The sequence below is a fragment of the Vibrio sp. 2033 genome, from assembly GCF_033339735.1.
The window spans coordinates 519045-576715 of record NZ_JAWOVC010000001.1; the positions used below are offsets into that span (position 1 = coordinate 519045).

Here is a 57671-nt window from a genome sequence, read left to right on the forward strand (position 1 = left end):
GGCACTGGGTTTTCTTGGCCTAGGCGCACAGGCCCCAAGCACCGAGTGGGGAGCAATATTAGGTGACTCTGTCGAGCTTATTTATATTGCACCTTGGACAGTGACCCTACCCGGCCTGACCATCATGTTTACTGTTATTACCCTAAACTTAGTAGGTGAAGGTGTACGTCAAGCGCTTAATGCGGGGATCGAATAATGCCGTTGTTAGATATTCGACATTTGACCATTGAGATCGAAACACCTCAAGGGTTGGTCAAAGCCGTTGACCGAATGAGCCTAACTTTGAACGAAGGCGAAATTCGTGGTCTTGTAGGTGAGTCTGGTTCAGGGAAAAGCTTAGTTGCAAAAGCGATTGTCGGGGTAAGTAAAGATAACTGGCGCATCACCGCAGACCGTATGCGCCTTGGCAATATTGACTTGCTTCAGCTTACACCAAAAGAGCGTCGGCGCGTCATTGCTCGTGATATTGCGATGATTTTCCAAGAACCTTCAACTTGTCTTGACCCTTCAGAGGAAGTCGGGCGTCAATTGATTGAATCCATTCCATCTCGCGCATTTGAAGGGAAATGGTGGGAGCGATTTAAATGGCGTAAAAAACAGGCCATCGCGCTTTTGCATAAAGTGGGTATTAAAGATCACAAGCGTTTAATGGGTAGCTACCCTTATGAACTGACTGATGGTGAGTGTCAAAAAGTCATGATTGCCATGGCGATAGCGACCAAACCAAAGTTGCTGATCGCAGATGAGCCAACCAACGACTTAGACCCGATTACTCAATCGCAAATTTTGCGTCTGTTGAGCCGCATGAACCAACTTAATAACACAACCATTTTGCTTATCGGCCACGACTTAGCGACCATAACACAGTGGGCAGGACGTATTACGGTAATGTATTGTGGTCAGTCGGTGGAGTCTGCCGATACCAGTAAAATCATTGCGGCACCCAAGCACCCGTACACCGATGCCTTGCTTAAAGCGATGCCTGACTTTAATGATTGGGTACCACACAAGCAAAAACTCCAATCCCTACCGGGCTCGATTCCGCCATTGCAGCATCTGCCTATCGGTTGTCGCCTCGGACCACGTTGCCCATATGCGCAGAAACAATGTGTAGAAATTCCACACACCAGACGAATTAAGAATCATAAATTTAACTGCCACTTTCCATTGAACACGGAGAAAAAGTCATGAGTGCGTTACTTGAAGTCGATAATTTATCGAAGCAATTTGTTACGCGCTCCCGTCTGTTCAAACGTCAGGTTAATGAGGCAGTTAAACCGGTAAGCTTTACTTTAGAGCCAGGACAAACTATTGGTTTTATTGGTCAAAACGGGTCAGGAAAATCCACACTAGCTCGTATGCTTGCTGGCGTTGTTGAACCAAGCTCCGGAGAGATCCGTGTGAATGGCGAACGATTGGAGCACAAAGATTACGCGACACGCTGCAAGCTCATCCGCATGATTTTCCAAGATCCAAACACATCGTTAAACCCACGAATCCAGATTGGTCGTATTTTAGAAGGTCCGCTAAAGCGAAATACCAACATGCCGCCAGATGCGCGCATGCAGCGTGTAAAGAACACCCTACTCCGCGTAGGATTGCTGCCTGAGCACGCCTATTTTTATCCACAAATGCTAGCTGCCGGTCAAAAACAGCGCGTGTGTTTGGCTCGTGCACTTATTCTTCAACCTTCCATCATTGTCGCTGATGAGGCGTTAAACGGTTTGGATATGGCAATGCGCTCGCAGATCATTAACTTATTCCTCGAGTTGCAAGAAGAGATGGGATTGTCATTTGTGTACGTGTCTCAGCATATTGGCATTGTTAAGCATATTACTGATAAAGTGATGGTGATGCATGAAGGTGAAGTGGTCGAGTTTGGCGAGACCAACCACGTACTGACTCATCCCGAGCATCCTATTACTCAACGACTAGTCGAAAGCCACTTTTATAAAGCGCCAAGCCATCAAACAAAATAGCTTATCAAAGATGTAATCGTGCAAATGTAAAGAAGCCTGCTTTAACGCAGGCTTCTTTATTGCATGGGTACTAATCAAAGAACTAACGGCGGCTCGCTTGTTTGCGCAGTTCAAAATCAAACTCGTCAGGAAACAATACGACCCCTTCTTCATTTTGATTTGGGAATACAACAATCGATAGCTCGTCATCCTCTAGACCAGAGGTCCAACGGCTGTGCCACTTGTTTAAAGAGATCGCCTCAGGCTCGCAATCTTCCCAATCACCATTCGCCCATTGCAAAGCAAATTCTTCGTTTGGCCATACTGGTACACAATCATCATCTTCTGTATTTAACATGACACAGCCATGTTCGTCTTTTAGAATCCAAACCTTACGATTCGCCACAATCTCTTTTACGCAGTACTTTAAACGTTGCTCTTCGTTGTAGCGATTAATGGTATCCATCTGCTCTTGGGTCAGCTGCTCAGACATATTCGTCTCCTATTTCCCATAGAAAAATGCCCGCAGCTAAGCGGGCATTTAAAGTATATGCTAGAAAATTAAGCTAGTTCAGTTTGAAGCCAAGGCCAACCTTGCTTCTTACGGCTTAGCGTGTTTTCCATCATTAGCATGTCGTCTTTTTCGTGCTTAACAAGCTTCTCAGCCCACTCACCTTTGTATAGAAGACGAGTTTGAGCAGTCGTGATGTCTGTTAGCATTACAGCAGCGAACGCTAGGTTATCTTTCTCACAACGAGATTCTAGGTCTGCTTCTAGTGCTTCGATCATACCGTCAACTTGCTCAAGAGTTGCAAGTTCAACCTGACCAACCACTACGTCACGACCGTTGAATGGGTAACCTTTAAGGTCTTTCTCAACAAGCTCAGCCGCTGATAGACCTTCGATGTTTGTTTTAGCAATTAGAAGATCTTTAGTGAACGCGTCAACATCTTGTACGTCTGCGATTGCCGCTAGTTCAGCAACGGCATCTTTGTCTTTTTGTGTACAAGTTGGAGAAGCAAAACCTACTGTGTCAGATAGAATTGCTGACATCATTAGCTTAGCAATTTGTGGAGTAATCGCGTGACCTTCAATCTTGAACATGTTGAATAGAACAGTGTTGGTACAACCAACAGGCCAGATCCATGCTTCCATTGGGTTTACTGTCATCACGTCACCTAGACGGTGGTGGTCAACAATACCCGCAATTTCAGCTTCTGCGATATCGTCTGGTGCTTGTGCTAGATCTGAGTAATCTACTAGCCAAACGGTCTCACCCGCAACTGATGTGCGAAGCTCAGGAACTTCAGCGCCAGCAACTTCTAGGATGTGCTGAGTTTCACGGTTGATTTCGCCTTGGCGAATTGGCATAGCTTCAACGCCACGCGCTTTTAGAAGTTCAGTTGCAACGAGTGCACTACAAATACTGTCACTGTCTGGGTTCTTATGACCTACAACTAGAATCATGTTTCTTCCTATTCAAGTCAATTTTATACGCCGCCTAATACAGTTAATTAGGGCGTGTTTGCTCACAAAGGCCGATACTTTACCTGATTTCAGAGAGTTTGACACGAAGAAAAGTTCACAATGCTATTGCGAATAAATCTCATTTACATATAATGATAATTATTCCTATTTGCATTTGAGTAAACGATGAACGCGACCCAATTATTACACTCTGCACAACAGTTGTTTCAGCCTACTCAGTTTCGTTTAGCTTATAAGCGATTGCTGATCCCTATCGTCATGCTCATTTTGCTAGGCAATGAAAATACACGTGACGTAGCCGTACAGACGCTATCCGACTCATTCTGGGCAGTGTCATGCTATGTTGCCGCCACATTGGCTATTTATCATTATCTTTCAAACTTTATGTCGAAAACCAATCGAATTACCGAGCTATATCATCGCTCGCGTAATCATCAGGTTTTCTTTGCTTCTTTGTTGGGTGCTTTGCCTGGCTGTGGTGGCGCTATTGTTGTGACAACGCAATTTATTAGTGGCCGAGTAGGATTTGGTGCGATTGTCGCGGTACTTACTTCAACAATGGGTGACGCTGCCTTTTTACTTCTTGCCGCCAAGCCAAGTGTTGGATTAGGCGTGGTTGGATTAGGCATTATCGTGGGTACTCTTTCAGGGTTAGCCGTTAATGCTTTTCATGCTGATAACTTTCTGCGCCCAGAACCAAAAGAACCACCTCAGACACATGCTTGCTGCCAACACCAGACAGACCGACACACGCCTCTTGAACAACGTGCAATCAATCTACAAGGCGCATTTTGGAAATGGCTTATTGTGCCTGCTAGTGTCGTTGCTGTGTTAATGTCTTTCCAAATAGATATTAATCAGTTGCTATCTTTGAAAGCCAACACCATTGAATGGCTGGGCGCTATCTTCGCGGTGATCACAATGTCGTTGTGGGCTATGACAAAAGAGCTCGGCGATTATCAGTCAACGGTCTCTGAAGATGAAAAAATTGTGGACTCGCATCCAATTCAAAAAGCGGCTCAAGACACAAACTTCGTCAGTGCTTGGGTGATCGTGGCGTTTCTGGCGTTTGAACTGACGACCTATTTTTCTGGACTCGACCTTGTAGAAACCTTTTCTCATTGGGGGATATGGATGCCATTAGCTGGCTTAGCCATTGGTATGCTACCTGGTTGTGGTCCGCAAATTTTAGTCACTAGCCTGTACATTTCTGGTGCAGCGCCACTTTCTGCGCAACTGGCCAATGCGATTTCTAACGATGGTGACGCCCTATTCCCCGCCATTGCAATGGCACCGAAAGCTGCTTTGGTCGCGACTATTTACTCGTCCATTCCTGCGTTTATTGTTGGATACGGGTATTACTTTTTATTCGAGTTCTAACGCTCAGAGCATCAAACGAGAAAGGAGCCGCAATAGGCTCCTTTCTTGATCTTGGTATTGGGCGATTTACTTCACGTTATGCTGTAACGATCGCTTTCGCATTGAGCCCTTTATCCACGCTCACCATTAACAACTGGCAAGGTTCTTGGTTTAGCTTTTCGCCTGTCCAGTAATCATACCAGTCCACCGGTTGATCAGACGTCAGCGTAAATTCCATCGCTCCGTAACTCGCATAATTAAACAAACAATGGAGGTCATTCTTCGTCGTTAGTTTTAAAAACGCGTGATTTAAACTCAAAGCGGTAAACTTTGCAGATTGCTGGTTACGTTGTTGACGTAACATGAGCTTAGCCAGTGTCTTCTTAGCAAACGGCGTAATCTCAGGGAGCGGGTCACCAGACAGCAGCAAACCACCACTCGCTAATAACACCGTGCGATGAAATTCATACTCTTCTCTGGATGCAGATTGATTAGCTAATGAAGTGAACGTGGCGCAATCCGGGTCAATTTGCCACAGTTTTCGGTGCTGCCAACTACGGTAAAAGGTTTCTTTGGCTATCTGTTCGAATCGACGACTATGACGCTCTACATCGTCAGAAACACGCATTGCATCCACAAGTCCCAGAGATGGCCACATTGGCGCGTTGCAACCTAAAAGCCACGCATCACCAGCGCCTTTAGCAATCGCTTCCATTCCTAAGCGATACGCCTCAACGCCTGTAATACCAGATTGTTTGCGAACACCTTTTAAGGTTCCCCAATAGTTAGCGTCTAGCTTGAACAACTCAACGCCCCACTCTTGTCTCATGACAGAGACCACATGCGTCAGATGGTCTTGCACTTCTGGGTTTGAGGTATCGAGTATGTACCAAGGCGTGCATCGCCAACCACCGTATGTGACATCTTCTGCTTTAAGTAAGCCACCATCCTTGTGGCGAACAAACCACTCTGGATGCTGTTTGAAGATCTCCGACTCAGGCTGTGCAATGAAAGGCGCCATCCAAATTGCCGGCTTTTTTCCTTTTGCACGGATATTATGAATGAGCTCTTTTACGCCACCAGAAAACTTATCTGATGGGGTTAACCAATCGCCCATAAAGGCTTGATAGCCATCATCCAGAAGTACCCACTCTAGGTCTTCGAGCTTATCTTGCATGCAATCCACGTTCTGCATGATGTTTTGCTCTGTCACGTCTGCGTAGTACGCGTACCACGAACACCAACCAACAGGCGCATCTTGTGTCACACCTTGGCGAACAGGATGATGCTTTGCAATCATCTCGCCATAGGTTTGATAAAGCTCGGACAGCGATTGACCACAGAGTACCGCCACGGATTCAAGTTGATTACTTTCCCAATCCGCCACTTGAGTCAACTCACCATCAATTGCGGCTGATAAAACCCAATGCCCATCACGCAGTACAACATCAAAATAGCCTGCAAAGCGATGACATGATGTGAAGCCAAATAATGTGTAGCCAGCCGAGCCTTCCACCACTAAATAGTTGTAATAACGCTTAGGGGCATCTTTAGGATAGATTCGATAAGAAGGATTATTGTCTGGGCAGCGACCAATATCAACGGGGTGATTGATCGTTCCCGCCGTTTGCGCCAACATTTGAAAACCATCCCCAATTACGTTGGCCTCGTGCTCGTACAAAAACGGCATTTCGAATAACACTTCATGGTCGGTAAAGGTTTTATTGTGAAGACCAGCAAAAGAAAAATGTAATTGATTACCCTCGACTTCAACTTGGAAGTCATTGTTATTCACAGTGATCTCAGTGTGATTTGCTAATTGAATGCTCTGAGCCATAAAGAGTCTACTCACTTAATTATTATTGTTTAGCTTGGCGCATTATCTCCTGCTTGTCTCACCCAATTCGTTACCATCATCACGAATACCAGTCTCGTTTAACGTTATGAAGTTACTATTGAGACAACGCTCACTGAAATTTTGATAAAAAAATACCAGCCCTGAGGCTGGTATTTGGATTTATGCAAACTGCACTAATTAAGCAACTTCGATCGGACCACCAAATGAAGTGACTGGCGGCACTTTACCTGTGAACTTCTCGAAGTCTACGATACATGTGTTCGCAGAAGTCGCCTGTGCAAGCTCAGAAGAACCGATGTCTTGCGTTAGCGTGTTAGGATCACCGTAGGTACAGATTGCGCCTTCTTTCTCGTTTAGAGGACCGTACCACGCACCTTCTTCGATACGAATAACGCCACGTGGGTAGCTGTCAGTCAAAACAGCACCAGCTAATAGCTGACCACGACCGTTGAATACACGTACCAAATCACCATCTTTGATGCCTTTTGCTTTGGCATCCGCTGGGTTGATGTAAACCGGCTCACGACCTTGTACCGCGTAAGTCGCGCGGAACTCTTCAGACTCACACATTTGAGAGTGCAGACGCTTATCAGGGTGGCAAGACTGCAACCAGAATGGGTATTTATCTGAACCAGGACCACCGTGTGAACGCTCTGATTTTTCGAACCACATTGGGTGCTCTTGACAGTGTTCGTAACCGTAACGGCCGATCTTACGAGACGTGATCTCGATGAAGCCAGACGGCGTACCTAGTGGATTCAGCTCAGGGTCTTTACGGAAGTCCGCATGACGAACCCAAGGTTTACCTTCACCGAAGTCTAGTACGCTCTTCTCCCAGAACTCGTTGAATTCTGGCATTTCAAACTTACCTTCGTTCGCTTTTTTACAATCGTTGTAAAGGCTTTCGATCCATTCCATCTCACTCATACCACGAGTGTATTCTTCGCGGCGACCAAAACGCTGAGTGAGTTCACTCATGATTTGGAAATCAGGCTTAGATTGGAACAATGGATCAACGAGGCGATGCATCGCAATCAGACCTTTGTTCGAGTATGAACCGTATACGTCGATGTCGTTACGTTCCCATTGCGTACACGCCGGTAGAACGATATCTGAGAAACGACATGTCGCAGTCCAAGCAAACTCGATCGTTACAACCGTTTGAAGTTTGCGGAACGCTTTCTTCATGCGGTTACGATCTTGATGGTGGTGCCATGGGTTACAACCCGAGATCACCATCATCTTGAAGTCTGGCAGTTTCACTTTACCGCCGTTGTAGTTGATCTCTTTGCCTGGCTCAAGCAGACAGTCGATCCAACGTGCAACTGGGATAGTACGGCTGTAACCGTTAAAGTCGTTGTTGTCCCACTTCGGCTTCATACCTTGGTCAAGGTTGCGAGGGAAACCACCAGGGCCAGCGAAACCAGTTGAAGGTACACCGATACTTGAGTAGTGGTGACCGTAAGAGATACCACCGCCAGGTAGACCGATTTGACCAACCATTGCAGCAACCACAGCCGCTGCCCAGTATGGCTGCTCACCGTGCTCTTGACGCTGGATACACCAACCCATCAGGATCTGTGTACGACCACTTACTAGCATACGCGCGAATTCGCGAATCTTGTCCGCTTTCACGCCACAGATAGCCGCAGCCCACTCTGGTGTTTTCTCTACTTTATCTTTTGTCTTACCTTGAACGTATTGAATGAACTCTTCAAAGCCTAGACAGTAAGTATCAATGAACTTCTTATCGTACAAATCTTCGTTGTACAGCACGTGCGCCACAGCAAGCATGAATGCTACGTCTGTCAGCGGGTTGATGTACAAGTGATCGTTCTCTAAGTAGCGCTGAGTCTTGTTCTTCACTGGGTCTACAGATAGAACGTTGATCTCACCTTTCGCTACTTTTTCTTTTAGTTGTGCTAGGTACTTGAACGACTCATGCGTTTCACAGTTCCAACCTACTTGAAGGTTTTTCACTGGGTCGTTAGCCCAGAGAACGATGTTGTCAGAGTTCTCTAGGATTTCAGACCAAGACGTACCTTGTGCGTAAACTTCGGTTGAACCAAGTACGTAAGGCATAATGGTTTGACCTGCACCCGTCGAGTAGTCACCTACTTTCGTGATGAAGTTGCCGTGCATACCTACTGCACGTTGCATGTGCGCGGTACAGTTGTTGAATGAACCTGTTTGGTTCCAACCCGTTTGACCTGCGTGTAGCGCCCATGGACCGTAGTCTTTTTGAATACGTTCTAGTTCGCGGTAGAACAAGTCTAGCGCTTCATCCCAAGTTACTCGAATGAAACGGTTGTTACCACGCGTATCTGCGCTGTATTTATGTTTCTTCAACCAATCTAGACGAACCATTGGGTAACGCACACGTGAAGGGCTGTAAATAATGCCCTTGATACCGTTCAACATTTCTGTTGGGTTTTTGTCTAGCTCTAGCGGCTTGATCTCTTGAACTTTACCCGCGTAGATGTGGGCGCGGAACGCGCCCCAGTGAGAACCGGTTACTTTCCAAGTACCTGTCGTCTCAACGGCATTTGCAGAGGCGGACGCCAATAAGCTAGGACCAATTACTGACGCTGCACTTGTGGTTGCTACACCTTTAAGAAAACTTCTTCGTGTAATAGCCATTTAAAATTACTCCAATCCGACGCTTATTAGTGGTGACCTTCAGCATAATCTGAAGAGTGTTTCTGTAGATACTTCAAGATCAGTGCTTCACTGTCTGTATCTAGGTTAACGAACGCCAACATACCGTCGAACATACCTGGCCAGGTGTTCGCGTCGAAGTGCGCTTCCGCAGGTTGAGTGTGACATACAGAACAATTGGTCTTGTAGGCTTCACGAGATTTTTCCCAAACAGGATTGATGTCGTTCAGCATAGACTCTTTCTTAATCCATACTTTCGCCGCTACTTTTTCCCAAGGAAGGCCTGTTAGCTCATCCACTTTTTTCTCACCAGTCGTCACAATGTTGCTGTCTGTTGCTGCTTCTTTCATCAGAGACGCAGTCGCAATGTTCTTACCGAAGTCTTCTTGAATTACACGACCAAAACCTTTTGCTTTGCGCCAACCGTCAATTTCGATCTCAACAAACTCGCCTTTGTCTTCAAGAACTTTAACGGTCGATGCAGGATTAAGAAGACCAGCTTCTTTACTGCCTTGCGCATCAAAGTAAATTGGTAGGTGACGAACGCTCACGAGTTGCTGACCAACGCCGTAATCCGTGTTAGAAGTCATACCCTCTAGATCACCCACGATACCGCCAATGCTGTCCATGCCTGCTGGTAGGTTGTGCGCAATACCCTTGTGACAGTCAACACAGCTTTGATCTTTCTCAGCGGCTTGCTTCATTTGGATACGAGCCGTAGGAGACATTTGCTCGAAATCCATCGATTCATAGTTGTGACAGTTTTTACACTCCAGAGATTTGTTTGCCGAGAAACGATCCCATTCGTGTTTAGCAAGTTCGATACGACGCTCTTCGAACACACCCGGTTCGTCGTAGTTGCCAAATACTTGTGCAAATACTTCTTTAGAAGCTTGCATCTTACGAGCGATCTTATCTGTCCAGTTATGTGGAACGTGACAATCAGGACAGGTAGCACGAACACCAGAGTGGTTTTTCCAGTGCACCGTTTCTTGTAGCTCAACGTATACGTTGTCACGCATTGTGTGACAACTAATACAGAATTCTTCTGTGTTGGTTGCTTCTAGAGCGGTGTTAAAGCCACCCCAAAAGATAACACCAGCAATAAAGCCGCCCATAGTCAGCACACCTAGGCTGATATGTACAGCTGGGCGCGTCATGGTACGCCACAGTTTAATGATTAATGATTTCATTATTTGCTCTCTTAAAATCTTTTCAAAAGTGTGGTTATGAGCGCACTGGCTTACATGCCGTGTGCGCCTGGAGGCCCAAAGAAGAAGACTTGCAACATCCAAACGATGAACCCGTAGCCGCCAACAAAGGCCACACTCAGAATTGGGAAGAGAACAACTGCAATGAAGAGGAACGACTTCCACTCCAGGGAGCGTTTTTCACCACTCTCAATTTTATTAACATCACTCATACATTTGCCTATTTTGTATCTAGTGTTATTGAAAAGCCCGCGTAACCAAGCTTAAGTTTTTTACAATCTCTAATGGAAAATGTTAGACCATACTAATAGTAGGGTTCAATCAAATAAGCGACCTCAGACCTTGTAATTCAACACTTTTTTGAGCTCATCCAGAGATATGATGGATTGATGTTATTTATTAAAAAACATGAACAGATGTGACAAAATAAGTCTTTTAAGGAGTTGTTAAATAACCAACATTTAAGAAACATCGATCACATTTAAATCGTAATTACCATGCCATAAATCGACTTAAAAACTCCGAAAAAGATAACCGTTTGTAAACAAAATGCTGCGTATTAATGTCGAAAATAGCACTCAAGATTTACTTTAAGAACAGCAAAAAGTGCACGTAGTGGTTCATATAAAGGAGAGGCTTAGATACAATTATTCGCGTACTTTCAAGGAGCGATTATGGATAACGTGGTGGATATAAGCTGGGTCAAACTGGCACTGTTTGGTTTGATTTTATTGGTCCCCTTTTTTATCAATGCCCGCTACAAATTAGGGATAGCAAAAGACACGATAATCAGTGTTATCCGAATGACACTTCAGCTCATATTGATTGGCGTGTATTTAGAATATCTTTTTCAATTAAACAGCTTACTTGTCAATATACTTTGGCTTGCCATCATGCTACTGATTGGTGCCAGCTCAATTGCGGGAAAAGCTCACTTACCTAAAAAGCCACTTATGCTTCCGCTACTAACGGGCCTTACCTGTGGTCTAATACCACTTCTGATAGCAATTACAGCAGGCTTAGTGCAACCATCCCCTATTTACAATGCGCAGTACATGATCCCACTTGCTGGTATGTTATTGGGTAACAGCTTGAGTAGTAATATCATCGCTCTTCAGAATTTGTTTACGGCTTTTGAGCAGAGACAAGCAGAATATGAGGCTGCAATCTCACTTGGAGCCTCTCCTCGCTACGCATCCTTCCCCTTCATTCAAGAGGCTCTTAGAAAGTCCCTTGCCCCGACTTTAGCTTCTATGGCCACTACAGGACTGGTTACCTTACCGGGTATGATGACCGGTCAAATTCTAGGTGGCGCGAGCCCGATGGTTGCGATTAAATACCAGTTAGTAATTATGCTGGCTATTTTCGTCATGTTGAGTGCCTCCGTAACCATAACGTTAGAAATGACATTGCGCTGGGTACAAACCAAAGAAGGCCGAATCAAGATAAAAATCGAGCAACCCGAATCGACCAAAACTCACGGTTAGTTGGCGCTTGTGGGTAAAGCCCGTTAAACAACTTATGGTGCCAAGTCGAACGTACTCTTCGAGCACTCATCAAGACGCTTTCAGATGAAAAGTCAGGCAGAATTCTTTTTGATATAAGCCTCTAATTTTATGAAATTTTCTTTGCAAGTTTAGATACGCACGACCTTTGATACAGGTTATCCACAGAAAATGTGGATAAGCCCCCAAAACCCATACGCAACCAGAAACATAGCAACATAAGTGATCAATCGAATCGTCATGCATTGATCACGTGACTGACATGTTCTAATTTTATAGTAAAGGCAGTGACCACAAACTTGGAGAGACGTACATGGATGTCTTAATGATCAAAGAAAATTACGATGAACTCCTGTCCGATGCACCTCTGGATTGGCTCGTTCAAGAACCAAAGGAAGTAACTTCTCATTGGCTCCCAACTGATTTTGGCATCAACGAAGAGTTGATTTAGCATGACTCGACTTATTTGACATTTGCAGAGACAAATAAAAAGAAAGGCGAACCATCTGGTTCGCCTTTCTTGTGATCTTCTAAACTTATCGCAAATGGTTATCTTCATCGCGTAGATAAATCATCCAATACCACATGCCAACAAATACGCCACCACCAATAATGTTTCCTATCGTAACAGGAATTAGGTTGTTTACGATGAACCCCATCATGTTTAAGTCCGCGTAGTTTGCAATATCTGCCCCTGTCATTTGCCAAAACGCTTCTGGCGCAAAGTACTTAATACCAATCGCCATAGGTACTTGGAACATGTTCGCAATACAGTGCTCAAAACCTGCCGACACGAACATAGCCACAGGCAAAATCATGACCGCTATTTTATCTGTCAATGTTCGCCCACTAAACGTCATCCAAACTGCAATACAAACTAATACGTTACACATAATGCCAAGCGCAACAGCAGCAAAGAAACCATGATGTAATTTGTGTTGGGAGATCGCCATCGCGTTAAGACCAACTTGGCCATGATCAAACATATATTGCTTGGTAACTAGCATACAGGCCACGAGCAAAATGGCCCCAACCATATTGCCAAAGTAAACCACCAACCAGTTTTTGATAAGTGCTTGCCAAGAGATTTTTCCACTCGCACGCGCAACTAGTGTCAGCACAGAGCTAGTGAAAAGCTCGCCGCCAGTAACCACCACCAAAATCAAACCAAGGCTAAATGCCAGACCACCAATGAGTCGTGTAATGCCCCAAGGCAGCTCGCCTGCGCCTGTCGTTACCGTGGTATAGAAGATGAAAGCAATACCAATATGAAGCCCCGCAGAAATGGCGAGCAGAAAAGATTTGATTGGAGCTTTCGTTGCTTTGCCTACCCCCACTTCAGCCGCGCGTTCCGCAGCTTGTGGCGGTAATAGTGAGTCAAACTGATTAAAGTTCATTCTGGCGTAACATTTAGAAACATTTAAAGAGGCGCGGATAATCGCTCTATTTCCCTATTTTTTCAAGTGCTATTTGGCGTGTTTACTAAAATCGTTGTTATTGGGAGAACAAGCAATAAATGGCGCCTATCATTCGCTACCGTAAGTATCATTGATACTTAACAAGTATTCGGCCTTTCGAACAAAGATCCTGCGTTATATCAGCCTGATAGCGCCATACTTAACACTTCTTGTCGTTGAATGTTGCCCAACGCTACTTTTCAGACTAGCTTGGTAAAAAAAGCGCAAAGGAATCATTTATGAAATATTCAGCTGAACATATCGCCGAATTGAATCTACTTCTTCAGTTCGACCTAAGTAGTGCTGCAACTGGTATTAAAGTTCATACAGACGCGTCAGAAGAAATGCAGGCAGCCGTTGCTCGTCTATATAAGAAGCAACTTTGTACACAGCCTGACGGTGGTTATCTCACAGACGAAGGCATTGAAGTTGCAGAACATGCAGATAAGATTTTAAGAGTTTTGTCTGTGTAATTTGAACAAAAAACGCCACCGAACTCGGTGGCGTTTTTTAGTCCTATATTTTTCCTGTCGATGCCTGTGGCAATAATCGCTTTTTCATTTTGCTAAATGGTTGAACCTTGTCATACAACCAGTTAAAACCAGTGGCATAAAATAGGAAGAAAACGAGGAAGCCGGCTTCCAGCATCAGAGCTTGAAGAAGTGTAATTTCTAAGAACCAGGCAATCACAGGTAGAGAGATAAAGATCAATCCTCCCTCGAAACCAACAGTGTGTCCAAGCCGCATCGCTAAACTTCGCTCAGCTCGATTGCCACCAAACCACTTATCAAAATACAAGTTGTAGATGTAGTTCCATATCACGGTATACATGCTCAACCCGACCCCAACCAACGCGAGATCACTAGAACCCTTTCCAGTGATCAATGAAGCCGCTGGTACAATAATCGCGAGTGCGATTAACTCAAAAAGTACTGCATGAAAAATTCGTTCGTTACGAGTCATATTTCTCTGTCCAAATAGTTCTACTCAATGCTTAGAATTTTATCTACTATTTAGATAACCAAAAGTTAGATACCATCGGTTTAAGCGATATGTTTACCATCGAACAACTGCAAGCTTTCATTGCTACATCAGAAGCAGGATCATTTTCAGGAGCAGCTAGAAAACTGGGGCGAGCTCAATCTGTAGTGAGCCAGCACATCATGAATATGGAGATCGACTGTGGCGTTGAGCTTTTCGATCGATCAGGCAGGTACCCTAAATTAACTGAGAATGGCCTCGCGCTCATACCTTATGCACAAGCAACAATCAGCCAACTCGACCGCCTAAACAATAGGGCATCACAGCTCTTTTCCACGCCAACGAACAAATTAGTCTTAGCTATTGATGAAGGGATTCCTCTGACTCGCTTGCCGGATGTGCTAAAGAAGTTAGAGCAACGCTTTCCACACTTACAAGTTGAATGCTTAACGGCATCAAGCCCTGATATCATTGAATTGGTTAAGTCGGAACGCGCCACGACTGGGATTATTTTGAGTGATTTACAAATGCCAAGGCACATCGATTTCACCAATCTTGGCAATATTGCATTTGATGTCTATGTCTCTTCAACACATCCTTTAGCAAAGCAGCAAATCACTCACATTGATCAATTAAAACAACATCGTCAATTGGTCATACGATCCAAAAGTGCAGAGCCATGTGGTCTCAATCAAGCATTTAGCCCAGATATCTGGTACGCTGATAACTACTATATTTTGTTGGAATTGGCGAATAAAGGGTTTGGTTGGTGCTTTCTACCACAGCATTTAGTCGCGTATTCACCTAATACATTAAAAAAAGTTGGGGATGATTTCACAAAACTGGCTTGGCAAGTCAATGTTGACCTTATTCAGCACCAGAAATGGCATTCAGATCCCCTCCATCAACAAGCCAAAGCAGAACTGCTCAACCTATTCGGGCAGACATAAGTAAGTAGGAAGACCCAAATGGCAAATACATTGATCGTAGGTGCAGGCTGGCTCGGAACTCCGCTAGCAGAAACATTGATGAAAGATGGACACTATGTTGTCGTCACTCGTCGTAGCCAAACTCGATTAAAAGAGTTACCCACCTCATTAACTCACTCCGCATTGTTCGATTTCAATCAATTGAACGCCACAGCACGGCTAGATGAACTGCTCAAACAGCATCAAATTACGCACGTTATCGGCGCTTTTCCTCCAGGATTTCGTAAAGGACGCGGTCAAGAATATGCCCAGCAATGGCAAATACTTGCCAACGCAGCTAAGCAAAACAACGTTGAAAAACTTCTCATGATCAGCTCTACCACGGTTTACCCTAACCTTGCTTCCGATATGGAAGAAGCTGACGCGTCAATCTCTTTAGCAGCCGAAAGCCCTTATTTCTCTGACAATGCACGTATTATGCTTCAAGCAGAGCAGCATGTTATCGACTCGAATATTAACTTTGTTATTCTACGTTGTAGCGGATTAATCGGGCCAGATAGACACCCATCTCGCTTTGCAGCAAGGCTTCAACAAGTTAGTCGTAAAGCACCAGCTAATATGCTTCATCAAGATGATGCTGTCTCGGCTGCGAAATTTGCCTTAGGCAATTTAAGCAACCAAGTCATTAACGTTACGACACCTCATACTGTCAGCAAGGCTGAGTTCTACCAAGCTGCCATAAACAAAATCGGAAGTGAGATACCTCTTCCACCCGTCACAGAGCAAGCTGACAAGCGTATTCTTGCTGACAAACTACTCTCACTTGGTTATCGATTTCACTTCAATTCAACTTTGGATGCGCTATGAGGCTCTATAGACATATAGAAACGCTTTGGGATTACATGCAACTCAAACATGAACTGAAACCTGCGGACTGTTTGTTTGTGATGTGCAGTAATGATGTGCGTGTAGCGGAGCACGCTGCCAAGCTCTACCACCAAAAGTTGGCACCTTTGATTGTATTTTCAGGGGGTGAAGGTCGCTTCACAGATGGACTGTTTGAAAAAAGCGAGGCAGAAACCTTTGCCGAGATTGCAAAGTTGTCGGGCGTTCCAAGTGAAGCAATTTTGCTCGAGACTGAATCCTCAAACAGTGGAGAAAATGTTCGCTTTACTGAGCAACGATTAAAAGAGGAAGGAAAACAGTGTTCCTCGTTTATTCTGGTACAAAAACCGTTTATGGAGCGTAGAGCAATCGCGACATTTGAAAAACAGTGGCAGTCACCCTACACTCAGCTCCAAGTAAGCTCTGCGGCTCTTCCATTTTTTGAGTACATTAATGAAGACATGCCATTAATGATGGTGCTAGAAGCACTAATGGAAGATTTCTCTCGCGTAAAAAGCTATCCAGAGAAAGGATTTCAAACCGAGCAGAACATCCCTCATCAAGTTGAATCTTCTTACAAGGCTTTACTCGAGCGATTTGGTTTTGATTTAGTCTAGCTTTTTCTAACCGACAAACAAAAAGCCACCAAGTTCGGTGGCTTTTCTGTATCAATACGGCTTATTTACCGAGCGCTTCTTTGTAATGTTGGCGGCATACGGAGACATACTTATCGTTACCGCCGATCGCAACTTGATCGCCTTCTTTAATTGCCACGCCGTGTTCATCGGTACGAATAACCATATTCGCTTTGCGGCCGCAATGGCAGATTGTTTTGAGCTCAACCAACTTGTCTGCCCAAGATAATAGATACTTACTGCCTTCAAAAAGTTCGCCTAGAAAATCGGTGCGAAGGCCGTAACACAATACTGGAATATGCAACTTATCAACGACTTCAGTAAGTTGATAAACTTGTTCTTTCGACAAGAACTGACACTCATCAACAAGAATACAGTGACGTTTTTCAACCTCATTCAGATCTGCGATCTCTTGATACAAATTGGTATCCTGACGAAATAAATGTGCGTCAGATTGAAGACCAATACGAGAGCTCACTTTACCGACACCAAAACGATCATCTAGCGCAGCCGTAAAAATAACTGGCGTCATGCCGCGTTCTTGATAGTTGAAAGAGGATTGAAGAAGCGTTGTTGATTTACCCGCATTCATTGCTGAGTAATAGAAATACATCTGAGCCACAGAGCATTACCTAAAGTTAAAGTTTTAATTTATGGAAATGGAAAATAAAAGGGCTGAATTATCAGCCCTTTAAAAATGAAAATTCAATTACTTACGACGCCACGTTGTGCCTTCTGGACCATCTTCCAGAACAATGCCCATTTCGGTCAGCTTGTCACGAGCCATATCTGCATTCGCCCAATCTTTCGCAGCACGAGAGTCGTTACGCAGCTTGATCAGAGCTTCAATTTCAGCCACTTCATCATCGTTACCCGCATCACCTTTTAGGAAGGCTTCAGGATCTTGGTGAAGAATACCGATCACGTCAGCCAGTTCACGCATTAGCGCACCGAGTTCGCTCGCTTTCTCTAGGTTTTCTGTCTTCAGACGGTTAACTTCTCGCGCCATGTCGAACAGTACTGAATAAGCTTCTGGTGTGTTGAAGTCATCGTTCATCGCTGCAGTGAAGCGAGATACGTATTCTTCACCACCAGCAGGCGCCGCGTTTAGGTCTAAACCACGTAGAGATGTGTACAGGCGCTCAAGCGAAGCACGTGCTTGGTTTAGGTTATCTTCGCTGTAGTTTAACTGGCTACGGTAGTGACCAGACATTAGGAAGTAACGCACTGTTTCAGCATCGTAGTGACCAAGAACGTCACGGATAGTAAAGAAGTTACCTAGAGATTTAGACATCTTCTCACGGTCTACCATTACCATGCCGCTGTGCATCCATGTGTTCACGTATTGTGTATCGTGTGCACAGCATGATTGCGCGATTTCATTTTCATGGTGTGGGAACTGAAGATCAGAACCACCGCCGTGAATGTCGAAGTGGTTACCTAGGATTGAAGAGTTCATAGCAGAACATTCAATGTGCCAGCCTGGACGACCTGGCCCCCATGGTGACTCCCACGTTGGTTCACCCGGCTTAGACATCTTCCAAAGTACAAAGTCTAGAGGGCTGCGTTTTGCTGTTTCGATATCAACGCGCGCGCCAGCTTGAAGCTGATCAAGGTCTTGCTTAGAAAGCTTGCCGTATTCGTTGAATTTACCTACTTCAAACATTACGTCACCGTTATCTGCAACGTATGCAAAACCGCGCTCGATTAGCTTCTCAACCAATTCGATGATTTCAGCAATAAACTGTGTCGCACGAGGTTCAACGTCCGGACGTTTCATGTTCAGCGCATCAAAATCAGCGTGCATTTCACCAATCAAACGCTCAGTCAATGAATCGCAAGACTCACCATTTTCTGCGGCACGTTTGATGATCTTATCGTCGATATCTGTGATGTTACGTACAAACGTCAGATCATAGCCCAAGTAGCGAAGGTAACGTGATACAACGTCAAAAGAGACGAAAGTACGACCGTGACCAATGTGACAGAGATCGTAGATGGTAACTCCACAGACATACATACCGACTTTGCCAGCTGTAATTGGTTTGAATTCCTCTTTCTGTCTTGTGAGTGTGTTATATATCTTTAACATGATCTCTATCTATGATTGTGAATGAATAAAAGAAGATGAGTATATCAACTCCAACCTAGTTAGGTAATAGCAATTAACCGATAAAACGATAATCGGCTAAACTTCAAGCACAAAACGAAGAATTTCCTCTTCCTGAGTTTTTAAAGCACTAGAACTTAGGCTAGAATCTCGGGCTCAACACAACACAGTAAAGGAAAGTAGCATGATCACCCTTCACACTAATTTTGGTGACATCAAGATTCAACTAAACGAAGAGAAAGCGCCAGAGACAAGCGCAAACTTCCTTCAGTACTGCCGCGACGGTTTCTACGACAACACGCTTTTCCACCGTGTTATTGACGGCTTCATGATCCAAGGTGGTGGTATGGAGTCTGGTCTACGTGAAAAAGCGACTCGTGCACCTATCAAGAACGAAGCAAACAACGGCCTAAGCAACAAAGTGGGTACACTTGCTATGGCACGTACTATGGAGCCGCATTCAGCAAGCTCTCAGTTCTTCATCAACGTAAACAACAACACATTCCTAGACTTCCGTAGCGAAAGCCTAGACGGTTGGGGTTACTGTGTGTTCGGTGAAGTAATCGAAGGCATGGACATCGTAAATAAGATCAAAGGCGTTAGCACTGGTTCTTACGGCATGCACCAAGACGTACCTCTAGAAGACGTAGTAATCACTGGTACAACAATTGAAGAGTAATTCTTAGGAATTATTTTTAAAAGATAAGTTAATGGGGAGGCATAGCTTCCCCTTATTTCTATGACGACATTATTTATTTCCGATCTTCACCTTACCCCATCACGTCCTGATATCACGGAATGTTTTGTGACGTTCATGCGAACAGAAGCAACAAAAGCTGATGCACTTTATGTACTCGGCGATCTGTTTGAGTTCTGGATTGGTGACGATGACAACACCCCTTTTGCAGACCAAATCCGTGCAGAATTTAAAGCACTGACGGATGCGGGTGTGCCAACTTTTTTCATCCAAGGCAATCGAGATTTTTTACTCGGCAAACGCTTTTGCAAAGAAACCGGTATGACATTACTCGACGATGTCTGCACGATTGATCTTTATGGTCAAAAAGCCGTAATCCTACATGGCGATACGCTCTGCATTGACGATGTGAAATACCAAGAGTTTAGAAAAACCGTTCACAAGCCATGGCTACAATGGTTGTTTAACCGTATTCCTTGGTTCATTAAGAAGAAAATTGTCTCAAAAGTTCAATCCGATATTCGTGATGATAAAATGAGCAAGTCATTAGATATCATGGACGTTAACCAAAATGAGGTCGAGAAAGTGATGTCTCAGAACTGCGTCAACATAATGATTCATGGTCACACACATCGCCCGAACACACATTTTTTTGACGTCGATGGCATTAAAAAGACCCGAATTGTTTTAGGGGATTGGTATACGCAAGGCTCAGTTTTAAAAGTAAATTCTGATAGTTTTGACCTGCAAACGAGACCGTTCATACAGAATTTGCGTTAAGCATGTAGAGCGTGTAGAAGATTCACGCTCAAGTCGTAGATATTTTGTAAAAAATCGCTATTATCATAATACTAAGTTAAACAGAACGAAGTACCTAATTGAAGTATTCTTACGTAGCTCGCCAACCGATTCTGGATAGAGAAAAACGAACCATAGGTTACGAACTCCTCTTTCGAGACGGCCCTAAAAATACCTTCCCTGAAGTAGAACCAGAGCTGGCTACTAGTCGACTGCTATCCGATCATTTTTTGTCGACGCATTACAACACATTAGGAAACAAACTTGGCTTTGTTAACTTTCCGCATCAAAGCTTGGTGAACTTGGTCCCAACTTTGTTTCCTAAAGAATCTCTCGTCATTGAAGTCCTTGAAGACTGCGAACCGACAGAAGAACTGTTAGAAGCCATCAAGCACCTTCATGAGTGCGGGTACAAAATTGCTCTGGATGATTTTGTTCCGACGAAAGCTTGGAAGCGTTTTCTTCCATACGTTTCCATGATCAAGTTTGATATTAGACTTGTGCCGATCAAGAAAGCTGCCATTTTTATTCAGGCGTTGAGCCCATTTAAAATCGACTTTCTTGCGGAAAAGGTAGAGACCTATGAAGAGTTTGAGCAAGCTCTAGAAGCCGGTTTTAACTATTTTCAAGGGTATTTTTTTAGCAAACCTGAGATGATCCAGAAAAAACGGTTGAACCCCGCGTTTCTTACCGTCATCCAACTTTGTAAAGAGATTGCAGATAAGCCCATCGACTTCAATGAGGTTGAACGTCTGTTTTCGATTGATGTGACGCTGTCATACAAGCTGCTTACTTACGTAAATTCAGGCTATACATTAACGACTAAGATCAAATCGTTCAGACAGGCGCTTATTTATCTGGGTGAAGAGCGACTACGACGCTTTATTTCCTTAGTTGCAATTGCCTCCGTTCAAGAAGATAAACCTGACTCTCTTTACTCTTTAGCGATTCAGCGTGCACGAATGTGTGAACTGCTACTTAGTCAAATGAACACTAGGTATGACCCTGGGCAGGCTTTTTTGACAGGCATGTTTTCTTTGCTCGGATCTTTGCTCGATCAACCGCTCTCGGATGTCATTGAAGATATCCCCGTTGACGAAGATATAAAACTCGCATTAACCAGTCGAAAAGGCGTACTTGGTCACTTACTTTCGATGACGATCGCCTATGAACAAGCGGACTGGGAGTTAGCCGAGCGATATTGCACCGTTCTTAAATTAACCGAACCTCAATTAGCGGACGCTTTTAATCAATCTACCGAGTGGGCTCAAGAACTGCTGTCTCAAACGCCCTAAATCGCTATAATGCCTCACCTCCAGCCTCGCAATTGTGAGGTTGTTTGTTTTTACCGCTTAATTAATCGAGATTTCATTTTATGGCTTCTTCTTGCCCTTGCGGATCTAACCGCACCTACCAACAGTGTTGTGAAATTGCCCACAACAACCATGCTGACGTCATCACTCCAGAGCAGTTAATGCGCTCTCGTTACAGTGCGCATGTGTTAGGTCTAGTCGATTACGTGGTCAACACGTACCACCCAAGCTGTAATGCAGAAGAGCAACGTGAAGGCATTGCCCAATCTATCGACAGCGATTGGTGCAAACTTGAAGTTGTAAAAACAGAAGCTGGCAGTAATGACAATGAAGGCTTTGTAGAGTTTAGCGCTTATTTTGATGAAGACGGCAAACGCTACTGCATGACCGAGCGTTCTCGTTTCGTGAAAGAAAATGGGCTTTGGTACTACATTGACGGCACGTTTCCAGAAGAAGAGCTAGAAGAAGAACCAGAACAAGATCCTCGCCTAAACCAACCAGTGAGTAGCCTAAAAGTAGGTCGCAACGACCCGTGTATCTGTGGAAGCGGTAAGAAATTTAAGAAGTGTTGTGGGTAAAGCATCCATACCTAGCTTATTGTGCTCGATTTAATTGGATTCTTGACCTCGCCTAGGTTCGTTGGAGTAACGTGAATATATGTACCTATTTGAAGTAAATAACTCTACTGCAAGTACCATTAGAAAATATACCGTCATTCTGAACAGCGAGGAACGAGTGTGATTCAGAGTCTAATCGCTACTAGCACTGTTGCCGGGTTTTCCCCCGAATCAAGAACACTAAAGTAAAAAAGCCCCTAGGCTCGAGAGCATAGGGGCTTTCACTTATCTATAGCAAGCTTACTTATGACGCTCTTTCAGTTTGTTCACTACGTCATTCATCGATAAGCCTTGGTCTTGAAGCAATACCATTAAGTGGTAAATCAAATCCGCAGATTCACACACTAACTCCGCCTTATCGCCCGACGTCGCCGCAAGCGCGACTTCAACGCCTTCTTCGCCCACTTTTTGCGAAATACGCTTGGTGCCACGGGCATAAAGACTGGCAGTATAAGAGGAGTCTGGGTCGGCACTCTTGCGGGCAGCCAATAGCTGCTCAAGTTGATGAAGCCACACCATTTGTGACTCCTCTTGAGGGTCCACATCCCAGCAAGTTGTGTTACCCAAGTGACACGTAGGACCAATGGGATTCACTTTCACCAGTAGCGTATCGTTGTCGCAATCGAGCTGAATGTTCACCAATTGCAATACGTTGCCAGAGGTCTCACCTTTCGTCCAAAGACGTTGCTTGGTACGAGAGAAAAACGTCACTTGACCTGTTTCGCCCGTTTTTGCCAACGCATCTTGGTTCATGTAACCCATCATCAGCACTTGGCTTGATTGGAAATCTTGTACGATGGCAGGTACCAGACCATCCACCTTTTCCCAGTTGATTCGCTCAGCTAGCGAACTTACTTCGGCGGCTTTCACACTCATAGTCGTACCTCAATGCCTTGTTGTTTCAAATACTGCTTTAGTTCACCAATATTGATGACTTGCTTGTGGAATACCGATGCGGCAAGCGCGCCATCCACATTTGCTTTTTGGTAGGCTTCTGCGAAATGCTCCATGGCACCTGCACCGCCCGATGCAATCAATGGCACGTTACACACTTCACGCACCATATTCAGTTGTTCGATGTCGTAGCCGTTACGTACACCGTCTTGGTTCATCATGTTCAGCACGATTTCACCAGCGCCGCGTTTTTGTACTTCTTGCACCCAATCACGCGTTTCCCATTGGGTCGCTTTGGTGCGTTCTTCATCACCAGTAAACTGGTAAACCTGATACTTGCCCGTCTCTTTGTCGTAGTATGAATCGATACCAACGACGATACATTGCACACCAAACTTATCAGCAAGGTCAGTAATCAACTGAGGGTTAGCCAAGGCAGGAGAGTTAATAGACACTTTGTCTGCACCAAACTCAAGAATGCGCGCCGCGTCTTCTGCTGATTTAATACCACCAGCCACACAGAAAGGAATATCAATCACTTCAGCAACGCGAGCGACCCAACTTTTATCGACGACACGACCATCACTTGAAGCAGTAATATCGTAGAACACAAGCTCGTCTGCGCCCTCTTCCGCATAACGCTGTGCCAGAGGAACGATGTCGCCAATGATCTCGTGATTACGGAACTGAACGCCCTTTACCACTTGTCCATCACGGACATCAAGACATGGAATTATTCGCTTTGCCAGCATGCAAATGCCTCCTCTGCTGTGAACTTACCATCTAACAGCGCACGACCAACAATCACACCAGTCACACCACTGCCTTTTAGCGCTTCGATATCTGCTAATGAGCCAATGCCGCCTGAAGATTGAAACTGCACTTGTGGATACTGTTTACATAGGTCGACATAAAGCTCTACGTTTGAGCCCTCTAGCGTACCGTCACGAGAAATGTCCGTACAAAGCACATGCTGCAAACCTACCGTTAAATAATCGTTGATCAGAGCTTCGATGGTCACGCCTGAGTCTTCTTGCCAACCAGAAATCGCTACTTTACGTGTGCCGTCTTGATCGATGTTGATGTCTAGCGCGAGAACGATTTTCTCTGCACCGTATTTTTCCATCCAACCTTTCACAAGCTCTGGCTGTTTTACTGCTGTTGAGCCAACGACAACACGCTGAGCCCCCGCTTCTAGCAGATCAATCACGTCTTGCTCTGTGCGCACTCCGCCACCGATTTGGATGTTCGCTGGCGTGCTTGCTAGTAGCTTTGCAATTAAATCAAGTTGACGTGCTGTCGTGTCTTTCGCGCCAGTTAAATCCACCAAGTGCAGCCAGTTAGCACCAGCTTGGTGGTACAAGTTGAACTGCTCTGCTGGGTCGACTTTGTACTCAGTTACTTGGCCGTAATCACCTTGATAAAGGCGAACCACCTGTCCTTCAATTAAATCAAGAGCTGGAATAATCACACTAAATCCCTTTTATAATTCTAAGAAGTTTTGAATAAGCTTCGCGCCCGCTTTTGAAGAACGCTCAGGGTGGAATTGCACGCCGTAGTAGTTACCGCTTTGTACTGCTGCTGTGAACGGGTTGCCGTACTCGCATTGAGCAATCGTGTAATCCCCAACAGGCATTGCAAAGCTGTGCACGAAGTAGAAATGCTCACCTTCTTCAATATCTTTGAAAAGTGGATTACCTGCTTTTGCAGAGACCGTGTTCCACCCCATATGCGGCAACGGCAAATCGCCAGTTTGTAGTAGCTTCACTTCGCCATCACAAAGTCCAAGACACTCAACTAACTCGTCGGCTTTCTGGCCTTTCTCTTGAGACACTTTGCCCAACAGTTGCATGCCTAAACAGATACCTAACAGCGGCTTTTCTACCTGTTTTACCAAGCTGATCAGATCGCGCTCTTCTAGGTTCTTCATCGCTTCGCTGGCGGTTCCCACACCCGGTAGGAATAGCTTATCTGCGGATAATACGACTTGCGGATCTTTTGAAATCGTTACGTCATAGCCTAGGCGTTCAATGGCAAACTTCACCGAAGAAACGTTGGCACAGCCAGTATCGATAATGACAACTTTCTGTTCTGTCACTGTTTTTCTCCTTGCTAACGTTAGCCTTAAAGCACGCCTTTACTACTTGGTAGCTCAGTGCCTTCTACTTTGATTGCTTGGCGTAACGTACGACCAAACGCTTTAAATAGGCTTTCAATGATGTGGTGATCATTGTTGCCCGCAGAAGAAAGGTGCAACGTACATGCTAATGTGTCAGTCAGAGAGCGGAAGAAGTGAACTACCATCTCTGTTGAAAGATCACCCACTTGCTCACGGCTGAATTGCGCGTCGAACTTAAGATAAGGACGACCTGATAGGTCTAGTGCGCATTGCGCCAAACACTCATCCATTGGCAAACTAAAGCCAAAGCGACCAATACCACGCTTGTCACCCAGTGCTTCTTTCAACGCTTGACCCAACGCAAGAGCGGTATCTTCTACTGTGTGGTGATCATCAATGTGCAGGTCACCTTCCACTTTGCACACCATTTGGAATCCACCGTGCGTCGCAATTTGATCCAGCATGTGGTCAAAAAAGCCAAGACCTGTAGAAACATCGTTACCGCCTTGCTCGTCAAGGTTAACGAATACTTTAATGTCTGTTTCTTTTGTGGTTCGAACGACTTCAGCAACACGCGCCTTCACTGTGAGATCTTTTAGGATCTGTTTCCAGCCCATGGTTTCTGGGTTGTATTGAATACCACGAATTGCCATATTTTCTGCAAGTTGAAGATCGGTTTGACGATCGCCAATCACAACAGAGTTTTGGAAATCCACTTTGCCACCTTGAAGATACTCTTTTACCAAGCCTAATTTAGGCTTACGGCATGAACAGTTATCTTCATCAAAGTGAGGACAAATCAGCACGTCATCAAATTTCACACCTTGAGATTCAAAGATCTCCATCATCATGTTGTGTGGTGCATCAAAATCTTCTTGTGGGTAACTGTCGGTACCCAAACCATCTTGGTTCGTGACCATCACTAGACGGTATCCTGCATCCTGCAACGACAACAGGCTTGGGATAACAAATGGCTCCAGTTTTAGTTTATCTAAACGGTCTACTTGAAAATCAATCGGCGGCTCAACAATTAAGGTGCCATCACGGTCGATAAAGAGGATTTTGTTTTGTTTGCTCACTCGAACTTCCTTATTGCTATTCTTTTGGCGCTCCCGCTATTGAGCGAGAGCGATAAATTCTGTCTCTATTTATGCGTAGTAGTTTCTGATAAATCCAAGCGTTTTTTCGCACTCGTCACGGTTACCCACACTGATACGCACACAGTTTTCAATTGGCGAGTTACGCAAAATAATGCCCGTATCCCAAGCCGCTTTGAAAAGGTCATCGCCATCTGGGAATTTCACCAATAGGTAGTTTCCCCACCCTTCAAACACTTCCAAGCCCGGAATCATTGAAAGGCCAACTTGCAAGTAAGCACGGTTTGCATTCAAATCGAGAACTTGATACTTCGCTCGCGCTAAACCAGCTTCCGAAAGTGCCTGAGTCGCAATTTCTGCCACTGGAACTGGGACTGGGTAAGGTGCGATAACTTTAAGAAGTACATTAATCAGCTCTTCGTTCGCAAGCGTAAATCCACAACGCAGACCTGCAAGCGCAAAAGCTTTCGACAGAGTACGCAGAATCGCAAGATTCGGGTATTGCGCCAGTAAGTCTACCGTTGACGCTTCTGGACAAAAATCGATGTACGCTTCATCCATCACCACAATTGCACGGTCTTTTGTCATCTCAAGCAGAGACACAATGTCTTCACGCTTAACCAAGTTACCCGTTGGGTTGTTTGGCGAACATACAAAAACCAGCTTCACGTTATCCAGATTAGCTTCGATGCCTGCAAGATCGAGTTGCCAATCTGAGGTTAGCGGCACGGTTTTGCGCTCAACACCAATGGTTTCAGCGCTGATGGCGTACATACCGTAAGTCGGTGGGCAGTAAAGAATCGCATCTTCACCCGGCTCACAGAATGCACGAATTAACAACTCAATACCTTCGTCTGCGCCACGAGAAGTCAGTGTTTGTTCTGGTTTAACACCCGCATACGCTGCGTAAGCGGAAATCAGTTCTTTCGGTTGGCATTCGCTGTAACGATTAAGACGAGCAAAGTCTGTTTTGTATTCATTGTTAAATGGTGATTCGTTGGCATTTAGCCATACGTCACCCGTACCACCGATTCGGCGAGCCGACATATAAGGGGTAAGCTGTTGGACTTGTTTACGCGCTAGCTTTTCCATCTCATTACTCTCTTATTCTTTCTTACTTGCAAATTTTTCTACGCGGATAGTAACAGCACGTTTGTGAGCGTCCAGACCTTCTGCTTCAGCCATCGTGACTACCGTTGGTGCAAGGTTCTTTAAACCATCAGCAGAAAGCTCCTGAACCGTCATTCGTTTAGAGAAATCCGCCAAACCTAAGCTTGAATAAGTACGTGTGTAACCGTAAGTAGGAAGGACGTGGTTAGTCCCCGATGCGTAATCTCCCGCAGATTCAGGCGACCAATCCCCAAGGAAGATAGAGCCTGCATTATCAAGTAGAGGTAGAAGCTCACGAGGGTTCTTAGTCTGAACAATCAAGTGCTCAGGACCGTAGTAATTGGAAATAGAAACTGACTGCGTCATCGACTCAGAAATAATGATCAAGCTTGATGCCAGAGCCTTTTCTGCGATGTCTGCACGAGATAACTCCTTAAGCTGACGTTGAACCGCGTCCGTCACTTGATCCGCAATCACAGGTGAAGGAGTCACAAGTACCACTTGAGAGTCAGGGCCGTGCTCTGCTTGGCTCAAAAGATCCGCAGCGATAAAGTCTGCATCTGCGGTTTCATCAGCAATCACTAACACTTCTGATGGACCTGCTGGCATATCAATCGCAGCACCACGGAAATCATTACTCACCTGACGTTTTGCTTCTGTCACATAAGCGTTACCTGGACCAAAGATCTTATCAACTTTAGATACAGTCTCTGTGCCGTAAGCCATTGCAGCGACCGCTTGACCACCACCGACGTTGTACACTTCATCAATGCCGCACAGTTTTGCTACGTACAGAATCTCGTCAGCGATTGGCGGTGGAGAACAAAGCACCACTTTACGACAACCCGCAATTTTTGCAGGAACGCCGAGCATTAGAACAGTCGATGGCAGCGGCGCACTGCCGCCAGGAATGTACAAACCCACTTTTTGAATTGGGCGTGTTACTTGTTCACAAAGGACACCTGGCTGGGTTTCCACCTTGATCGGTTGCGGCTTTTGCGCTTTGTGGAACTTAGAAATATTGGCGTAAGCTTGCTCTAATGCGCTCTTCATTGACTCTGACAAACGCTCTGACGCTGCCTTAATTTCCTGAGAAGAAACACGAATGGATTCAGGCTTAACACGGTCAAACTTTTCGGTCAGCTCAATAAGAGCAGAGTCACCTTCTTCTCGAACTTTAGCAATAACTTCGGCCACAGCAGTGGTGATATTGGCACCTTCTGCAATAGCAGGGCGCTCCAAAATAGAGTCTTGCTGATTCTCACTTAATGATTGCCAAACGACTGTTCTCATGATGCTTACTCCATCATTTTTTCAATTGGTAGAACGAGAATTGAACTTGCGCCCAACTCTTTCAGCTGTTCCATTGTTTCCCAGAACAGGTTTTCAGAACTCACTAAGTGAACAGCCATTTTCTGCTTATCTGCAGAAAGAGGAAGAACAGTTGGGTCTTCAGCACCTGGCAGTAGTGCTTTAATTTGATCTAACTTCTCTGCTGGGGCGTGAAGCATAATGTACTTAGATTCTTTCGCTTGCTGCACGCCTTGCATGCGAGTTAACAGCTTTTCGATTAGCGCCACTTTGTCTGCGTCGAACTCACCTGTGCGTTGAATCAATGTCGCTTTTGATTTGAAGATAATTTCAGCTTCTTTAAGGCCGTTCGCTTCCAGTGTTGCACCTGTAGAAACCAAATCAGCGATAGCATCAGCGAGACCCGCGCGAGGGGCAACTTCTACAGAGCCTGTCAGCATACATGTAGAGAATGGAACGCCGGCTTCATCCATGTACGCTTTTAGAAGTTGAGGATACGTTGTAGCAATACGCTTGCCAGCTAAGTCTTGTGGACCGTTGTACTCTTCGTCCTTGTCGATTGCGATAGATAAACGACAGCCACCAAAATCAAGTCGACGAAGCTGAACAAACTCGCAGGGTTCACCTAATGCTTTGCGGTCAAGGCGAACTTCTTCTAGTTCATTTTCGCCAATAAAGCCAAGGTCAACCACGCCATCCATAATTAAACCTGGGATGTCGTCGTCACGAACCAAGAGTAAATCAATTGGCATATTTTCAGAATGGACAACTAAACGCTCGCCCATTACGTTGAACTTTACGCCGCACTGTTTTAGTAGAGCTTGACTCTCTTTGCTAAGACGACCTTTTTTCTGAATTGCGATTCTTAAACGTTGTGTTTGCATTGCTTTGTCCCTATGCAAGATTTTGATATCTAAGTATTTTTCAAACTAATAAAACTAAAAAACCCTCGGGAGATTGAAGTCTCCCGAGGGTTTAAAATCTGCTTTTACTTTGATTTTACCTCCGGGAGTTTCCTGCCTCCCGGGTATGCGTACATCGCCCGAAAGACTAAATTGGGTGATGATGGTGATGAATGTTCATTACAAAATTACGCATACTTATTTAAGGCTCTTTTTGAGTTGCTTTGTTAGTAACCACACTAACTAAGGATTCTATATTTTTCAATACTCAATTGAATATTTTCTAAATATTTTTCACAAGACATTGATTTAAATGAAATTAAATTCTTTTCCATATTGAATACTCTGGTGGAAAGAACACCTCCAATCAGCTCTACTCTGACGAAGAAAGCGAAGAATAGTATGAATATTCACCAAAACAACTATTTAGACCGTACCCAACCCATTAATTGACATTTTTCTCAATAAAGAGACAGCAACTCACGTTTGAGACAAGTCATTCAAAACTATTATTAGAGCGGGGCAAAAAATAGTGATTAACAATGAAACTGCGTAACGGTAGTAATAAACAAGCTGTAGATTTCGACGATACGGCACTATACCCGTTGATCGGCAATAGTGCCTGTATCCAAGAACTTCGTACTGCAATACAAAAGTACGCTCAATGTGATGCTGAAGTCCTCATTCAGGGTGAAACTGGTGTTGGGAAAGGTCTTTGCGCTCGCCTTATTCATCAATTGTCGAACAGACACTCAGCACCTTTTGTGGAAGTCAACTGTGGAGCCATTCCAAGTGGTCTTATTGCATCCGAGCTTTTCGGCCATGAAAAAGGAGCATTTACAGGCGCAATCTCAGAGCGTATAGGTTTTATTCAAAAGGCACATAAAGGCACCCTATTTCTTGATGAAATTGGTGACATGCCACCAGACCTACAAATCCACCTCCTTCACTTTTTGGAGAGTAAGCAAATCCATAAAGTCGGAGCGGATAAATTCATTGACGTGGACTGTAGGGTCATTGCAGCAAGCCACGTGGATTTGAAAAATGAGGTCGTACAAGGAGGATTTCGTGAAGATCTATTCTATCGGCTTAATATATTGCCATTAACTATCCCTCCACTGAGAAAGCGTGGAAAAGACATTATTATTTTATCTGAACACTTCCTAGCAGATCTGTCTCATGGTCAGGTACAAAAAATGTCTGATAAGGTAAAAGCCAAGCTCCTCAAACATCGTTGGCCAGGCAACGTAAGAGAACTGCGTAATGTCATCCAACGAGCAATTGTCATGTGTGAAGATCACACGCTTCTCGTCGCTGACTTGGGCCTTGATAACAATGAGAGGCAATTGCTCCCTTCTGTGGACCAAATTGATCTCGACTACCTACTGCAAGCTATCGAAGAAAATAAACACAATATGAGTGCGGCTGCACGTCATCTCGGCATTTCAAGAACAACGCTTTATCGATTAATAAAGAAATACAACTTAAATGTTTAAATACTGTATAGGTGTAACGTAACACTGTGTAACAGGTAACTCTTTAGATATCATTTAGTTAACTCTGCATCGCAACCATGCGTATTTTGCTGTATTAAAAATCAAAAGCTTAAAATGGGCATAGTCTTTGCTTCATAGTCTTTGCTTAGAACTAAGAAGAAGATGGATTGCTTTTCCATTACAGCCCATCAAGGAGAGCTCGGTACACAAACAATTCGCTCTTAACACGAGACTTTTATCCCCAAAAACGCGATTGCCCCCCTCACCTAAGTCGCGTTAAAAAAAAGCTCCGCTAAATTAGCGGAGCTTCCCTCTGTAACGAATCTATTCAAAACAACTTACGCACTCTGGCAAGACGCTATTTTAGACTTTGAAAGCCATGACAAAATAGCGCAAACGATAACGAATGTTATCGACGCTGCAATGAACGAAAACGCAATTGAAGCAGTCATACCAAGGGCAATAAAGCCGACGCATGAAACAAGCGCGACTGATAATGCATAAGGTAACTGTGTTGATACGTGGTCAATGTGGTTACAACGTGCCCCCGTCGATGACAGGATAGTCGTATCTGAGATTGGTGAACAATGGTCACCGAATACCGCACCAGCTAAAACCGCACTCAGCATCGGTAGCATTAGCGCTACGTCTGTTGCGCCAGCCATGTCTCCAGCGATTGGAAGCATGATGCCGAACGTACCCCATGAAGTACCTGTTGAGAACGCCATCAGGCCAGACAACAAGAATAGGATAACTGGGAGCCAATGAGGGTTAATATTGCCCTGCGCCATTGTCGAAAGGTAAGTACCTGTCTTCATATCACCGATAACAGAACCAATGGTCCAGGCAAATACTAAGATTAGAATCGCACCAAACATAGACTTAGCACCAATCCAAAGTGTACGTGCGATCTCAGCCATTGGTAGACCTTGCTTCACAACAGTAAACAGTGCAACTGCTAAGCCAAGCAAGCTACCGTAGATTAGTGATGTACCTACATCTGTATTTTCAAAAGCACCAAGAAGCGCAAACTCCTTACCATCAGCAGCCAATGCTTGGCCACCCGTGTAAAGCATTGAAGCGATAGTCGCGATAATCAGCGTCACGATAGGAAATATCAAATCTGACACTTTACCCTTTTCACTTTCACGGATATCTAGCTCTTCATTTAGGTCATGCGCTTCTTGCGAGTCATTTTCTTTGTCTTTATCAAAGCCACGACCTTGCGATGCAGAGATCTCATGCTCACGCATTTTACCAATATCAAGACCAAACCACGCAACAGCGAACACCATTAGCAGCGCAAAAACGGCGTAGAAGTTCATTGGGATAAGACGAACATATGCGCCAAGAGCCGAATACTCTGTGATCCCATGTGAGACTAAGATTCCGCCAATAATAGTAATAATGTAAGCACCCCAGCTAGAAGCAGGCATAATTACACACATTGGAGCAGCGGTTGAGTCTAGAATGTACGCAAGCTTAGCGCGAGACACATAAAAGCGATCGGTTACTGGGCGAGAGATCGCACCAACAGCAAGGCTATTAAAGTAATCATCGACAAAAATGAATACGCCTAAAAAGGCGGCAAGAAGTTTGGAGCCGCGTTTACTCTTCACTCGAGATTGTGCCCATTCAGCAAAAGCACGAGTACCGCCAGATAGCGTTAATAAAGCTGTTGTCATACCTAATAAGATTAGGAAACCAACAATGCTCATGTTCCAAGTGTTAATTCCGCCATCTTCAATAAAGACAGAAGAAACTTGAGAACTGACGTAACCTGCGGTGTCGCTGATAGACCAGCTATTAAGTAGCACCGCACCTAGCACGATACCTACACCCAAGGAAATTAATACACGTCGAGTCAAAATCGCCAAAGTCAAAGCGACAATAGGTGGCAATAATGAAACAGGAGAACTAGAAAAATCTATTAAATTCATGATCTTCAAAAACCAAAGTTTGGCTAGAGATCTACTGCAGACAAGTCACGTAGCATACGATACGTGCTCATGTTGAACTTAGCGACAGGGAAGCGAACACTCCACCCAACCCTACAGTAGCGCTCCATAGTTTAATGTGAATATATACTATGGCAGTGTTGTTCCTTTCAGATACAACCCCAGCAAGTAACTTTGATGAGTTACTTACTTCGGCAATCTTCGCCTTCCACTATTACTCATTGGCATCACCCCAATAATAGCTACTCTTCGAGACCGCGCCTCTACGGCAACAACAAACAATTAACCACTAACTGTACAAATTAACAACAAATTGTCTGCAATATTGCATCAGGTGGCAGCCATTGTACTTATGATGAGAGTCAATGCAACACATCAAACTAAATTAAACAAATAAATAATGACTGAGATAATTTATAAACCTTGCCTACTTCCATAAGTTTTGTGCAACTGAAATCACATCAATCATGTTATTTATGAAACATTATTACTACCTTAGAAATATCATGGTTTATCTTATATCAATAAATTAAGGATATATGACACACCATTAAAGATGGATGCTTCATATTTTTAAGTAATAACTCAAATTTTTTTATAAAAAACCAAGCTGTCACTCTCTCTATACAATAATGATTGTTGATTTTAGTTCTCATCTAATAATGATTTATTTCGAGTGTAATAATATTAATTGCTTTAAAAAATAGTCAAATTTAAACAAAATCTTGATTTAGCATTTGCACATAAGGAAAAGATAAAGTTAAATATAAGGACTCTTTGTTTATTTATAGATTGGCATTATTTAATCGTAACGATAAAAAGTGCCCAACACATTAACCTTTTAATAGGAATCGTTATGTCAGAGCTGACTAAAACCCTTCTAAATATCCGTAGCCTTCGTGCATTTTCTCGTGAGCTGACTCTAGAACAATTGGAAGAAGCTCTAGATAAACTCACTACTGTCGTAGATGAGCGTCGTGAAGCAGAAGAAGCAGAACGCGCAGCACAAGCAGAGCAAGAAGCTAAGCTTGCAGAGATTGCTGAGAAAATCGCTCAAGACGGTATTGACGTAGAAGCACTTATTACTGCGCTATCTGGCGAAACTAAGACGAAAGGCAAAGCGAAGCGCGCACCTCGCCCTGCTAAATACAAATACACAGATTCAAACGGTAATGAGAAAACTTGGACTGGCCAAGGTCGTACACCTTCGGCGATTCAAGAGCAACTTGATGCAGGTAAATCTCTGGATGAGTTCCTAATCTAGATCCGTGCTATTTTTAAAAGGCTCCCATAGGGAGCCTTTTTTATTTAAACCATTACAAATAAAAAAGGCACATTTCTTAATGTGCCTTTTACTTTAGTTACAGAATAGTTAATTAAACTGCTTCGTATTAACGTTCCCAGTATGCTTCTTCTAGGCTATCTTCTCGCTCAGGAAGTCCGCGCGACAATCGTGGTGAATGTTGCACGAGAACTTCGTAGCTCGCGCGGTTTGCGTATTTGCAGACTTGAGAAAAAGAAGAGTAAGTTAAATACTCGTTACTGTGCTTGCTTGAATTAGGCACATTTTCTTTATGGTATTTATTTGCTGCCATATCATGAAGAACAGCAGATAACGCGGCATCACCTGCGCCATTTGTATTCTTAATTTTTTCTGGGCCACCCATATATGGCGAGATATGCGAGTACACTTTTATTGGCGTCTCGCATGAGTCTTTTTTCGCCGGACGACTAAATTCATAACGATTAAATTCAGCAATTGACCCTGGAAGTAATGGCAAAGAAGTTTCGCGCTTCGCGCTATCTTCCGTATACCCAGCCATAAATAGACCTACAGGACCCGCCGTGCACAATACTAGATCAGCCCACTCCAATGTTTTGTCAGACGCAGCAAGTGGATCAGATTCCCCTGTCAGAGCTTCTGCTTCATCTTCATTCATCGCAACGACAGAAACGTTATCTCGAATGAATTCTTGCCAATATTTAGGATCATCTTGAATAACAAACTTTGTGCCTAGAGTCAGAACAACAGGCACATCATTCTTTTTCGCGTACTCAATCGCTTTCATTGTTGCTTCCGGCATTGGGTCGCCGTCTTTGCAACGTACTAGATATGACGTCAGTACAAGTGCTGATGCATTTTTAAAGATTTTCTCTGGAATGCTATCAGGATGGAGTTGGTTCATTTGCCCTTCGCTGATAGCAAAAGTACGTTCACCGTCTTCTGTGATAAGAGCAAAGCAACGGCCAATTGCACCATCTACACCTTGTAGGTAGTTCAAATCCATGCGGCTTGATGTATTACAAAGATAACGGTAACCGTAGCTGCCAATCTTAATATCCTGGCTCATCACTCCAAGTAGTGTGGAGCGGTCATCCGCTAGCACGGAGTAGTTATGTAGCGTGTTACCAATTGTACCGCCCGCATACTCATTGGTAATCAAGTTCTCTTCTTTCAGTTGCTGGTATAACTCTTCTGCTCTTTCGTCATCGATAACCAGAGAGTGACCTTTACTCAGACCGTACTTTTCAATCACATCCGTTGTAACTTTTGCTTCAATATCAACCAAGGTTTGGTCAATACCAATGATGTGAGTGCGCGTCATCTTCTTGCTTTCTTGTGCTTGGCTCACCAGCGGGTCACGAGCATGAACAGGAAAATAGTGCTTCGATTTGCGTTGTCCAGGAAATTTCATATTGTCAGTCTGAGTAAGGGGATGAAAAGGAGAGCGGATTCTATACCGCTAATAATAAAGCAGCAATAAAAGCGATTATAGCAAACGTTTGCTGACTACTTTTTTCTTTTAGGTGGCTTATTCACCTTCCATAAAGCTGAGATCTGGTAGTTGCTCAAGGTGCTCGCTATAACGCTTTAGGTTGAACTCACCTTCATTCTTCATCACATCAAAAATCTCAATTGACATCGCACATGCCATCATCGCAACCGCATCTTCACGTGGTGTGCCAGTCATCATTAAACGCATAAGGGTTTCTTTTACTTTAAGCGGGTTACCATCTTCGAGCTGATTTTCAACAATTTCAATCAACTCACTTTCTTGCATAAATTGGTTTTCTTCTGTCATTTGGTGTTTCCTCTTGGATTTTGGCCAACTATGCCATATATACCTCTTCTATACTTGCGAAATTACTCGTTCGAATCTTTGTTGAAGAAAAATCCAGCGAAACGAATTGTGATTTCGATCTCGGATCTGTCACCGGTCTGTGGATTCTGATAGAATCTGCATCCCGTTTATTTAAGTGGTGTTTAGTAATGTCTGATAACAGTCAAAAGAAAGTCATCGTCGGTATGTCCGGCGGCGTTGATTCATCTGTTTCCGCGTATCTTCTAAAGCAGCAAGGCTACCAAGTAGAAGGCCTTTTCATGAAGAACTGGGAAGAAGATGACAACGAAGAATATTGTACAGCGGCAGAAGATCTTGCTGACGCTCAGGCAGTATGTGACAAGCTAGGCATCCACCTACACACTATCAACTTTGCTGCCGAATACTGGGATAACGTATTTGAGTACTTCCTTGCTGAATACAAAGCTGGCCGTACTCCGAACCCTGACATTCTTTGTAACAAAGAAATCAAGTTCAAAGCATTCCTAGAATTCGCTGATGAAGTACTTGATGCTGATTACATTGCAATGGGCCACTATGTGCGTCGCTCTTTCCCAGAAAACGGTGAAAAACCACAGATGCTACGTGGTCTAGATGGCAACAAAGATCAAAGCTACTTCCTGTACACATTAAGCAACGAGCAAATTGCGCGTAGCCTATTCCCTGTTGGTGACCTAGAGAAGCCAGAAGTACGCCGCATCGCGGAAGAGCAAGATCTAATCACGGCGAAGAAGAAAGACTCTACGGGTATTTGTTTCATCGGCGAACGCAAGTTTACAGAATTCCTAGGTCGCTACCTTCCAGCTCAACCAGGCAACATCGAAACACCTGAAGGCGAAGTGATTGGTCAACACCAAGGCCTGATGTACCACACACTTGGTCAGCGTAAAGGTCTACACATCGGTGGCCGTAAAGGCGGCGGTGGTAACGAGGACCCATGGTTCGTTGGTGAGAAAGATCTAGAACGTAACGTTTTGATTGCTGTTCAAGGTAAAGACCATCCAATGTTGAAATCAGAAGGTCTACTTGCATCACAACTTCATTGGGTAGATCGTGAGCCAATTCGCGATGTTATGAAGTGCACAGTGAAAACTCGTTACCGTCAGGAAGATATTCCTTGTACAATCATCCCTATCGATGATGAAAACATTAAAGTTATCTTTGACGAGCCACAAATTGCTGTAACTCCAGGTCAATCAGCAGTGTTCTACAAAGGTGACGTGTGCCTAGGTGGCGGCATCATCGAGCAACGCATTAAATATTCTCAAGCTTAGGAGTCGTTACGTGGCGAATACACTTTATGACCGTACTATCGCTTTCGCTGGGATTTGCCAAGCTGTTGCTTTAGTTCAACAGGTAGCGAGAAACGGACATTGTGATCAAGATGCTTTTGAAACATCAATCAACGCTATTTTGAGCACGAACCCTGCTAACACAGTTGGCGTATTCGGTCGCGAAGCCGATCTAAAGCTCGGCCTAGAATGCTTGGTTAAAGGGATTGATAGCACACCATCAGGCAGTGAAATTACTCGTTACATTATTAGTTTAATGGCGTTAGAGCGTAAGTTAAGCTCTCGTAACGATGCTATGTCTCAGCTTGGTGATCGTATTCAAATGGCCAAGCGTCAGTCAGAGCACTTTGAGCTACTAGACGATCAAATGATCAGCAATTTAGCGAGCATCTATCTGGATGTCGTTAGCCCTATTGGCCCACGCATTCAAGTAACAGGCACGCCATCTGTACTGCAGCAGACGGCAAGCCAACACAAAGTTCGTGCGCTGTTGTTATCTGGCATTCGTAGTGCAGTTCTTTGGCGTCAAGTTGGTGGTAAGCGTCGCCACCTAATCTTCGGGCGCAAGAAGATGGTAGAGCAAGCACAAATCCTTCTTGCTCGTCTGTAGTAAAATATCAAATAAGCAGCTCGCGTTTATCGCGAGCTCATTTTTTTCGACTAAAACAAATCTCGCGCAAACGTTTGCGCAATATTCGTGACAATTGCCACAGTTATTGGTATAAAGCTCACGAAATTTAGAAACCCAATTCAGGAGAACATCATGGAACTGTCAGCATTGACTGCTGTTTCACCAGTAGACGGCCGTTACGGAAGCAAGACAATTGCGTTACGCGAAATTTTCAGTGAATACGGTCTACTAAAGTACCGTACTATCGTTGAAATCCGCTGGCTACAAAAGCTTGCTGCTACTGCTGAAATTGCAGAAGTGCCAGCGTTTAGCGCAGAAGCAAACCAATTCCTAGACGACCTTGCTGCAAACTTCTCTGAAGAAGATGCACGCCGTATCAAAGAGATCGAGCGTACAACTAACCACGACGTAAAAGCGGTTGAGTACTTCCTAAAAGAGAAAGTAGCAGACGTTCCTGAACTGCACGCAGTAAACGAGTTCTTCCACTTCGCATGTACTTCTGAAGACATCAACAACACATCACACGCTCTAATGCTTAAAGAAGCTCGTGAGAACGTGATTCTTCCAGAAATCCGTAACCTAATCGACGCTATCAAAACACTAGCAGAGGAATACCGCGACATTCCTCTTCTATCTCGTACACACGGTCAGCCTGCTTCTCCATCTACTATGGGTAAAGAAATGGCAAACGTGGCGTACCGTATGGAGCGTCAATTCAAGCAAATCGAAAACGTTGAGATCCTAGCGAAAATCAACGGTGCAGTAGGTAACTACAATGCACACCTTTCTGCTTACCCAGAGCTAGATTGGCACAAGTTCTCTGAAGAATTCATCACAGAGTCTCTAGGCGTAACTTGGAACCCTTACACAACTCAAATCGAACCGCACGATTACATCGCTGAGCTGTTCGACGCTATCGCTCGTTTCAACACTATCCTGATTGACTTCGACCGTGACGTTTGGGGTTACATTGCACTAGGCCACTTCAAGCAAAAAACTATTGCTGGTGAGATCGGTTCTTCAACAATGCCTCACAAAGTTAACCCAATCGACTTTGAAAACTCAGAAGGTAACCTAGGTCTTGCGAACGCTGTATTCGGCCACCTAGCACAGAAACTGCCTATCTCTCGTTGGCAACGTGACCTAACTGACTCAACGGTTCTACGTAACCTTGGTGTTGGTGTTGGCTACGCTATCATCGCTTACACTTCTACGCTTAAAGGCATCAGCAAGCTAGAAGTAAACCGTGAAGCGCTTCTTGCTGAACTAGACAAGAACTGGGAAGTACTAGCAGAGCCAGTACAAACGGTAATGCGTCGTTACGGCATCGAGAAGCCATACGAGAAGCTAAAAGAGCTAACTCGTGGTAAGCGTGTTGACGGCGAAGCAATGCGTAACTTCATCGACGGTCTTGAGCTTCCTGAGCACGAGAAAGCACGTCTGAAAGAGATGACACCAGCGAACTATATCGGTCAAGCAATCGAGCTGACAGATAAGCTGTAATCCTCCTGTAACGACCAGATACCTAAAAGGTTGACGCGAAAGCGTCAACCTTTTTTAGTTAGGAGAGTTAGGTCGGGAGAAAATAATTTTAGTTATATGGCATGGATTATTAATTGAAGATCAGCCCCATTTGTTATGGCTGCTTTTGGAAGAACAAGGTTATTGTTCCTACTTCCACACCAAACTTTTTTATTTTCGTTAGATTGAAAACGTGTCTGTCATCCTGACGATAAAGCCAATCATCAAAAGCAACCGTCACTGATGAATCCTCCATTTGTAGCTCAAAGTCATATTGCCACTGTAACGCATTGCCCTGCTCTTCCCCTGTTGCTACACCTATAATATCGTCTGCCTTACCTTCATAACGACCGTCTTCTAATCTAGTGATAACCCAAATTCGCTGGTCCACCTCTCCGTCATCAAACACGAAGTCTTCCACCAGCGTCAGCGTATCACCCGCTACAGTACCCACTATATCGACTTCAAAGCGACGCGTTTGCTGTCCGGTATAATCTTGCACCATCCCCCACGCCTTTATGTCGCCTTCGAAATAACCGAATACGTCAAAAGTCGGTGTAGAAGAGCGGTAATTATCAATGTCTGCGGAACATGCCGAAAGAAAAACAGCTGCCACTAAAGTCGCTGATTTAAAAATTCGTTTAAACACTATCTAACCTGCCCTATCAATTGTTTTCGGAGTTTCGGAAATTCTGTGTTGGGTGATAACCATATAGCCAAAAATGCATCGTTCATTCGTTCGTCTTCAATGATACCAACGTTCTTTACTTGCACGTCCCCAACCTGCTTATAAAAAAGCTGACCAGATTTTCCATCTGTTAGATAAGTAAGCTCGTCACCTTTTTGAATATCAGGAAACATACGATCGAGCTCGCTAATCCAATCTTTTCGATATGAGTCAGTAAAACCCAATTTCGCCCACTGCTCATCCGTCACATCAAGCAGCTGTTGCTTACTGATGTCTCTCTTGTAATTAATTTCCAATGCAAGGGGATGTGGCGATACGTCATCGCTTACGATGAACTTTCCATCAGGCGCTTTTAATCTTGAGTGATAAATATCGAAGATGAACCAAGTAAGTTGGGCTTCTCCAACAGTTTTCCACCCCTTCCAATTCGCAATGTTGCTGGCAGCTTCGCTATTTCCAACAGGTTGAGCTTGCAGAGCAAAAGAGCCAGTTACTATTACCAACGCAAGCAACCTAGTCAGTCTCTGAGTTAAAACTCTCTTCAAGCTTTTCATTTCCGTACACCTTGAGTATCAAGAGCATCATGACGCACCATTCGACAAACAACATTGCCAGTGTAGCGCCAGTGCTAAATCCAAATTCAACGGCTTGGAGCTTATAGCCAGCAAAGTAGCTCACTGTTCCTCCGAGTCCGCCTACTATTGATACGTAGGTTTTTGGGAAACGGTACAAAATTGACTTAAGTTGATAGGCATACCAAGAAAACAAAACCCACAAGCATAATAACCAGACTGGCAGCCATGGGGTTGGAAAGACAAAGACCGAGAGTTGTTGATTGAGCGTATCAAGCACGAGCCCGCTCGTGACGATAACACCAATACTTTTGAGCGAAGATGCATCGCTTTTCAGACAATATAGTAGGGTTGCCAAAGTAAGGAATAACGTGACCCATTGCCATTGATAGGTTCCAAGCACCGCTGCAAACCAGCAGAGTTGGAACCATGTCGAAGCAAGAAATACCTTCATAACGAACTACGGGCGTTGAAACGTCATGTGAACTGCACTGATCGTGCGAGCCAAAAAGCCACCTTCACAGTAGCTCAAATAGTAGCGCCACATACGCACAAAGCGGTCGTCGTAGCCAAACGAGCGCACTTCATTCTCTGCTCGATTAAAACGAAGGTGCCATTCGTTCAGCGTCTTGGCGTAGTCCAAACCAATATCGAACAAGTCTCGCGTCACTAAGTCACTGTACTTTGTTGTTGCTTGGGTTAGTGAGGTTACCGACGGTAAAAAACCACCCGGGAAAATGTACTTTTGGATAAAGTCGACGTTGTTACTGTAGTAATCGTAACGCTGATCGGCAATCGTAATCGCTTGAATCGCCATCAAGCCACCAGACTTCAATAAAGACTCACAGACTTTAATGTACGAAGGCAGGAATTGTTTGCCCACAGCTTCAATCATTTCAATAGAAACGAGCTTGTCATAAGTGCCGGTTAGGTTTCGGTAATCTTCTTTGAGTAGAGTGATTTTGTCTTCTAAGCCACGCTCTTTGATTTTTTGCTCCGCGTACGCGTGTTGCTCTTCAGATATCGTTGTTGTGGTGACCTGACAACCGTATTGTTCAGCCATGTAAATCGCCATAGCGCCCCACCCAGTGCCAATTTCAACAACATGATCGGTAGATTTCAGCTCAAGTTGCTGACATAGACGATCCATTTTGTTGATTTGAGCCTGCTCTAGAGAGTCATCCGCATGATTGTAAAGCGCCGACGAGTACAGCATATTGGTGTCAAGGAACGCTTCGTATAGGTTGTTACCCAAGTCGTAATGCGCATGGATATTTTTACGTGAGTTCTCTTCAGAGTTTCTGTTTGACCAATGGCTGAACTTGTACAGTATTTTAGTCAACCAACTGCCTTGCTCTTCGAGTTTATCTAGAGCACGCATGTTAAGGGCCATCAGTTTCATTAATGAGGTTAAATCGGGGCTATCCCACCACCCATCCATATAAGCCTCACCAGCAGCAATACTGCCGCCCTGCAAGATCCGTGAATAAAAGCCTGGATGTTTTACCTCTATAGTAGCGACAACAGGTTGACCACTGTACTCCCCATTTGGCGCACTAAAACGCTCGCTTCGCTCTGTCGTTTCCGTCTTAAAACTTTCAATAACTGTTAAGCAGCCGATTTCCATTTTTTGCAGACATTGAAAAATAACTCCGCGAGCCGCTTTTTGCGTTGTCGTCAATTTACGCGGCAATGTCATAGAACTAGTATTTAACATGCAGAATTCTCCTTGTGCTTTTTATTTTTTTTGTCTGTTTTTTCAGTATCGGCTTCTATTTCTTCATGCGTTGAATATTTAGGATGAGAATAAAAAGGTGCGCCTTTCACCCAAAGTTTTAATGCGTGCCAATAAATACCAACCATTACTTTTACCGTTTGTATTGGTGTAACGATCAAACACCTCAATAAGGTTTTGCTTGAAAGTGGCTTGGCTTTCATAACCATGGTGGCATCAAAGTGTTTCTCTCCTTTGTGACATTCAAGATGAATGTTCAACTTGTCTGTCAAAGGTTTAATTCTCCAGCGGTAGAGTTGGTCAATCGGGTTGAATGGTGAAACATGGAATGCTTTAACTTGTTCCCAACCAAACTTTTCTTCTTCTTTATCTGCTGACACCACGTAGTAATGTCGTTCATTCCAAGGAGTGTTACTCACCTCTGCGAGGAGATACTTCCATTCTCCTTCCGTGTTATAAACGTAGTAGAAATTAACGGGACTGAAATAAAGTCCTAGATAACGCAAGTGACAGACTGCGATTACCTTGCCGGTACAGCGAACACCTGTCAGTTCTTCAATTTTGCTGTGCACTGCCGACTTGACGCTACCTTCACCAATGTAATCACTGCGCTTGAAGCGAGCCCAATGCCACCAACGCGAACCAAAACCCCATACTTTTTTCTCTAAAGCATCGAGCTCGTCTACATCGATGGCGGGCATAAATAAAGAGTAGTTCAACTCATGATTCACCGGCGTGAATCGACGGTGACGAACGTTGCCTATAAACAATCGGCTGTTCATTTGGCTATCCATATCACGCTGCGCCTTTTTCGAAAGGAACCACATTTTGTTCGCGGTACTTTTCTTCTAGTTCTTTCACAACATCAAGCGCGCTACGCACGCCATCTTCATGAAAACCGTTGTACCAATAAGCGCCGCAGAACCAGGTACTTTGTTTACCCTGTATCTCATTTTTGCGCTGCTGCGCTGCAATAGACTCAGTGGTGAATACTGGATGATGATAAGTGAACGAACGCAAGACTTTATTTGAGTTAATTTGCTCAGTACTATTCAACGTTACACAAAACGTGTGTTCTGATTGAATATGCTGAAGAATGTTCATGTTATAAGTTAGCGAAGGGAGGCGTTGCTGTTCCTCCTCACTGCCTTCCAATAGGTAGTTCCATGATGCCCATGCTGCCTTACGTTTTGGTAGTACGGCAGAGTCGGTATGAAGAACAACTTCATTTGCTTGGTATGTCATATCCCCCAAGATTTCCTGCTCAATTGGGCTGATATCCTCTAGCATTCTCATTGCTTGATCACTGTGACAAGCAAAGATAACGTCATCAAACCAATGCGTTTCTCCGCGAACTTGAACGCCAACCCCTTTTTCGTTGCGAACCACTTTTTCGACAGGACTATTAAGACGAATATTCTCGGCAAAGCCTTTGGTCAATGGTGGAATGTATGAACGTGAACCACCTTTAATCACATACCATTGTGGTCGGTTAGTCACATCTAGCAGACCGTGGTTGAGGAAGAAACGTAAGAAGAACATAAGAGGGAATGCGCGCATGTCAGCTAAAGTCGACGACCAAATCGCAGCACCCATCGGTAAAATGTAGTTATCGGTAAAGAAAGCACTGAATTTGTGTTCGTCAAGGAACTCACCTAACGTCTGAGATTGCGAGGATTGCTCGCTAGAGAAGCGCTTGGCAAGTTTATTGAAACGAAGTATCTCGAAGATAAATCGATAAAATTTGGGGTTTGCCCAGTTGCGTTTTTGAGCAAACAATGTCGACACTGTGTGGCCGTTGTACTCTAGTCCGTTCCCATCGTTTCTGACACTGAAGCTCATTTGAGTCGGCAGACCTTCAACGCCAATCTCGCTCATCATTTTAATGAAATTAGGGTACGTACGATCGTTATAGACGATGAACCCGGTGTCTATCGCGTATTCTCTACCATCAAGGATCACATCAACGGTTGCAGTATGGCCACCGATGTAATCGTTCGCTTCAAACAGCGTTACATCATGTTCTTTATGCAAGTAATAACCACAAGTAAGGCCAGAGATTCCCGTTCCCACAATCGCTATCTTGTTTCTTCCTGCTGTTTTCATTTTTATTCCTTCTTATGATACGAGTTTAGCAGTTAGGCGAGCTTGCCAACTGTATGGAAGTAACGAGATAAAACGTAAAATACTGGTAAATCTCGCTGGGAAATAGATATGGGTCTTGTTGGCGGCTAATTGCTTCCTGATAGAGTCCGACGCTTGCTGAGTAGAAATGATCATTGGCATTTCGAAGTCGTTTTTGTCAGTCAACGGCGTTTCAACAAAACCAGGAAACACCGTTACCACATTGATCCCTTTCTTTTTCAAGTCGACGGCGAGCGTGCGTGCAAAATAACTGACTGCCGCTTTGGATGCGCCGTAAGCTTCTGCACGAGGCAGTGCCACTTCTGATGCGATAGAGCCAACAATAACAATGCGGTGCCCTCTCTCTAAATGTACTTGGCAGCCTTCAACGCAGTTGGCAACACCGACAACATTTACGTTCATCATACGCGCCATGAGTTTCGCGTCGACCACTCCCTCATCCATGTACTCACAATCGCCTGCGTTAAAAATCCATGTGTTTGGCGTAAAGGGCAAATTGGAGAGAGCCTGCTGAGTTTCCTCATAATTTGTCACATCAAACTGCAGTGTATGAATTTTGGAAGAAACTGCCTCCAGTTCTGCAAGAACATCTTGATTCCGACCACAAGCAATCACATTCCATTCTGAGTTCGCGTAATCTAGCGCAAGCTGTCTTCCTATTCCGGAGGTGGCGCCTGTGATTAAGATGGTGTTGTTCATTGTCCTAACCTCTGCTTGATGGTTTTAACGACTGAACCAAGTAACGGTAAATGCTCATAGAGCATCTCTCCGAGATCAAAATAGTCCCGGTGATAAATGACCTGACCTTCGCTAAATTTGAGGTGCGAAACACCATTGACGAGAATAGGCGCACCCTTCTGAAGTTTGGGATGCTGAAGGTCCATTGTCCAAGTTAGGAAGCCTGTATCTCCGACTTGTTGATGCTCATGGATTACAAAATCACAACTGATGACGTTGGCATATAATGAGGTGAAATAATCCGAAAGTGCTGGCCATCCTTCTAAACGATGCGCTGCGTCCTCAAATACTACATCTTGGTGATATATATCCTTAAGCAGATGTAAGTTCGCTTTGTTGAGCTTTTGATAGATATTGCCAACAGACTGTATGTCCATTTTTTACTCCTACACGCCCATTAAATTGTACAAAATTATTATATGTACAAGATAGTTCATTCCACCAAAGTTGTACAAAAATAATTTTGTATAACTTTATTTCTGTAAGTAGTACGTGATGAAGTTCGCACGCGATCAATCGGCGAAAAAAAAAGGCTTGGTCAAAACCAAGCCTTTTCAGCAAATTAACAATTATTTAAGTAGACATAGTTAGTATTGCTGGCCTCGCAACGCTGCAATACGTTTATCTAGCGGAGGGTGGCTCATTAGTAGCTCAGTCAGCGACTGCTTGCCGTTGATACCAAATGCCATCATGGTGCCATCCAGTTGAGATTCATGACTCACCTTCAAACGCTCTAGAGCCGCAATCATTTTTTCTTTGCCAACGAGGCGCGCAGCACCTGCGTCCGCGTGGAATTCGCGATGACGGCTGTACCACATAGTCAAGAAGCTAGCTAGGAAACCAAATACCAGTTCAAGCACCATGGATACGCCAAAGTAAACCATCATATTTGTACCTTGGCCTTCTTCATCATCGTTCGATGCCACGATATTGGCAATAAAGCGTGATAGGAAGATAACAAACGTGTTCACGACACCTTGCATCAACGTCATCGTGACCATATCACCATTTGCAATATGGCTCACTTCGTGTGCAAGTACTGCCTCTGCCTCATCACGAGTCATATTGTGTAAAAGACCAGTAGAAACTGCGACAAGAGAGTCATCTCGCTTTGCACCTGTCGCAAATGCATTGATATCTGGTGAATCATAAATAGCCACCGTTGGCATACCAATACCCACTTGTTGAGCTTGACGACCCACAGTTTCGACTAACCAATGCTCCGTTTCGTTGCGCGGGCTTTCAATGACCATACCACCAACCGAGCGTAGTGCCATACCCTTTGACATCATCAACGAAATAAATGCGCCACCAAAACCAAATACAGCAGCCATTACAAGTAAACCTGACAGACTGCCTGGTTGCATTCCAGTTACAGCGTAAACAATATTCAGAACAACACTAAGCACTAGCACGACAGCTAGGTTAGTTGCTAGGAATAACATAATTCGCTTCATTACTTTTCTCCGAGGAAGCTTATCGTTTTTTTAAAACGGATTGTTATAAGGAACAAATGGTAATCGCTATAAAAGCCAATTCCGTTGATTTTCATGTTCCGTGCGTTATAGATATAGTCTATCCGCGATAAAAACAAGGTTAAGCAATAAATTGCAACATTTGTTTTCGGGACTGAAATATTTGATTCAAGCGATTTCAAAACATGCTTTGGTAGGAGCTGGAACCTCCGCTCATATACATTTATCAAAATGATGAAATAAGCTCTGAGCTACCCATCATGTATTGATAGATGATCTTGGTGTTAAATCTATCACCTCTTAGCAACTTAGCTAGAAATTTTTTAATAGACCAAAAACAGTACGTTAGCTCTGCTATAGACTTTGGTCTTATTGTGCGGCCACATGGACATGCTAAATTCGAATGAGATGAACAAAACAGAGTCACTCTAAGTACATTGCAAAAAGTGCATTGGGTGAGCTCAAAAACTCCATGTATTGAGGGAAAAACCATGGTAGAAACTAACGACTATCAAATGGCTATTGATTTACTACGTTGTCACCTAGGCATCTCAGAGGACGAGGCAAAGCAACAACTTGGTATTTCAACCGATCATCATATGTCTCAGCGTGTTGCAGAAACACAACAAGCATTGATGGGGCTCAGCCAAGATAAGTAATCTGACTTTTTAGGTTACACCAACAAGAAAGGGCTGCATTGCGCAGCCCTTTGGGTTTTTTAGTCTTTTATCCTAAACACCATTAGTCAGTGTTTAGCAACGGCTCTACATTAATGTACTTGCCTAGCTCTTTGCGTTTAGCACTTGGAATATATGGAATTTCCCCAAGCTTAGGTGCATCGATACGTGCTTCTAGCATCTCGATAATGTCAGCGTAGTGCTCTGTGCCTGGGTTGACGCGGTTTGCCACCCAGCCAACAAGATTCAAACCATCCGCTTTAATACTCTCCGCTGTGAGTAAAGCGTGGCTCAAACAGCCTAATTTAATGCCAACCACCAGTACAACAGGTAACTGCTCTTCTTTTACCCATGTAGATAAACAGTCCGTATCGGATACTGGCACACGCCAGCCTCCAGCACCTTCAACGAGAACAACATCGGCTTGCTGCTTATGTTGAGCCAGTTTTTGACTCAGAACATCGTAACTTATTTCGACATGTTCATGCTTCGCTGCAATGTGGGGAGAAGCAGGCAACTCTAAAGCGTATGGGTTCACATCATCATAGGCCACATCGAGTGTTGCGGCGTCTTGTAAGTGTAAAGCATCAGAGTTACGCCATCCCGCTTCAGTCTTGTCACTCCCTGCTGCCACTGGCTTATAACCAATAGTGTTTAGTCCTTTTGCTGCGATCGCTTGCAAAATGGCTTTAGACGCTACCGTCTTTCCAACATCAGTATCCGTACCAGCAATAAAAAAAGCATCAATCATAGATGTATTACTCCAAAACAAACCTGATAACTTGCAGGTAGAAGACCTTGATCGTTTTTAAACGCTTGGTACGCATGCTCAACTTTTAACAAAGTCTCGCGACTAGTTAAACCGTGTGAGCGCCCGCTTACGTGATTTGCACCTATACCTTTGAGGTCACGCATAACTGAAAATGCAGAGTCGTACCAAACTGTGATGGTGGTCAAGTCTAGTTGATGGCTGTCACATCGAGATTGCGCTAACGCAATTTTTACCTGATTGAGCGTTAGAAAGTTATTGACGTGTTGATATGCATCAATTTTTTCCCATGATGCACGCAGCTCATACAGTGATCCATCAACCAGTGTAGAGAACCACGCTTTCCCACCATTTTTTAGCACGCGGCGCACTTCTTTTAGTGGGTAACTTAAATCTGTACACCATTGCAGCGCTAAACTTGAAAACACGTAATCGAAGCTATCATCGTCAAATGGTAAGTTTTCAGCATCAGCAACTTGGTAGTGCATTCGTACTGCACCACAACGCTGCTCTGCTTTATCTAACATGGCTTGAGAGATATCGCCGCAGACTACTTCCGCACCGCGTTGTTGAAGTAGTTGGGAGAAATAACCCGTGCCACAACCTAAATCCAATACACGTTTTCCCGTCAAGTTTTCAGGAAGTTTATCAAGCAGCTGATGCCCGACATCACGTTGAAAAGCCGCATGTTTATCGTATGTTTCTGCTGCTTTACCAAACGAAGAGGCAATCGCGTCTTTATCTTGATGGAAACTCTCTAACGCGAGCGTTTGCGCTAATGCGGTAGTTGCATTATCCATTACAGCGCTCCTAATGCTTGCTTCAATGCGATTGAAAGCGTTTTAACTTGTTCATTAGTGTGATTGGCAGTGAGTGTGATTCGAAGACGAGACGTTCCTTTAGGCACCGTCGGAGGGCGAATAGCAGTCACCCAAATACCGTTTTGGCGACAAGCACCTGCTACTCGCAAAGCCAATTCAGATTCACCAATCAAAAAGGGCTTAATCGAAGTTTGAGTCTCAACAAACCCCTCAAGGTCGCTAAGGCTATCTCGATACACTTCACTAAGCTCAGAGAGCTTTTCACGTCGCCAAGACTGCTCTTGAACCATCGAGACTGCATGAGTCAACGCATACGCTTGTGCTGGCGGTATCGCCGTGGAATACACATGGTGACGAGCAAACTGAGTTAAAAAGTCCCCCGTTGCGTGGTCACATAAAATAGCCGCGCCAGACATACCAAACGCTTTACCGAAGGTAATGACCAATAACTCAGGCTTAACCGTTGCCAACTCGCAAGAACCACCACCGGATTGACCGAGAACACCAATTCCATGAGCGTCATCGACAGCAAACCATGCATTGTGGCTATCAACGACAGCAGCGATATCAGCGAGTGGTGCACAGTCACCGTCCATGCTGAATACCCCTTCAGTCACAACTAGATGGTTGCCTTCGCTATTAATCAGCGACTTCAGGTGCTCGATGTCATTGTGCTTGAAACGCTTCATCTTAGCTGGTGACAACATCCCCGCTTCCATCAGTGAAGCATGATTCAAACGATCTTGGATCAATACGTCTGTTTTTTCTAACAAGGTGAACAACAAGGCTTGATTAGCACTGAATCCAGAACCAAACAGAATTGCTCTGTCGTAGCTCAACCATTCAGTTAGTGCGGCTTCTAAATTGCTGTGTGCTGCACTAAAGCCAGTCACCATTGGTGATGCCCCACTGCCACTGCCGTATACGCTTAAACCTTGCTGCCAAGCCCGAACAAGCGCTTGGTCATTGGCCAAGCCCAAATAATCATTACTTGAGAAATTAATGTAGCGTCTGCCTTCGTGTTCCAAAACGGACTGGTTACCGGCAAACACCACATTCATAGAACGATTCAACCCTTGCGTTTTACGCTCAGCAAGGGCGGACTCGATACGAGATTTAAACGCTGGCATCGTAGAAAAGGTCGTCTTTTGTTGGACGAGCAGCAACGCGCTCTACGACGCGATCGAGTAACTCGTTTTCTTCGATTTCATCAGGTTTTTGAGACACCTCTTGGCTGTTAATACCGAGCTTGTTGAACAGCATCATGTCTTTGTCTTCAGAAGGGTTTGGTGTGGTCAGAAGTTTGCAGCCATAGAAAACGGAGTTTGCACCCGCCATAAAACACAGCGCTTGCATTTGTTCGTTCATGTTTTCACGGCCGGCGGATAAACGAACGGCTGATTGAGGCATCATGATTCGTGCAATCGCAATCAGGCGAATGAAATCGAAAGGCTCAACATCATCCACTTCTTCCAGTGGTGTCCCCTTTACCTTCACGAGCATGTTGATTGGAACGCTTTCAGGGTGTACCGGCAAGTTAGCCAATTCAACCAACAAACCTGCTCGGTCGTTAGCACTTTCACCCATGCCGATGATGCCACCGGAACAGATCTTCATGCCAGCATCACGTACGTGAGATAAAGTATCTAAACGGTCTTGGTAAGTACGTGTGGTAATAATGTTGCCGTAGAACTCAGGTGAGGTATCTAGGTTGTGGTTGTAGTAATCCAGACCTGCGGTTGCCAATTGCTTTGCTTGATCTGGTGTCAACATACCTAATGTCATACACGTTTCTAAACCCATGTCCTTCACGCCTTTGATCATGTCGGTCAAATGCGGCATGTCACGCTCTTTTGGATTTTTCCATGCTGCGCCCATACAGAATCGAGTAGAACCAGCATTTTTGGCTTTTTGCGCAGCATCGAGTACGCGTTCTACTTCCATCAGACGCTCTTTCTCGATGTCTGTAGTGTAACGAGCACTCTGAGGACAGTACTTACAATCTTCTGGACAAGCACCTGTCTTAATCGACAGAAGCGTGCTTACTTGAACATGGTTGGTTTGTTGATATTGACGATGTACAAGCTGCGCTTCGAATAGGAGATCCATGAATGGTTTTTCCATGAGATCGCGCACTTCAGCATGCGTCCAGTTATGACGAACTTCCACGTGTATTCCTTTAGTCACTTTTGTTGTTGTGTTGACAGTCTACTGAGTCTCGATAAACTGTCAACACAACGCAAAAGAACAAAGTTTACATCTGTCTGTTTTTTAACCTCAATTATTATTGGAATCGCACATGGATCTCGCCTTCGACCGCCAGCATATCTGGCATCCTTACACTTCGACATTGACACCTCTGACCTGCTACCCAGTGGCATCGGCAAATGGTGTTCATATTAAATTGGAAGACGGTACTGAGCTGGTCGATGGCATGTCTTCTTGGTGGTCGACGATCCATGGCTACAACCATCCGCATTTAAATCAAGCCGCTCACCAGCAAATCGATCAGGTCTCTCACGTGATGTTTGGCGGGATTACCCACCAGCCAGCAATCAGTTTGTGTAAGAAGCTATTGTCCCTTGCACCAAATAACCTTGAACATGTATTCCTTGCCGATTCAGGCTCCGTTGCCGTAGAAGTCAGCTTAAAAATGGCACTGCAATATTGGCATGCAAAAGGCGAACGCCGACCGAAGTTTCTTACTTTGCGACACGGTTATCACGGCGACACCTTTGCGGCTATGTCGGTTACCGATCCTGATAACTCAATGCACTCTCTTTACAAAGGCTTTTTGCCTGAGCATATCTTTGCGGAGTCACCAACTTGTGGTTATTGGGATGAATGGAAGCCAGAGGACCTTACCGACTTCGAGCACAAGATTGAAACGCACCATGAAGAACTTGCTGCGGTGATCCTAGAACCTATTGTTCAAGGCGCAGGCGGCATGCGCATCTACCATCCAGAATTTCTCAAAGGCGTGCGTAGGCTTTGCGACAAATACGGCTTGTTATTGATTGCAGATGAGATCGCTACCGGATTTGGTCGTACCGGTAAGTTGTTTGCCTGCGAACATGCAGACATTCAACCAGACATTCTGTGTGTCGGGAAAGCACTCACTGGCGGCTACATGACCCTCTCTGCGACCCTGGCGAGCAAACACGTAGCAGACACCGTTTGTGGTGGTGATGCAGGCTGTTTTATGCACGGTCCAACCTTTATGGGGAATCCACTCGCCTGTGCTGTTGCCACCGCAAGTTTGGAATTGATTGAGCAAGGTAATTGGCAGCAACAAACCCAACAAATTGAAACGCTGTTTTCTGAGTTACTACCAAAACTTGAAGAATACGAGTTGGTGAAGAACACCCGTTGGCTAGGTGCCATTGGCGTAGTGGAGACGCATCGCCCTGTGAATATGGAAACCATCCAAGCCTTGTTTGTTGAACACGGAGTTTGGATTCGTCCATTTGGCAAACTGATTTATATGATGCCTCCGTTCATCAGCAAGCCGGAAGATATTGAGAAGCTAGTTAACGCGATTGATGCGGCGTTGCAACGTAAAGACTGCTTCGCTTCATAGTCCAATTCAATACGAAAACGGTTTGAGTATGAGACTCAAACCGTCTCATTATTTATTAGAACAGTAAAGTTATCGGAGTTGACTGTCTTTACTCGCTCGTCGATTGAACAATGCTTGGCGTTGAGATACCAATTCGATTGTTGACTGACATTCGATACACAGACGAACGCCTTTCATAGCAAGACGACGAGCTTCCGGAATCTCATCACCACACTCATCGCAGTAATGGGCGCTCTCACCCTTTGTGATACTGCCACGAACACGAGAAATCTCGTCGTCTATTGTGTTTTGAATTTGTTGGCTGACACTATCGTCGTTTGCCCACCCTACGGCCATAAGCCCTCCTCGTTACTTGAATGAGAAAATCTACTTACCGTGGTAAGGTGGACGATTATATCGATTACAAATAACAAGATAATTAGGGTAAATTCGAAAACACTATTACGCTTTGGTAATAATTACTCTGCAATCGATTATTCAACACTCTCATGGAAAAGCAATGCAAGGTTACTCATACTCCCTTCCTCACATTCAAAGTACTGCGTTTGCTCAGGCTCTCTCAAAGTAACACTGAGTATCTTCTCTACCTCACCAAACTCCTCGCTAAAGTACTCACTGACTAATATGACGCGCTCACCAATACTAAATTCCAGTGACTTCTCATCTACCAACGCTCGATGATACTGGTCTAATTTAAAGTCCTTTATAACTAAGGTTCTTTCAATACTGCTCCCCCCTAAATTAAGCTCCGACAGTAGAACCTGACTGTTTATATTTTCTATTGATATTTCTAGACGGTTAGGATGTGAAACATCACACTTAAATAGCGCAGTATTAGTGTGGCTGGAAGCACAAGCAGATGAACTAAAAATAAGTCCAAGCAAAGAAATGTTACGCAGCATTTTTAATCGAAGCATATTTTTTGTAAGCCTTTTCTAATTTGACGTCGTATTGATTTTTCTGATACTCAGAACCATTGTAACCACGAGCAAAGGCAGCCCAATTTTTATCTCTTATATGTTCACCTAAGCCAGACTTTTGGATAAACGTAACAAAAGCCTCAAGTTGTTTCTTCTCCGACTCGAATACAGCTTTAACAAAGGATTCAGCGGTAACATGACCAGCTAACTTGAAATTAAAGCCCATAATTTGGAAACGTCCCCAAGATGCGGAGCGGATTGCTGCATTTGAATTCAGTTCAATCGCTTTATTTAAACGTACGTATTCTGAGACACCACCAACGTACAGACTTCGATTCCAATGCCGACTTGAAATACTCGGATGACTGTTATCGTAGGCTCTTGAAGTGAGTCTCGAAAATATATGAGCCTCAAACAAAATCTTTGGCTTACCATTGCTAAAGTAGGCTTCTCCTCGGCTCTCAACTTCAGCTACAGCTTTAATAGCAGCGACTTCGCATCCAAGAGTTTCAGCTACTTTGCTATAATCCAAGTCCGTCAACGCATCTCTTGAGCCAACCAAGGGTAACGTATATGCCACCGCAGTCTCAGGTGTTCGTTTTAAATACTCATTTAGCTTACGATGGCTTTTTCCATTCACATCTATCCTTCCATCTGGACGAGCCATCCCAACAAGGTTTTTCTGAAAAGCTTTAATTGCGGCGACAGTCTTGGAGTTTTCCGGTCTAGAGCCTAGTTTCCCATCCACTTTAAGCTCCTTTACTCCCTTTAAAGAACCAAGCAATTGGTTAATAGACCTTTGTACCGTACGAATATCAACATCCACATTTTTACCACCCAAGCCAACAGAGCCGCTTATTCTTATTGAAGCCATGAAAGTACCTCCTTTTTAAATTTTGGAGGAGATTGTCATGCCCAATAAAGCTTAGAAAAATATCATTAAGAATTGTTTTCAATAATTTAGGTCAACTATGCAATACCTCATCCAATATTTACATAACAACGTATTTTCACTCGACGCAGATAACAAAAAACCCAGCACTAAGGCTGGGTTTTGGTGTTCTAGTGGTTAATGAATTAACCGATGTGCGTTGCGCCTGCCATGTACTTCTGAAGTACTGTAGGGATTGCAATGCGGCCGTCTGCTTCTTGGTTGTTTTCTAGGATAGCAACCATTGTACGACCTACAGCAAGACCAGAACCGTTTAGCGTGTGTACAAGCTCAGGTTTCTTCTCGCCTTTACGACGGAAACGCGCTTGCATACGACGAGCTTGGAAATCCCACATGTTAGAACATGAGGAGATTTCACGGTAAGTTTCTTGGGCAGGAACCCAAACTTCTAGGTCGTAAGTCTTACGAGCGCCGAAGCCCATGTCACCTGTACATAGAACCACTTTACGGTAAGGAAGCTCTAGAAGTTGTAGAACTTTCTCAGCGTGACCTGTTAGCTCTTCTAGTGCGTTCATTGAATCTTCTGGCTTAGTGATTTGTACTAGTTCAACTTTGTCGAACTGGTGCATACGAATCAGACCACGAGTATCACGACCGTAAGAACCTGCTTCTGAACGGAAACATGGCGTGTGAGCTGTCATCTTAATTGGTAGATCCGCTTCGTCAGAAATCGTGTCACGAACTAGGTTCGTTACAGGTACTTCTGCAGTAGGGATTAGAGACAATTTACGTGGCTCTTCGTCGTTTACTTTTTCCGCTAGAGGCTCTGTGTGGAAAAGGTCTTTACCGAACTTAGGAAGCTGACCAGTACCGAATAGGCTGTCAGAGTTTACTAGGTAAGGTACGTACATTTCTGTGTAGCCGTGCTCTTCAGTGTGAAGATCTAGCATAAACTGAGCGATTGCACGGTGTAGACGAGCGAATTGGCCTTTCATCACGATGAAACGTGCGCCAGTGATCTTAACTGCACTTGCGAAGTCTAGACCGTCGCCCATTTCGCCTAGGTCAACGTGATCTTTCAGTTCGAAGTCGTAAGACTTTGGCTCACCCCAACGAGAGATTTCAACGTTGTCGTTTTCATCTTTGCCATCTGGCACTTCGTCTGCTGGGATGTTTGGTACAGAAAGCGTGAATTCGTCTAGTTGAGCCATTACTTGCTCAAGTTCAACTTTCTTCGCATCAAGATCGCTACCTAGCGTACCGATTTGTTTCTTGATCTCTTCTGCGCCTTCTTTGTCGCCAGCCGCCATTTTTTGGCCGATTTGCTTGGAGATGGAGTTACGCGTGGATTGTAAATTTTCTACTTCTACTTGAATGGACTTACGTTGTTCTTCAAGTTTACGAATAGTATCTACGTCTAGCTTAAAGCCACGACGCGCCAGTTTAGCAGCTGTTTCATCCAGCTCTGTACGAAGTAATTTAGAATCCAGCATTGTTAATCCTATGCTTTTTGTTGTGAAATCACGCGCACTTTCCAAGCGTACGCGTTAAAAAAATTTACTGCACAAATGTATCCAAAAACGCCTACTTTTCATAGCGCTTTTGTGGGCTATTTGCGTCTAAAGTAGCCAAGTAATCTAACTTTTCGCCGATTTTGGTCTCTAGACCACGATTTGTAGGCTGATAGTACCTACGATCGCCCATTTCAGGTGGCAAATATTGCTCACCCGCAGCGTAAGCGCCAGGCTCATCGTGAGCATAACGATAATCTGCACCGTAACCCATGTCTTTCATCAAACTGGTTGGTGCATTTCGAAGGTGATGCGGCACTTCATATTCAGGTAAGTTATGAGCGTCCGTGAGCGCTTGTTTCCACGCCACGTATACCGCATTACTTTTTGGCGCACACGCTAAGTACACGATCGCCTGTGCAATCGCACGTTCACCTTCTGCTGGACCAACGCGCGTAAAACAGTCCCACGCGGAGAGTGCCACTTGCATGGCTCTAGGGTCCGCATTGCCGACATCTTCCGATGCTATCGCAAGTAATCGACGGGCAATGTAAAGAGGATCACATCCCGCTGCAATCATACGTGCAGCCCAGTAAAGCGCCGCATCCGGGTTTGAACCACGAATGGATTTGTGGACCGCAGAGATTAAGTCGTACCAGATATCACCTTTGTTATCAAAGCGAGAGACTTTCTCCCCTGCTACTTCCGCAAGCAACTTAAGCGTGATCTCTTTTTCACCTTGCGCATTGTCTTCTGCCATGTCGTAGAGCAGCTCAAGATAATTGAGAGACATGCGAGCATCACCGTTTACCAGTTCTGCTAGGCGGTCTAATACGTTATCAGCGAAGTGTGCGGGTGTATTGCCCAAGCCACGCTCTTTGTCACTGATCGCTTGATTCAGCGCCAGTGAGATTTCATCTTTATCGAGAGACGTTAGCTTGTAGACACGTGCACGTGACAGCAATGCGTTGTTTAACTCAAACGATGGGTTTTCTGTCGTCGCACCAATAAAGGTAACCGTGCCATCTTCGATATGCGGCAAAAAAGCGTCTTGTTGAGATTTGTTGAAGCGATGCACCTCATCCACAAATAAGATGGTGCGGCGGCCCGCCATTTTGTTCTCACGTGCTTTCTCGATTGCAGCACGGATTTCTTTCACACCAGACGTTACGGCAGACACACGCTCTACTTCAGCATTGGCGTAGTTTGCAGCCACTTCCGCTAATGTCGTTTTGC

Annotated in this window: 60 protein-coding genes, 1 riboswitch and 1 other annotated feature (2 of these 62 cut by a window edge); of the genes, 21 read left to right on the forward strand and 39 right to left on the reverse strand. The window is 44.4% G+C overall.

Going from position 1 to position 57671, the window contains the following annotated elements; genetic code table 11:
- The 3 genes in view from R7P74_RS02295 to R7P74_RS02305 are tightly spaced (each overlapping or abutting the next) and all read left to right on the forward strand, a layout consistent with a single transcriptional unit that may run on beyond the window.
- Positions 1-196 carry the final stretch of an ABC transporter permease subunit gene (locus R7P74_RS02295; RefSeq protein ID WP_005378123.1) on the forward strand. It extends 692 nt beyond the left edge of the window, so the window shows 196 of its 888 coding nt (coding positions 693-888); the start codon falls outside the window, past its left edge; its stop codon occupies positions 194-196.
- Entirely contained in the window at positions 196-1191 is a 996-nt protein-coding gene (locus tag R7P74_RS02300; protein WP_005378126.1) for a peptide ABC transporter ATP-binding protein, read from the forward strand. The genes R7P74_RS02295 and R7P74_RS02300 overlap by 1 nt, the downstream gene beginning before the upstream one ends.
- On the forward strand, positions 1188-1979 hold the full coding sequence (locus tag R7P74_RS02305; protein WP_268979496.1) for a peptide ABC transporter ATP-binding protein: 792 nt from the start codon (positions 1188-1190) through the stop codon (positions 1977-1979). The genes R7P74_RS02300 and R7P74_RS02305 overlap by 4 nt, the downstream gene beginning before the upstream one ends.
- Before the next feature lie 82 nt (positions 1980-2061).
- On the opposite strand, the gene R7P74_RS02310 is transcribed toward R7P74_RS02305, so the two are convergent.
- The gene (locus tag R7P74_RS02310) at positions 2062-2451 is read right to left on the reverse strand and encodes a DUF2750 domain-containing protein (protein WP_005378129.1); all 390 of its coding nucleotides are present in this window, start codon (positions 2449-2451) and stop codon (positions 2062-2064) included.
- Positions 2452-2519: 68 nt separating this feature from the next.
- Entirely contained in the window at positions 2520-3425 is a 906-nt protein-coding gene (locus R7P74_RS02315; protein WP_318122634.1) for a manganese-dependent inorganic pyrophosphatase, read from the reverse strand.
- A 186-nt stretch (positions 3426-3611) separates the two neighbouring features.
- On the opposite strand from R7P74_RS02315, the gene R7P74_RS02320 reads away from it, so the two are divergent.
- A complete protein-coding gene (locus R7P74_RS02320) occupies positions 3612-4826 on the forward strand; it encodes a putative manganese transporter (protein WP_318122636.1) in 1215 nt (404 codons plus the stop codon).
- A gap of 76 nt (positions 4827-4902) precedes the next feature.
- Here R7P74_RS02320 and R7P74_RS02325 read toward each other — a convergent pair whose 3' ends face one another.
- From R7P74_RS02325 to torE, 4 genes are all read right to left on the reverse strand, one after another.
- A complete protein-coding gene (locus tag R7P74_RS02325; protein ID WP_318122638.1) occupies positions 4903-6642 on the reverse strand; it encodes a glycoside hydrolase family 36 protein in 1740 nt (579 codons plus the stop codon).
- A gap of 198 nt (positions 6643-6840) precedes the next feature.
- Positions 6841-9303 (reverse strand): trimethylamine-N-oxide reductase TorA, encoded by a 2463-nt coding sequence (torA, locus tag R7P74_RS02330; protein ID WP_041156583.1) that lies wholly within the window; start codon positions 9301-9303, stop codon positions 6841-6843.
- A gap of 26 nt (positions 9304-9329) precedes the next feature.
- A complete protein-coding gene (gene torC, locus R7P74_RS02335) occupies positions 9330-10514 on the reverse strand; it encodes a pentaheme c-type cytochrome TorC (RefSeq protein WP_005378139.1) in 1185 nt (394 codons plus the stop codon).
- 50 nt (positions 10515-10564) lie between these two features.
- Positions 10565-10744 (reverse strand): trimethylamine N-oxide reductase system protein TorE, encoded by a 180-nt coding sequence (gene torE, locus R7P74_RS02340; RefSeq protein WP_005378141.1) that lies wholly within the window; start codon positions 10742-10744, stop codon positions 10565-10567.
- Between the two features lie 462 nt (positions 10745-11206).
- Here torE and R7P74_RS02345 point away from each other — a divergent pair, with 462 nt between their 5' ends.
- The gene (locus R7P74_RS02345; protein WP_017634681.1) at positions 11207-12019 is read left to right on the forward strand and encodes an ABC transporter permease; all 813 of its coding nucleotides are present in this window, start codon (positions 11207-11209) and stop codon (positions 12017-12019) included.
- Between the two features lie 331 nt (positions 12020-12350).
- Entirely contained in the window at positions 12351-12488 is a 138-nt protein-coding gene (locus tag R7P74_RS02350) for a hypothetical protein (RefSeq protein ID WP_005378145.1), read from the forward strand.
- Positions 12489-12573: 85 nt separating this feature from the next.
- Here the strand turns inward: R7P74_RS02350 and focA are convergent, their stop codons facing one another.
- Positions 12574-13434, reverse strand: a complete 861-nt coding sequence (gene focA, locus R7P74_RS02355; RefSeq protein ID WP_005378146.1) for a formate transporter FocA — start codon at positions 13432-13434, stop codon at positions 12574-12576.
- Positions 13435-13733: 299 nt separating this feature from the next.
- Here focA and R7P74_RS02360 point away from each other — a divergent pair, with 299 nt between their 5' ends.
- Positions 13734-13967, forward strand: a complete 234-nt coding sequence (locus R7P74_RS02360; RefSeq protein WP_005387662.1) for a TIGR02647 family protein — start codon at positions 13734-13736, stop codon at positions 13965-13967.
- Between the two features lie 43 nt (positions 13968-14010).
- Here the strand turns inward: R7P74_RS02360 and R7P74_RS02365 are convergent, their stop codons facing one another.
- Positions 14011-14457: a PACE efflux transporter gene (locus R7P74_RS02365; RefSeq protein ID WP_005378150.1), complete on the reverse strand. Its 447-nt coding sequence runs from the start codon at positions 14455-14457 to the stop codon at positions 14011-14013.
- An 89-nt stretch (positions 14458-14546) separates the two neighbouring features.
- Here R7P74_RS02365 and R7P74_RS02370 point away from each other — a divergent pair, with 89 nt between their 5' ends.
- From R7P74_RS02370 to R7P74_RS02380, 3 genes are read left to right on the forward strand one after another with little or no spacing between them, the layout of a single operon-like run.
- Positions 14547-15425, forward strand: coding sequence for a LysR family transcriptional regulator (locus R7P74_RS02370; protein WP_256901043.1), 879 nt, complete (start codon positions 14547-14549; stop codon positions 15423-15425).
- 18 nt (positions 15426-15443) lie between these two features.
- Positions 15444-16271 (forward strand): NAD-dependent epimerase/dehydratase family protein, encoded by an 828-nt coding sequence (locus R7P74_RS02375; protein WP_205390801.1) that lies wholly within the window; start codon positions 15444-15446, stop codon positions 16269-16271.
- Entirely contained in the window at positions 16268-16906 is a 639-nt protein-coding gene (locus tag R7P74_RS02380; protein WP_213893738.1) for a YdcF family protein, read from the forward strand. The genes R7P74_RS02375 and R7P74_RS02380 overlap by 4 nt, the downstream gene beginning before the upstream one ends.
- 61 nt (positions 16907-16967) lie before the next feature.
- On the opposite strand, the gene R7P74_RS02385 is transcribed toward R7P74_RS02380, so the two are convergent.
- Together R7P74_RS02385 and cysS are read right to left on the reverse strand one after the other, a co-directional pair.
- Positions 16968-17546 carry a thymidine kinase gene (locus tag R7P74_RS02385; protein WP_042522050.1) on the reverse strand — a complete coding sequence of 193 codons (579 nt, stop codon included), beginning with the start codon at positions 17544-17546 and terminating at the stop codon, positions 16968-16970.
- A gap of 87 nt (positions 17547-17633) precedes the next feature.
- Positions 17634-19016, reverse strand: a complete 1383-nt coding sequence (gene cysS / locus R7P74_RS02390; protein ID WP_005378155.1) for a cysteine--tRNA ligase — start codon at positions 19014-19016, stop codon at positions 17634-17636.
- A 202-nt stretch (positions 19017-19218) separates the two neighbouring features.
- Here cysS and R7P74_RS02395 point away from each other — a divergent pair, with 202 nt between their 5' ends.
- From R7P74_RS02395 to R7P74_RS02410, 4 genes are all read left to right on the forward strand, one after another.
- Positions 19219-19713, forward strand: coding sequence for a peptidylprolyl isomerase (locus R7P74_RS02395; protein ID WP_005378156.1), 495 nt, complete (start codon positions 19219-19221; stop codon positions 19711-19713).
- A 60-nt stretch (positions 19714-19773) separates the two neighbouring features.
- Entirely contained in the window at positions 19774-20511 is a 738-nt protein-coding gene (lpxH, locus tag R7P74_RS02400; protein WP_005378157.1) for a UDP-2,3-diacylglucosamine diphosphatase, read from the forward strand.
- A gap of 98 nt (positions 20512-20609) precedes the next feature.
- Entirely contained in the window at positions 20610-21824 is a 1215-nt protein-coding gene (locus R7P74_RS02405) for an EAL and HDOD domain-containing protein (RefSeq protein WP_005378158.1), read from the forward strand.
- 80 nt (positions 21825-21904) lie between these two features.
- Complete coding sequence (locus R7P74_RS02410) at positions 21905-22420, forward strand: YchJ family protein (RefSeq protein WP_213893737.1); 516 nt, start codon at positions 21905-21907, stop codon at positions 22418-22420.
- A gap of 279 nt (positions 22421-22699) precedes the next feature.
- On the opposite strand, the gene hisIE is transcribed toward R7P74_RS02410, so the two are convergent.
- From hisIE to hisG, 8 genes are all read right to left on the reverse strand, one after another.
- A complete protein-coding gene (hisIE, locus tag R7P74_RS02415; protein ID WP_038882807.1) occupies positions 22700-23335 on the reverse strand; it encodes a bifunctional phosphoribosyl-AMP cyclohydrolase/phosphoribosyl-ATP diphosphatase HisIE in 636 nt (211 codons plus the stop codon).
- Positions 23332-24105: an imidazole glycerol phosphate synthase subunit HisF gene (gene hisF, locus R7P74_RS02420; RefSeq protein WP_004749837.1), complete on the reverse strand. Its 774-nt coding sequence runs from the start codon at positions 24103-24105 to the stop codon at positions 23332-23334. The genes hisIE and hisF overlap by 4 nt, the downstream gene beginning before the upstream one ends.
- On the reverse strand, positions 24087-24824 hold the full coding sequence (gene hisA, locus R7P74_RS02425; RefSeq protein ID WP_054575134.1) for a 1-(5-phosphoribosyl)-5-[(5-phosphoribosylamino)methylideneamino]imidazole-4-carboxamide isomerase: 738 nt from the start codon (positions 24822-24824) through the stop codon (positions 24087-24089). Before hisA ends, hisF begins: the two co-directional genes overlap by 19 nt.
- Before the next feature lie 12 nt (positions 24825-24836).
- Positions 24837-25451, reverse strand: coding sequence for an imidazole glycerol phosphate synthase subunit HisH (gene hisH, locus R7P74_RS02430; protein WP_213896740.1), 615 nt, complete (start codon positions 25449-25451; stop codon positions 24837-24839).
- Between the two features lie 26 nt (positions 25452-25477).
- The gene (gene hisB, locus R7P74_RS02435; protein WP_262634196.1) at positions 25478-26551 is read right to left on the reverse strand and encodes a bifunctional histidinol-phosphatase/imidazoleglycerol-phosphate dehydratase HisB; all 1074 of its coding nucleotides are present in this window, start codon (positions 26549-26551) and stop codon (positions 25478-25480) included.
- A 69-nt stretch (positions 26552-26620) separates the two neighbouring features.
- A complete protein-coding gene (gene hisC, locus R7P74_RS02440; RefSeq protein ID WP_262634197.1) occupies positions 26621-27661 on the reverse strand; it encodes a histidinol-phosphate transaminase in 1041 nt (346 codons plus the stop codon).
- Positions 27662-27673: 12 nt separating this feature from the next.
- Positions 27674-28972 carry a histidinol dehydrogenase gene (gene hisD, locus R7P74_RS02445; RefSeq protein ID WP_262634198.1) on the reverse strand — a complete coding sequence of 433 codons (1299 nt, stop codon included), beginning with the start codon at positions 28970-28972 and terminating at the stop codon, positions 27674-27676.
- A 5-nt stretch (positions 28973-28977) separates the two neighbouring features.
- Positions 28978-29874: an ATP phosphoribosyltransferase gene (gene hisG, locus R7P74_RS02450; protein ID WP_005378180.1), complete on the reverse strand. Its 897-nt coding sequence runs from the start codon at positions 29872-29874 to the stop codon at positions 28978-28980.
- Positions 29875-29927: 53 nt separating this feature from the next.
- Positions 29928-30065, reverse strand: a sequence feature (His leader region).
- Positions 30066-30434: 369 nt separating this feature from the next.
- Between hisG and R7P74_RS02455 the strand changes: the two genes are divergently transcribed.
- Positions 30435-31388, forward strand: a complete 954-nt coding sequence (locus R7P74_RS02455; protein WP_005388056.1) for a sigma-54 interaction domain-containing protein — start codon at positions 30435-30437, stop codon at positions 31386-31388.
- Positions 31389-31726: 338 nt separating this feature from the next.
- Here the strand turns inward: R7P74_RS02455 and tet(35) are convergent, their stop codons facing one another.
- Complete coding sequence (tet(35), locus tag R7P74_RS02460; RefSeq protein ID WP_225473811.1) at positions 31727-33328, reverse strand: tetracycline efflux Na+/H+ antiporter family transporter Tet(35); 1602 nt, start codon at positions 33326-33328, stop codon at positions 31727-31729.
- Positions 33329-33437: 109 nt separating this feature from the next.
- Positions 33438-33620, reverse strand: a riboswitch (Lysine riboswitch).
- Positions 33621-34202: 582 nt separating this feature from the next.
- Here tet(35) and R7P74_RS02465 point away from each other — a divergent pair.
- The gene (locus tag R7P74_RS02465) at positions 34203-34610 is read left to right on the forward strand and encodes an H-NS family histone-like protein (protein WP_005378185.1); all 408 of its coding nucleotides are present in this window, start codon (positions 34203-34205) and stop codon (positions 34608-34610) included.
- Positions 34611-34737: 127 nt separating this feature from the next.
- Here R7P74_RS02465 and R7P74_RS02470 read toward each other — a convergent pair whose 3' ends face one another.
- The gene (locus R7P74_RS02470) at positions 34738-36042 is read right to left on the reverse strand and encodes an inosine/guanosine kinase (protein ID WP_005378187.1); all 1305 of its coding nucleotides are present in this window, start codon (positions 36040-36042) and stop codon (positions 34738-34740) included.
- Positions 36043-36159: 117 nt separating this feature from the next.
- Complete coding sequence (locus R7P74_RS02475) at positions 36160-36429, reverse strand: hypothetical protein (protein ID WP_005378190.1); 270 nt, start codon at positions 36427-36429, stop codon at positions 36160-36162.
- A gap of 188 nt (positions 36430-36617) precedes the next feature.
- Between R7P74_RS02475 and mnmA the strand changes: the two genes are divergently transcribed.
- The 3 genes from mnmA to purB all read left to right on the forward strand — a co-directional run bounded on the left by mnmA (position 36618) and on the right by purB (position 39894).
- Entirely contained in the window at positions 36618-37742 is a 1125-nt protein-coding gene (gene mnmA / locus R7P74_RS02480) for a tRNA 2-thiouridine(34) synthase MnmA (RefSeq protein WP_005378192.1), read from the forward strand.
- Between the two features lie 10 nt (positions 37743-37752).
- Entirely contained in the window at positions 37753-38370 is a 618-nt protein-coding gene (gene hflD / locus R7P74_RS02485) for a high frequency lysogenization protein HflD (RefSeq protein ID WP_005378194.1), read from the forward strand.
- A gap of 153 nt (positions 38371-38523) precedes the next feature.
- Positions 38524-39894, forward strand: coding sequence for an adenylosuccinate lyase (gene purB / locus R7P74_RS02490; RefSeq protein ID WP_318122647.1), 1371 nt, complete (start codon positions 38524-38526; stop codon positions 39892-39894).
- Between the two features lie 133 nt (positions 39895-40027).
- On the opposite strand, the gene R7P74_RS02495 is transcribed toward purB, so the two are convergent.
- The 9 genes from R7P74_RS02495 to htpX form a co-directional block, all read right to left on the reverse strand.
- Entirely contained in the window at positions 40028-40561 is a 534-nt protein-coding gene (locus tag R7P74_RS02495) for a DUF3833 domain-containing protein (RefSeq protein ID WP_017634388.1), read from the reverse strand.
- Positions 40561-41154: a chalcone isomerase family protein gene (locus R7P74_RS02500; protein ID WP_171345317.1), complete on the reverse strand. Its 594-nt coding sequence runs from the start codon at positions 41152-41154 to the stop codon at positions 40561-40563. The genes R7P74_RS02495 and R7P74_RS02500 overlap by 1 nt, the downstream gene beginning before the upstream one ends.
- The gene (locus R7P74_RS02505) at positions 41114-41626 is read right to left on the reverse strand and encodes a DUF2878 domain-containing protein (protein WP_171345316.1); all 513 of its coding nucleotides are present in this window, start codon (positions 41624-41626) and stop codon (positions 41114-41116) included. The genes R7P74_RS02500 and R7P74_RS02505 overlap by 41 nt, the downstream gene beginning before the upstream one ends.
- Before the next feature lie 6 nt (positions 41627-41632).
- Positions 41633-42889: an SAM-dependent methyltransferase gene (locus tag R7P74_RS02510; RefSeq protein WP_025766883.1), complete on the reverse strand. Its 1257-nt coding sequence runs from the start codon at positions 42887-42889 to the stop codon at positions 41633-41635.
- Positions 42883-43701: a DUF1365 domain-containing protein gene (locus tag R7P74_RS02515; protein WP_005378205.1), complete on the reverse strand. Its 819-nt coding sequence runs from the start codon at positions 43699-43701 to the stop codon at positions 42883-42885. The genes R7P74_RS02510 and R7P74_RS02515 overlap by 7 nt, the downstream gene beginning before the upstream one ends.
- Position 43702: 1 nt before the next feature.
- Positions 43703-45013 (reverse strand): NAD(P)/FAD-dependent oxidoreductase, encoded by a 1311-nt coding sequence (locus tag R7P74_RS02520; protein WP_318122650.1) that lies wholly within the window; start codon positions 45011-45013, stop codon positions 43703-43705.
- 12 nt (positions 45014-45025) lie between these two features.
- Positions 45026-45751 (reverse strand): SDR family oxidoreductase, encoded by a 726-nt coding sequence (locus R7P74_RS02525; RefSeq protein WP_318122652.1) that lies wholly within the window; start codon positions 45749-45751, stop codon positions 45026-45028.
- Complete coding sequence (locus R7P74_RS02530; RefSeq protein WP_005378211.1) at positions 45748-46167, reverse strand: nuclear transport factor 2 family protein; 420 nt, start codon at positions 46165-46167, stop codon at positions 45748-45750. The genes R7P74_RS02525 and R7P74_RS02530 overlap by 4 nt, the downstream gene beginning before the upstream one ends.
- Before the next feature lie 210 nt (positions 46168-46377).
- A complete protein-coding gene (htpX, locus tag R7P74_RS02535; RefSeq protein WP_005388085.1) occupies positions 46378-47247 on the reverse strand; it encodes a protease HtpX in 870 nt (289 codons plus the stop codon).
- 509 nt (positions 47248-47756) lie between these two features.
- Between htpX and R7P74_RS02540 the strand changes: the two genes are divergently transcribed.
- Entirely contained in the window at positions 47757-47924 is a 168-nt protein-coding gene (locus R7P74_RS02540; protein ID WP_005378215.1) for a hypothetical protein, read from the forward strand.
- A gap of 82 nt (positions 47925-48006) precedes the next feature.
- Here R7P74_RS02540 and bioD read toward each other — a convergent pair whose 3' ends face one another.
- The 4 genes from bioD to bioB are packed head-to-tail and all read right to left on the reverse strand — an operon-like array spanning position 48007 to position 51701.
- Positions 48007-48693 (reverse strand): dethiobiotin synthase, encoded by a 687-nt coding sequence (gene bioD / locus R7P74_RS02545; RefSeq protein WP_005378217.1) that lies wholly within the window; start codon positions 48691-48693, stop codon positions 48007-48009.
- Complete coding sequence (gene bioC, locus R7P74_RS02550) at positions 48690-49511, reverse strand: malonyl-ACP O-methyltransferase BioC (protein ID WP_005388087.1); 822 nt, start codon at positions 49509-49511, stop codon at positions 48690-48692. The genes bioD and bioC overlap by 4 nt, the downstream gene beginning before the upstream one ends.
- Positions 49511-50662 (reverse strand): 8-amino-7-oxononanoate synthase, encoded by a 1152-nt coding sequence (bioF, locus tag R7P74_RS02555; RefSeq protein WP_171342739.1) that lies wholly within the window; start codon positions 50660-50662, stop codon positions 49511-49513. The genes bioC and bioF overlap by 1 nt, the downstream gene beginning before the upstream one ends.
- Positions 50649-51701 carry a biotin synthase BioB gene (bioB, locus tag R7P74_RS02560; protein WP_086369529.1) on the reverse strand — a complete coding sequence of 351 codons (1053 nt, stop codon included), beginning with the start codon at positions 51699-51701 and terminating at the stop codon, positions 50649-50651. Before bioB ends, bioF begins: the two co-directional genes overlap by 14 nt.
- Before the next feature lie 130 nt (positions 51702-51831).
- On the opposite strand from bioB, the gene bioA reads away from it, so the two are divergent.
- Positions 51832-53112, forward strand: a complete 1281-nt coding sequence (gene bioA / locus R7P74_RS02565) for an adenosylmethionine--8-amino-7-oxononanoate transaminase (RefSeq protein ID WP_005388097.1) — start codon at positions 51832-51834, stop codon at positions 53110-53112.
- Between the two features lie 69 nt (positions 53113-53181).
- Here the strand turns inward: bioA and R7P74_RS02570 are convergent, their stop codons facing one another.
- From R7P74_RS02570 to R7P74_RS02590, 5 genes are all read right to left on the reverse strand, one after another.
- Entirely contained in the window at positions 53182-53448 is a 267-nt protein-coding gene (locus R7P74_RS02570; RefSeq protein ID WP_005437185.1) for a DksA/TraR family C4-type zinc finger protein, read from the reverse strand.
- A 137-nt stretch (positions 53449-53585) separates the two neighbouring features.
- Positions 53586-54014 carry a hypothetical protein gene (locus R7P74_RS02575; RefSeq protein WP_053349537.1) on the reverse strand — a complete coding sequence of 143 codons (429 nt, stop codon included), beginning with the start codon at positions 54012-54014 and terminating at the stop codon, positions 53586-53588.
- A complete protein-coding gene (locus R7P74_RS02580; RefSeq protein WP_213970492.1) occupies positions 54004-54906 on the reverse strand; it encodes an N-acetylmuramidase domain-containing protein in 903 nt (300 codons plus the stop codon). Before R7P74_RS02580 ends, R7P74_RS02575 begins: the two co-directional genes overlap by 11 nt.
- A 203-nt stretch (positions 54907-55109) precedes the next feature.
- Positions 55110-56417: a serine--tRNA ligase gene (serS, locus tag R7P74_RS02585; RefSeq protein WP_005378225.1), complete on the reverse strand. Its 1308-nt coding sequence runs from the start codon at positions 56415-56417 to the stop codon at positions 55110-55112.
- Between the two features lie 91 nt (positions 56418-56508).
- Positions 56509-57671: the 3' portion of a replication-associated recombination protein A gene (locus R7P74_RS02590; protein WP_242531367.1), read on the reverse strand. Its footprint extends 193 nt past the window's final position; the window shows 1163 of its 1356 coding nt (coding positions 194-1356); its start codon lies off the right edge, out of view; its stop codon occupies positions 56509-56511.

Excerpts from the sequence above, each read along its gene's own strand:
- R7P74_RS02300 (WP_005378126.1), top strand. The coding sequence starts at position 196 with ATGCCGTTGTTAGATATTCGACATTTGACCATTGAGATCGAAACACCT.
- R7P74_RS02305 (WP_268979496.1), top strand. The coding sequence starts at position 1,188 with ATGAGTGCGTTACTTGAAGTCGATAATTTATCGAAGCAATTTGTTACG.
- R7P74_RS02310 (WP_005378129.1), bottom strand. The coding sequence starts at position 2,451 with ATGTCTGAGCAGCTGACCCAAGAGCAGATGGATACCATTAATCGCTAC.
- R7P74_RS02315 (WP_318122634.1), bottom strand. The coding sequence starts at position 3,425 with ATGATTCTAGTTGTAGGTCATAAGAACCCAGACAGTGACAGTATTTGT.
- R7P74_RS02320 (WP_318122636.1), top strand. The coding sequence starts at position 3,612 with ATGAACGCGACCCAATTATTACACTCTGCACAACAGTTGTTTCAGCCT.
- R7P74_RS02325 (WP_318122638.1), bottom strand. The coding sequence starts at position 6,642 with ATGGCTCAGAGCATTCAATTAGCAAATCACACTGAGATCACTGTGAAT.
- torA (WP_041156583.1), bottom strand. The coding sequence starts at position 9,303 with ATGGCTATTACACGAAGAAGTTTTCTTAAAGGTGTAGCAACCACAAGT.
- torC (WP_005378139.1), bottom strand. The coding sequence starts at position 10,514 with ATGAAATCATTAATCATTAAACTGTGGCGTACCATGACGCGCCCAGCT.
- torE (WP_005378141.1), bottom strand. The coding sequence starts at position 10,744 with ATGAGTGATGTTAATAAAATTGAGAGTGGTGAAAAACGCTCCCTGGAG.
- R7P74_RS02345 (WP_017634681.1), top strand. The coding sequence starts at position 11,207 with ATGGATAACGTGGTGGATATAAGCTGGGTCAAACTGGCACTGTTTGGT.
- R7P74_RS02350 (WP_005378145.1), top strand. The coding sequence starts at position 12,351 with ATGGATGTCTTAATGATCAAAGAAAATTACGATGAACTCCTGTCCGAT.
- focA (WP_005378146.1), bottom strand. The coding sequence starts at position 13,434 with ATGAACTTTAATCAGTTTGACTCACTATTACCGCCACAAGCTGCGGAA.
- R7P74_RS02360 (WP_005387662.1), top strand. The coding sequence starts at position 13,734 with ATGAAATATTCAGCTGAACATATCGCCGAATTGAATCTACTTCTTCAG.
- R7P74_RS02365 (WP_005378150.1), bottom strand. The coding sequence starts at position 14,457 with ATGACTCGTAACGAACGAATTTTTCATGCAGTACTTTTTGAGTTAATC.
- R7P74_RS02370 (WP_256901043.1), top strand. The coding sequence starts at position 14,547 with ATGTTTACCATCGAACAACTGCAAGCTTTCATTGCTACATCAGAAGCA.
- R7P74_RS02375 (WP_205390801.1), top strand. The coding sequence starts at position 15,444 with ATGGCAAATACATTGATCGTAGGTGCAGGCTGGCTCGGAACTCCGCTA.
- R7P74_RS02380 (WP_213893738.1), top strand. The coding sequence starts at position 16,268 with ATGAGGCTCTATAGACATATAGAAACGCTTTGGGATTACATGCAACTC.
- cysS (WP_005378155.1), bottom strand. The coding sequence starts at position 19,016 with ATGTTAAAGATATATAACACACTCACAAGACAGAAAGAGGAATTCAAA.
- R7P74_RS02395 (WP_005378156.1), top strand. The coding sequence starts at position 19,219 with ATGATCACCCTTCACACTAATTTTGGTGACATCAAGATTCAACTAAAC.
- lpxH (WP_005378157.1), top strand. The coding sequence starts at position 19,774 with ATGACGACATTATTTATTTCCGATCTTCACCTTACCCCATCACGTCCT.
- R7P74_RS02410 (WP_213893737.1), top strand. The coding sequence starts at position 21,905 with ATGGCTTCTTCTTGCCCTTGCGGATCTAACCGCACCTACCAACAGTGT.
- hisIE (WP_038882807.1), bottom strand. The coding sequence starts at position 23,335 with ATGAGTGTGAAAGCCGCCGAAGTAAGTTCGCTAGCTGAGCGAATCAAC.
- hisF (WP_004749837.1), bottom strand. The coding sequence starts at position 24,105 with ATGCTGGCAAAGCGAATAATTCCATGTCTTGATGTCCGTGATGGACAA.
- hisC (WP_262634197.1), bottom strand. The coding sequence starts at position 27,661 with ATGGAAAAGCTAGCGCGTAAACAAGTCCAACAGCTTACCCCTTATATG.
- hisD (WP_262634198.1), bottom strand. The coding sequence starts at position 28,972 with ATGAGAACAGTCGTTTGGCAATCATTAAGTGAGAATCAGCAAGACTCT.
- hisG (WP_005378180.1), bottom strand. The coding sequence starts at position 29,874 with ATGCAAACACAACGTTTAAGAATCGCAATTCAGAAAAAAGGTCGTCTT.
- R7P74_RS02455 (WP_005388056.1), top strand. The coding sequence starts at position 30,435 with ATGAAACTGCGTAACGGTAGTAATAAACAAGCTGTAGATTTCGACGAT.
- R7P74_RS02465 (WP_005378185.1), top strand. The coding sequence starts at position 34,203 with ATGTCAGAGCTGACTAAAACCCTTCTAAATATCCGTAGCCTTCGTGCA.
- R7P74_RS02470 (WP_005378187.1), bottom strand. The coding sequence starts at position 36,042 with ATGAAATTTCCTGGACAACGCAAATCGAAGCACTATTTTCCTGTTCAT.
- R7P74_RS02475 (WP_005378190.1), bottom strand. The coding sequence starts at position 36,429 with ATGACAGAAGAAAACCAATTTATGCAAGAAAGTGAGTTGATTGAAATT.
- mnmA (WP_005378192.1), top strand. The coding sequence starts at position 36,618 with ATGTCTGATAACAGTCAAAAGAAAGTCATCGTCGGTATGTCCGGCGGC.
- purB (WP_318122647.1), top strand. The coding sequence starts at position 38,524 with ATGGAACTGTCAGCATTGACTGCTGTTTCACCAGTAGACGGCCGTTAC.
- R7P74_RS02500 (WP_171345317.1), bottom strand. The coding sequence starts at position 41,154 with ATGAAAAGCTTGAAGAGAGTTTTAACTCAGAGACTGACTAGGTTGCTT.
- R7P74_RS02505 (WP_171345316.1), bottom strand. The coding sequence starts at position 41,626 with ATGAAGGTATTTCTTGCTTCGACATGGTTCCAACTCTGCTGGTTTGCA.
- R7P74_RS02510 (WP_025766883.1), bottom strand. The coding sequence starts at position 42,889 with ATGTTAAATACTAGTTCTATGACATTGCCGCGTAAATTGACGACAACG.
- R7P74_RS02515 (WP_005378205.1), bottom strand. The coding sequence starts at position 43,701 with ATGGATAGCCAAATGAACAGCCGATTGTTTATAGGCAACGTTCGTCAC.
- R7P74_RS02520 (WP_318122650.1), bottom strand. The coding sequence starts at position 45,013 with ATGAAAACAGCAGGAAGAAACAAGATAGCGATTGTGGGAACGGGAATC.
- R7P74_RS02525 (WP_318122652.1), bottom strand. The coding sequence starts at position 45,751 with ATGAACAACACCATCTTAATCACAGGCGCCACCTCCGGAATAGGAAGA.
- R7P74_RS02530 (WP_005378211.1), bottom strand. The coding sequence starts at position 46,167 with ATGGACATACAGTCTGTTGGCAATATCTATCAAAAGCTCAACAAAGCG.
- htpX (WP_005388085.1), bottom strand. The coding sequence starts at position 47,247 with ATGAAGCGAATTATGTTATTCCTAGCAACTAACCTAGCTGTCGTGCTA.
- R7P74_RS02540 (WP_005378215.1), top strand. The coding sequence starts at position 47,757 with ATGGTAGAAACTAACGACTATCAAATGGCTATTGATTTACTACGTTGT.
- bioD (WP_005378217.1), bottom strand. The coding sequence starts at position 48,693 with ATGATTGATGCTTTTTTTATTGCTGGTACGGATACTGATGTTGGAAAG.
- bioC (WP_005388087.1), bottom strand. The coding sequence starts at position 49,511 with ATGGATAATGCAACTACCGCATTAGCGCAAACGCTCGCGTTAGAGAGT.
- bioF (WP_171342739.1), bottom strand. The coding sequence starts at position 50,662 with ATGCCAGCGTTTAAATCTCGTATCGAGTCCGCCCTTGCTGAGCGTAAA.
- bioA (WP_005388097.1), top strand. The coding sequence starts at position 51,832 with ATGGATCTCGCCTTCGACCGCCAGCATATCTGGCATCCTTACACTTCG.
- R7P74_RS02570 (WP_005437185.1), bottom strand. The coding sequence starts at position 53,448 with ATGGCCGTAGGGTGGGCAAACGACGATAGTGTCAGCCAACAAATTCAA.
- R7P74_RS02575 (WP_053349537.1), bottom strand. The coding sequence starts at position 54,014 with ATGCTGCGTAACATTTCTTTGCTTGGACTTATTTTTAGTTCATCTGCT.
- R7P74_RS02580 (WP_213970492.1), bottom strand. The coding sequence starts at position 54,906 with ATGGCTTCAATAAGAATAAGCGGCTCTGTTGGCTTGGGTGGTAAAAAT.
- serS (WP_005378225.1), bottom strand. The coding sequence starts at position 56,417 with ATGCTGGATTCTAAATTACTTCGTACAGAGCTGGATGAAACAGCTGCT.